Source organism: Gammaproteobacteria bacterium, assembly GCA_033720895.1.
GTDB lineage: Bacteria > Pseudomonadota > Gammaproteobacteria > Natronospirales > JAJUFS01 > JAWWBS01.
On the sequence record JAWWBS010000007.1, the window covers coordinates 1 to 50,860 of the forward strand.

Sequence of the window (50,860 nt, forward strand, 5' to 3'; positions counted from 1 at the left end):
CACGACAATTATGCGCGTGATTACATCGATGCCGTTGCCGACATTCACCGCGACTGTCCGCATGTCCTGACCAGTGGCGGGCTGTCCAATGTCTCGTTCTCGTTCCGCGGCAACGACGCCGTGCGCGAAGCCATGCATTCGGTGTTTCTCTACCATGCCATCCAGAACGGCCTCAGCATGGCCATCGTCAATGCAGGCCAGCTGGCAGTCTACGAAGACATCGAGCCGTCGCTGCGCGAGCGGGTCGAGGATGTGATCCTGAATCGTCGACCGGATGCGACCGAGCGCTTGCTGGAAGTGGCGGACCAGTTCACGGCACAGCAGCGCGATGGCGGCGATGCACTGGCCTGGCGCGATGCGCCGCTGGCCAAGCGCCTCGAGCATGCGCTGGTCCATGGCATTACCGAATTCATCGAAGAGGACGTGGAAGCGGCACGACAGGAAGCGAACAAGCCTATCGAAGTCATCGAGGGCCCCTTGATGGATGGCATGAACGTGGTTGGTGACCTGTTCGGTTCCGGCAAGATGTTCCTGCCGCAGGTGGTGAAGTCCGCGCGCGTGATGAAGAAAGCGGTAGCCTGGCTGATTCCTTACATCGAAGCGGAAAAGAAGAAATCCGGCGACACCCACGCCAAGGGGAAAATCCTGCTGGCCACCGTCAAAGGTGACGTGCATGACATCGGCAAGAACATTGTCGATGTGGTCCTCCAGTGCAACAACTACGAAGTCATCAACCTTGGCGTGATGGTGCCAATGCAGAAGATCCTCGACACTGCCATCGAAGAGAAGGTCGACATCATCGGCTTGAGTGGCCTGATCACACCTTCGCTGGATGAGATGGTGAATGTCGCGACGGAGATGGAGCGCCGTGGCCTGCAGTTGCCCTTGATGATCGGCGGTGCGACCACTTCGCCCAGTCATACTGCCGTGAAGATCGATCCGGCCTACGGCGGTCCCGTGCAGTGGGTAAAGGATGCCTCGCGTTCGGTGCAGGCCGTCGCCGCCTTGCTGGGTGACCCTGAGCAGGCGGGCCGCCTGGACGACGAGCATGCGGCCACCCGTCGGAGACATGCGACTCGCAAATCCTCTAAGCCGCTGCTCTCGCTGGAGCAGGCGAGGGCGAATGCCCTGGTGCTGGACTGGGACCGGTACCAGCCACCCGAACCCGCGCAACCGGGGCGGCACGTGCTTGACGACATTGCCGTGGCGGAGCTGCGCAGCTACATCGACTGGACCCCTTTCTTCCACACCTGGGAGATGAAGGCCTCCTATCCACGCATCCTGGACGACCCTGAGAAGGGCGAGGCGGCGCGCCAGCTATTCAGCGACGCCAACGCCATGCTCGACCGGATCGAGCGAGAGAAGCTGTTCAGGCCGAGAGCGGTCGTCGGCCTGTATCCGGCCCGCCGGCAGGGCGCTGATGACGTGGTGGTGCAGGACGGGCATGGGGAACGGGTCTTCCGCTTCCTGCGCCAGCAGACGCAAAGACCGTCCGGCAAGCCGAACCTCAGCCTGGCGGATTTCATTGCTCCGCAAGAGGCCGGCAAACCGGATTGGCTGGGCGGCTTTGCGGTCACTGCCGGCCCCGAGGCGGAGGCCCTGGCTGCTCGCTTCAAGGCCGAGAACAACGATTACGAGGCGATCCTGGTGCAGGCCCTGGCAGATCGCCTGGCCGAGGCCGGCGCGGAATGGCTGCATGCGAAGGTCCGGCGGGAGCTGTGGGCTTACGCTGGCAACGAGGCCCTCGACAATGCGGCGCTGATTCGCGAGGAATACCGCGGCATTCGGCCTGCACCGGGCTACCCGGCGTGCCCCGAGCATACGGAAAAGGGCGTGCTGTGGGAGTGGCTGGCGGTCGAGTCGGCGATCGGCATGACGCTGACAGAGTCCTATGCCATGTCGCCGGCAGCGTCAGTGAGTGGCTTTTACTTCAGCCACCCGGAGTCACGCTATTTCGGCCTCGGTGTGATCGCTTCGGACCAGCTGGCGGACTACGCGCGCCGCAAGGGCATGAGCCTGGAGGAGGCTCGTCGCTGGCTTGCTCCCAGCCTGGTCGAAGCGGATTCGGCAGCAACAGGCGACGCCCAGCCCCCCGATTCCCTGCTGGCCAGCTGATTTTTTTTGCCAATCTGCGCAAAAAACCCGCGAACACTGGCCGACAGGCGGCTTCGGGTCTTGACAGCCCCCGGGTGTTCCCTCAGAATTTCGCGCTCCTCGCAAGGGGCTATAGCTCAGCTGGGAGAGCGCCTGCATGGCATGCAGGAGGTCGGCGGTTCGATCCCGCCTAGCTCCACCAAGATAAAGGATTCAGCGTGGCGTTGCTGGATCCGGACGTTTTCAACGTCCCCTTCGTCTAGAGGCCTAGGACACCGCCCTTTCACGGCGGCGACAGGGGTTCGAATCCCCTAGGGGACGCCAATATTGCCGCAAGGCACGAAAAAGCCCGCTCATCGAGCGGGCTTTTTCGTGTCCGGTGCCGGCCGGTATTGCTAGCTCTTGCTGCCGCGGGCGACAAAGTGGCCGCCCAGCTTGCGCGAAAACTCGATGAACTCGTCAAAGGGCATGGGTCGCGCGAAATGGTAGCCCTGGTAGAGCTCCACGCCTTCTGCCTTGAGAATTTCGAACTGCTCCGCTTCTTCCACACCTTCGGCCACGGTTCGCATGTCAAAGCGTCGGGCGAGATCAGTGATGACCTGCAGCAGCGAGCGATCGCTGTCCGATTCGGCCAGTTGCATCACGAAGCTGCGGTCGATCTTCAGCTTGTCGGCCGGGAGGGTCTTCAGGTAGCCGAGGCTGGAATAGCCGGTGCCGAAATCGTCGATGGCCCAGCTGATGCCAACATCCGCGAGGTCCTGCATCACCTGGGTGGCGTGCTGACGGTTTTCCATCAGCATGGTCTCGGTGATTTCGAATTCCAGCGCCTCCGCGGGAATGCCGGCGTCGTGCAGCAATTGTTTTACCCGAGTCACGAAATTGTTGTCGCGCAGCTGCTCGGCGGAAATGTTCAGCGCCATGGTTGGCAGGAAACCCAGTTCCTTTCGGACAGCGTCGGCATGCCGTAGTGCTTCACTGATGACGAAATAACCGATTTCCACGATGCCGCCGGTCTTCTCAAGCACTGGCACGAATTCGGCGGGCGAAATGACTTCGTTGTCTGCCATGGTCCAGCGCAACAGGCACTCGCCACCGTACAAGGAACCATCGGCTCTCAGTACCGGCTGGATGACCAGGTGAAATTCCTCGCGCTCCAGCGCATGTCGCAGTTTCTGCTCCAGGTAGAGGCGCCGTTCCAGTTCGGCCGACATGACGATGTCGTACTCGACATGATTCTCGCTGTGCAGGCGACGAGCCTCGATATTGGCAATGTGTGCGCGGTTCAACAGCTCGTCTGCATTGCTCTTGCCGGCCATGTAGCAGATCGAACCGCAATGCACGTCGAAACCTGTCTTGCTGAACGAGCTCTGGAAGGGCTCTTTCATGATCGCCTGGTATTTTGCGATTTTCCTGTTGGCATCTTCCCTGTTTCCGACCGTGAACGAGATGGCGAATTCGTCCTCGGAAATCCGGGCGATGAACGTCCTGCCCGTCGTGTAAGGGCGAATGTGGTTGGCGGTCTGGATGACGGCCGAGTTGTATTCTTCCTGGCCGAAAATGTCGCGAATTTCGAAAAGCTGCTCGATGCTGTATATCGCCAGCACGTGGATGGCACCTTCCTCTTCGCTCGCGCCCGCGGCAAGGTGCTCGAGCAGCGCAGCGCGGTTCGGCAGCCCGGTCAGGGGATCCTGCAATGCCAGTTCATTCAGCGAGGACTCGTGTCTGGCGTGGCTGCTCAGGTCCCTGGCGACACTGACCACGGCAACCGTCGTGCCATCGGCCGTGCGAAGCGGTCGATAACTGATTTCCATGGGAATGGTGTTGCCCCACCTGGTCTTGCGCAGGGTGCGCAGTCCCTCGGTGCCGATGCCTTGCCTGGCATGTTCCATGGTCAGGCGAAATTCCGGCAACTTCGATTCCGGGACCATGAATTCCTGCAGGTAACGGCCCTTGACGTCCCGGGCGCTGAAACCGGTCAGGTTCTCGGCTGCCTGGTTCCACTCCGAAATGGCGCCATCCGGCGTCATGATGATGATGGAGCTGTCCGATGTGGCAATGATCTCGGTGAACAGTTCGTCCATATTGACAAGCGCGGAGGAGTCATTGAGCGTGAAGCCAAAACCGCCGCAAGCACGTTTGCCATTGATTTCGCCGAGAGGAAATTTCACCACCTGGTAAGCCAGCGACGTGCCCTTGCCATCGACATCCGGCCCGGGCTCGATAGTATGCAGGACTTCGCCGCTTTCAATGACCTTGCGATTGTTGAGCAGGTAAACCTGCGCTTCGTCGGCGGGCATGATGTCGGTGACGAACGTGCCACCGACCTTCTCAAGTTTCAGCAGGGACTGGAATGCCGGATTGCCGTCAATGATCTCGCCGTCTTCCGCAACCATCCAGGCCGGACCCGGCATGTTCCACAGGAAGCTGCGCAGCGATTGCTCCTTTGCCATCAGTCGCAGTTCATCATGCTTGCGCTCGGTGATGTCGAGCGCATGGATGGCAATGCCGCCGGGAATGCGTACGCACTGGTTGGAAATCCATTGTCCCTTGATCTGCGGGGCATTGTCGGCCTGGAACTCGAGCTGGCTGGGTTCGCCGGTTTCGAAGACCTTCTTGTACATCTCGAAATGGCCTTCGGTGCGGTTCATGGGGATCGTTTCGCACAGGCCCTTCCCGATCAGTTCTTCCTTGCCAAGACTGAGCAGGTTGTAGCCTGCCTGGTTGATGTAGACAAATCGGAAGTCGGTGATCGTACCCTCATCATCGGTAATGGGTGCCAGGATATAGGTACCGTCCAGGGCTCCTTCAAGCGTCTGGTGATAAAGCTCTTCATTGACCCGGTCCTTGGTCTCGAGCGCCGTGTAGTCCGAAACGTCCAGCTGGATGGACAGGTAGCGATCAATGTTGCCTTGCTTGTCGCGCAGCGGAACGATATTGAGTTCCACATCATAGGGCTGGCCGGACTTGTGGTAGTTGGTCAGGACGGCGTGGGTGGGCTTGCCTTCCTTGAGAGCCCGCCGGATCTTGGCGCGCTCGAGCTCGGAGGTCTCCGGGCCCTGGAGAAACCTGGGGTTCCGCCCGAGCACTTCACGCTCGGTGTAACCGGTCATGGAGCAAAAGGACTTGTTCACGTAGATGATCTGCTGATCACCCTTGCCGGTACCGGCATCGGTCATCAAGACACCTTCGGAGAATGCATCGAGCGCCTGCAGTACTTCCTGTGTATCCAGTTTCAAGCCAGTCATCGTTATCCACTCTTCTGGATGCCCCTTGGCATCGCCAGGTTGGGCAGCCCCGGTGCAGGCCCCCGTGCGGAAAGACAATCAACCGAACTATCTTCCTTGCATCCCTTGATACTAGCGTCAAAAATGGGATTTAACAGCAAATTATTTTGTTAGATTCCTGTTTTTCCCTGAGTGATATCAATGGTGTTCTCAGCAATCAGACTTATGGCAAAGTAGGGGCCGGGGCCGGTCGTGGAACGGCCGGGAAGGGGCTCGATCAACGCACTGGAGGGGTTGCCGGCAATGCGCATCAAGCTGGATGTTGAGGAAGTTACACAGGGAATGTTTGTCGCCGAACTGGATCGACCATGGCTGGAGAGCCCGTTCCTGTTCCAGGGATTCGTGATCGAATCCGATGAGGACCTGAATACCCTGAAAGAGACCTGCAACTACGTCTTCATCGATGACCAGAAGTCGAGGGACACCGAGGAGTTGCAGCGGCTGTTCGAAAGCCTGACCAAGACCGAGAAGAAAGCGCCTCCACCCGGGATGAATGAAAACGGCGGCGCGGCGACCTCCTTCAAGAACAGCATCGAAAAGACGGCGGAGACGGTCAACAGGAGTCGCAGCAGCGTCATCCGGTTTTTCGACGACGCGCGCCTTGGCAAGAGTATCGACACCGAGGATGCGAAGGCCGTGGTCGGCGAGCTGGTCAGCGAGATCACCTACAGCCCGAACACCGCCCTGTGGCTGACCAGCCTCAGGACCCGCCACGAGGAAACAGCCAACCACTGCCTGAACGTGTCCATCCTGGCCGTCGCATTTGGCAAGCACCTGGGTTATTCCCACGACAAGTTGCAGGAGCTCGGGCTTGGCGCCCTGATGCATGACGTTGGCGTGGCGCGCATTCCCAAGGAAATTCTCGACAAGCCGGGCAAGCTCAGCCAGGAAGAATTCGAGATGATGAAGAAACACCCGCGTGCGGGTCACGGGGTGCTGAAAGTCACCAAGAGCCTGCCGGAGATGTCACTCGACATCATCCTCCACCATCACGAGCGACTGGATGGCAGCGGCTACCCGGATGGCCTGAAGGCGGAGGAGATTTCCGAAGCGGTGCGCATCGTCGCCATTTGCGACACCTATGACGCCATGACCAGCAACCGTACCTACAGCAAGGCGTTGCCGCCGCAGGATGTTCTGACGCGCATGCACAAGCGCTCGGAGTCGCAGTACGGCCGTGCCTTGATGGAGGAGTTCATCAAGTGCGTGGGCATCTATCCGATTGGCAGCCTGGTGGTGCTCAATACGGGCGCGCTGGGCATGGTGATGTCGTCCAATGCCGAGGCCAAGCTGAAACCGCTGGTCCTCTTGATCCGGGATGAAAATGGCCGTGATGTCCGGCCGCGCAAGCTGGTCAACCTGGCCCAGCTCGCGCAGCAACGGGGTGACAAGGCCTGGAGCATTTCGCGCACCGTGAACCCGGACGACTACGGCATCGATCTCAGCGCTGTCGCTTCGGAAGAGATGCGCATCGCCTGAGGCCGTGACCGCTCCTTTCCCCGATACACGGCGGGCCGTGCGTGACCTGAAACGCGCCGACGCCGAGCTGGCAGGCTGGATGGCCCGGGTCGGTCCATGTCGCCTGGAGCTCCGTCCGCCGCAGCAACCGTTTGCAGCCCTGCTCAGGGCGATTGTCTACCAGCAACTCGCGGGTCGAGCGGCTGCGGCGATTCATGCCCGCGTACTCGCACTGTTTCCGCCGGGCCGGCAGCCGCAAGCCAGGCATTTCCTGGCACTCGACGAGGCCGAGCTGCGACAGGCCGGCCTGTCACGCAACAAGCAGCGTGCCATTGCCAGCCTGGCCGAGCACGTGATCGACAGGAAGATTCCCCGTCGTGCGACCCTCGCTCGCTGGTCCGACGAAGAGGTCATTGACTGCCTGACCCAGGTGCATGGCGTGGGCCGCTGGACGGCGGAAATGTTGCTGATGTTCAACCTCGGCAGGCCTGACGTGCTGCCGCGCAACGACCTTGGCCTGCTGAACGGTTTCGAACGCGCCTTTGGGAGCAACTCGCCCGACGAGCTGCTGGCCCGCGGCGAGCTCTGGCGGCCGTGGCGGACCATTGCCAGCTGGTACTTGTGGCGCATCGCCGAGCTCCCGGCTGCAAAGCGGAATTGACTGACCTAGGTCAATGCGGCTGGCGGGGAAGGGGAAAATACTGGCTTCATCAGGCTGATTACCGCAAAGCGGAAGGAGAGCGTCATGGGGCAGTACCAGAAGATCATGGTTGTGGTGAATCCGGCCATGCGGGAGAGCACCGCCCTGGTCCGCGGCGTGGAGCTGGCCAACAGGTCCGGGGCAGCCCTGCACCTGTTGCTGGCTGACTACAATCCGGCCCTGTTCCGGGCCCGTTTTCTCGATCCTGCGACCATGCAGGATGCCATTCGTGGATACCTTGAAGTGCGCCAGCAGTGGCTGGACGGCGAGGTCCAGAAACTCAGGACCGAGGGGCTGGAGGCCAGCGGTACGGCGATCTGGCACAAGCCCGTCTACGAGGAAATCGCCCATCATGCCTTGCAGCAATCGCCCGACCTCGTCATCAAGGACACGGATGAAACGAGTGGCCTGCAGGGCGTATTCAGCCACGCCGACTGGCACCTGATGCGACTTTGCCCGGTGCCCCTGATGCTGGTCAGTTCACACAGCAGCACCGCGCCGCAAAAGATACTCGCGGCCATTGATCCCTATGACCTGCATGGCAAGCCGGCCGAGTTGAATGACGTCATTCTCGAGGCCAGCCTGACAATGGCCTACCAGTCCGACGCCGAGGTGCATGTCGCCCATGCGTTCGAGTTCATTCCCGCGGCGGCACCGGTAGGGGCCGAGTCGGTCTTTGCCGACCAGGGGCTGGCCGAGGAGACCCGCAAGGAGCACGAGCAGGTCCTCCGGGAGTTCTGCGACAAGCATGGCATTCCAGCCAGCCAGAGCAGGCTGGTCGAGGGCCAGCCGGCCACGGCCTTGCCGGCGCTGGCCAGGGAAATGACGGCCGACCTCCTGGTGCTTGGTACGGTCGGTCGCAGTGGCTTGAAGCGTATCCTGATGGGGGCGACGGCGGAGCAGGTCATTGGCGCGGCTGAATGCGACGTGCTGGTGGTCAAGCCGCAGGGGTTCATCGACGACCTCAAGGTCGAGCTGGCGGAGTTGCGCGATGATGAAAGCCTGCCAGAGCCCTGGAGGGATTTTCGTCGCAAATCGCTCTGACCGGCGACCGCCGAAAAAAGGGTAAATATTGAAAACCGGGTGCCATCGGTGGCACCCGGTTTTCATTCACGGTAATGTTTTGACCCGATTCCAGCCACCAACACAGTTACCACTATGACCTTCTCAGTCCGCAATGCCTGGCTTCCATTGACCCTTGTCCTGCTGCTTACCGCGTGTGGTGGCGGCGGCGGTGGTGGTGGCGGCTCCGCCGACACTGCCGACACGACGGCGAAGACCTGCTCTGGCAGCGGTACGGTCACCATATCGGGTACGGCCACCTATGACCGCGTGCCGGATATTGCCGACGGTACTGGCGGTGCCTACCTCGATCATGACGCCACCGTGGCCTTGCCGATTCGCCAGGCGACCGTCGAGGCCCGCTGCCCGGATGGCAGCGTGACCTATGCATCGACCAGCACTGGCGATGATGGCAGCTACAGCCTCGATGTGCCGGAGAACGTCGATGTCGAGGTGCGCGTCCTGGCCCGCCTGGATCGCAGTTCGGCGCCGGTGTGGCGCGTGCGGATTCGTGACAACACCAGTGGCAACGCCATCTATTCACTGGTCAGCAGTGAATTCGATTCCGAAACCGGCAGCGTCGGGCTGGACCTGCATGCCGATTCCGGCTGGGGTGGTGCGTCCTACACGGGTGACCGCGCTGCCGGACCCTTCGCCATCCTCGATACCATGCTGGAGGCGATGGAGAAGGTGACAGCCGTCGATCCCGTGGTGACGTTCGCCAACCTTGACGTGTTCTGGTCGGCACAGAACAGTTCCTGCTCGGGCAACGTGTCGATTGGCTGCATCTCCACCTCTTACTACGACGGCAACGGCGGCATTTACGTGCTGGGCACGGCCGCGGATACCGATGAATACGACGAACACGTCATGGTTCACGAGTGGGGCCATTACTACGAAGACAACTTTTCCCGTTCCAACAGCATCGGGGGGCGCCACAGCGGTGGCAGCCTGCTGGATGCGCGCCTGGCCTTCGGCGAGGGCTGGGGCAATGCCTGGTCAGGCATCGCGCTGGACGACCCTATCTACAAGGACACCAATTCCGGTAGCGGCTTCACGGTCGGCATCGAGAATGGCACGGATTCGGCCTTCCCCGTGACGGCGCCATACCTCGGCTGGTTCTCGGAATCCGCCGTGCAGCGGATCATCTACGACCTGTATGACAGCAATTCCGATGCTGCCGATGGCGATACCGTGTCGCTGGGATTCGGGCCACTGCACTCGGTGCTGACCGGGGCGCAGAAAAACACGCTCTACCTGACGTCCATTTTCACGTTCATCGATGCCTTGAAGGATGCGAATCCCGGCGAAGTGGCGGCCATCGATGCCATCACCTCGGCCTTCGACATCGAACCGGTGCAGGACGAAATCGGCACGGGCGAGGACAATGATTTCGACAATGGTGATCCAGACCTGATCCTGCCTGTCTACCAGACGGTCGTGGTCGATGGTGGTGATACCCAGGTGTGCTCCACCAACAAGTACCGCACGTCGGATTCCTACGAATACAATCGTCTTGGCGCGCGACGTTACGTGCTGGTCGAACAGTCGACGGCGGCGACCATCAAGTTCCTCGCCCAGGGCTCGGGTGGACCAAGGATCATCCTGTTCGAAAATGGCGAGGCGGTCATGGGCAGCAGCGGCACGGCAGAGGTGCATTCCATCACGGCCGACCTGGACGGCTCGGCCTCGCCCTACGTGCTCGAGGTCTATTCGGATCTCAATACCAACAATTCAGCGGACGGCGGCAAGTTCTGTTTTGCCGTGTCGGCCATCACCCAGTAATTGCGGATGCAAACCATGAACAAGACATTACAGACCAATATCATGAGCTATCGCAGCATGCGCATCATCGGAACGCTGCTCTGCGGCTTTGCGCTCGTCGCCTGCAACCAGGCTGGCGCTCCCGGCCCGTCGGCGGATAGCAGTGCAGCGCAGGCCGCCAGCCCGGGCAAGCCGCAGCCGCCCATCCAGGTGAGCGTGGTACCGGAGGGCAGCATCGCCGGTACGGAAAGCTACCGGGTCATGGTGACGTCGGAAATTCCGGTCGAAGACATGCGCGTGGTCATCAGCCACAACGGCGAGGAACTCGAGCAGTCGTTCAATACAGGCCAGCTCAAGCCGATGGACATGCGCGGTATCGTCCTTGAAGGAATCAGCAGCGAGGAACTGCCCGACTACCAGGTGGTTGTCACGGCAAGTGCCGGCGGCAAATCCTTCTCCCGCACCGTGACCTTGCGGGACGGCCTGGGCGCGGAAGCCTTGCAGGTGATCGACAAGTCGACCCTTGATGACAGCAAGGTGGTCGAGGTTCAGGCAGAAGAGACACTGACCCGCAAATGAAGACCCGCTGGGCCGTCATTGCCAACTCGTCACGGGCGCGAATCTTCGCGCGCGTGATCGGTGCGGGCGCCTGGCAGGACATCCAGGACCTGGCGGACAAGCATGCGGTGGATGCGCCCGAAGCAGGGCGCGAATCCCGGGCACCCAAGGATCCTTCGGCAGAGCCGGAGGGAACTTGCCTGCTCTCGCGGCTGACGGCGGAACTCAAGGCGGCACGCAAGCGCGGCGATTACGAGGAATTGATTCTCGTGATGCCCGAGACCCTGCAGAAATCCCTGCGTTCGGCACTGGATGCCAATACCCGCAAGCTGATCATCGCCAGCACGGTAGACGAGCTGCCGATCAATTCCCTGACACGATTGCGCAAGGAGCTGGCCAAGCGCTGGTAGGCCGACGCTCTTCTCAGCCGCGCTTGCGGCTGATCTTCACGCAGTCCCGACCCGCCTTCTTTGCTGCGTACAGGGCTTCGTCAGCGGCCTTGATGATGTCCTCGGCCGTCTGCTGCTTGTGCTTGTGCTCGGCCAGCCCGCCGCTGATGGTGATGTTGATGACCGGGGCGGGGCGCCGCGCTGCACCCGTACTGCCTGCTTCGCGTCGCTCCTGGCGACGAATTTCGAAGGTATCGCTGCCAATCAGTTCGCGCAGCCGATCGACCTCCGGCTTTGCCTCCTTGGCCGTCTTGCCGGGAAACAGCAGCGTGAATTCCTCCCCGCCGTAGCGGAATGCCTTGCCGCCTTCGCTGACTTCCCGCAAGCGACTGGCGACCATGCGCAACACCTGGTCACCGACATCATGACCATGCGTGTCGTTGAAGGACTTGAAGTGGTCCACATCCATCATGGCAATCGCGTACTGGCCGTCCAGTCGCGCCAGGGCTTCGTCCAGGGCGCGGCGTGCGGGCAGCTCGGTCAGCGGGTCGAGATAAGCGATGTTCCAGGTTTCCTGGAATGCGGCGATGGTGAGGATCAGCAGGCCAGCCGTGGCAAAAGGAATGACCTCGCTCAGGTCCGTGGGCCGTGCAAATATCATGAACAGGCAGAATGCCAACGCAAACATGGCGGCCAGCTGGGGATTCATGCGCTGGTAAAGTCGCGCGAAGCTCAGGCCGAGGACGGTAAAGCAGGCCAGGAAGCCGAGATCGGCGCTGCCGAACTCGTTGGCATCGATGAAAAACAGGAAATCGCTGGTCAGCGAGCCCGCCAGCGTGTCGCCACCGATCCACAGCATGGCGCCGAGCAGCAAGCCCTCGACCAGCAGGGCCAGTGACAGCATGCCCGTGCTCTTCATGACAGGCAGGCTTTCCGGCAGCAGCGCACAGGCCAGGTGGTTGGTCGCCAGGAAAACGGCGGCCAGTGCCGCCGTGGCCGTGGCCTGGTCGCCCGGCAGGATTGGCAGCAGCCACACCAGCAGGGCGTAGGCAGCGAGGAAATTCAACAGCGCAGCGCCGATGCGCAGCCGCGAAAAGCGCAGGGCCAGGAAGGCGCCGATGCTGCCAACCAGGATCGGCAGCCAGCGCAAAAGGCCGATTTCCAGCGCGGCGAGCTCCTGCACGCCGCCAGTCAGTATCCACGCCGCAGCGATCAGCAGGCCCGGGAGCAGCAGGTGCAGGGCCAGCGACGTCAGCAGGTTCAGGAACATGTCTAGCAGGCTCCGGTCTTGGATTCGACGCTCTTTATAGCCTGACTGGCTCATCGGAAATCCCCAGTACGTCACATCTTGATGATCAAGCCGAAATACGGCCCTTGCGCCACCAGATATGGTGTTCGGACCATTTTCCCCAGTTTCCCCGGCGCAAGATAGCATGCCTGCCGCCCCAAGGCTGTTCCGGAAGACGGAATTTCCGTTCCAAGTGAGCCCTTCAGCCCGTATAATGCGCCGCCTCTGCCGGCGTGCCGGCTATTTTTTCGCCATGTGAGAACGTAATGATCAGCCATCTTCGCAACATCGCCATCATCGCCCACGTCGATCATGGCAAGACCACGCTTGTCGATCGCCTGCTGTCGCAGTCCGGCACCCTGGACGCCCGTGCCGAGCTGCAGGACCGGGTGATGGATTCCAACGACATCGAGCGCGAGCGTGGCATCACCATCCTGGCGAAGAACACGGCCATCAAGTGGACGCGCGAGGATGGCGAGGAATTCCGCTTCAACATCATCGACACCCCGGGACACGCCGACTTTGGTGGCGAAGTCGAGCGCGTGCTGTCCATGGCGGATGCGGTGCTGCTGCTGGTGGACGCCGTGGACGGCCCCATGCCACAGACCCGCTTCGTGACCCAGAAGGCCTTCGCGCATGGCTTGAAGCCGATTGTGGTGATCAACAAGATCGACCGTGACGGCGCCCGTCCGGACTGGGTGTTGAACCAGACCTTCGACCTGTTCGATCGCCTCGGCGCGACCGACGACCAGCTGGATTTCCCCGTCATCTATGCCTCGGCGCTGGGTGGTTATGCCGGCGACACCGACGATGTGCGTGAAGGCGACATGACGTCGCTGTTCAATGCCATTGTCGATCACTGCCCGCCGCCGGCCGTCGACAGCGAAGGCCCGTTCCAGATGCAGGTTTCGCAGCTTGATTACTCCAGTTTCGTGGGTGCGATCGGCATCGGCCGCATCAAGCGCGGCAGCATCAAGACCAATACCCAGATCACCGTCGTGGATCGTGATGGCAAGACCCGCAATGCGCGCATCTTGCAGATTTTCGGTTTCCTCGGCCTTGATCGCATCGAAGTCGAGTCAGCGGGTGCGGGCGACATCGTCGCCGTGACCGGTATCGAGCGACCGCTGATTTCCGACACCCTCTGCGCGCCCTCGGCTCCCGAGGCATTGCCGCCGTTGACCGTCGACGAGCCGACGATTTCCATGGTGTTCGAAACCAATACGTCGCCGTTCGCCGGTCGCGAAGGCAAGTTCGTGACCTCGCGCCAGCTGAAGGAGCGTTTCGATCGCGAGTTGCTGTCGAACGTGGCCTTGCGTGTCGAGCAGATGGATGACCCGGACAAGTTCCTGGTGTCCGGTCGTGGCGAGCTGCATCTTTCCATCCTGATGGAAAACATGCGTCGTGAAGGATACGAGCTGGCGGTGTCGCGTCCGCGTGTCATCACCAAGATGATCGACGGCGTCGAGCAGGAGCCGGTCGAGTCCGTGACTGTCGATATCGAAGAACGTCACCAGGGCGCCCTGATGGAAGCCCTGGGTGAACGTGGTGCCGACCTGACCGACATGAATCCGGACGGCAAGGGTCGCGTGCGCATCGATTACATGGTGCCGTCGCGTGGCCTTATCGGTTTCCAGACCATCTTCAAGACCATGACCTCCGGCACCGGCCTGCTGCATCACGTCTTCGATCGTTACGACGTGGTCAAGGTCGACTCCGTCCAGGCGCGCCACAACGGCGTGATGATCGCGAACGGCACGGGCAAGGCAGTCGGTTTCGCGCTGTTCAACCTGCAGGAACGCGGTCGCATGATGGTCGACCCGGGTGACGAGATTTACGAAGGCCAGATCGTCGGCATTCATTCGCGCGACAACGACCTCACCGTGAACGTGCAGAAAGCCAAGCAGCTGACTAACGTCCGCGCCTCGGGCAAGGACGATGCCATCCTGCTGACGCCGCCGGAACGCTTCTCGCTGGAGCAGGCGCTGGCCTTCATCAACGATGACGAGCTGATGGAAGTCACGCCGGAATCCCTGCGCCTGCGCAAGCGCCATCTCAAGGAACACGAGCGCAAATCGGCGTCCCGCAAGGCCAGTTGAGGCAACATGCCCATGGATATGTGAGCCCGTCGCTTGAAATGCGCGTGCATTCTGGTTTCATGGGAAACTGGTCTTGCGCACATGTCGAGGAGATGGGCTCATGTTCAAGCAGATACTGGTTCTATTTGTAACCCCGGTCTTTCTTTTCGCGGGAATGGTTTCTTCCGTTCACGCTTACGGACCTCCGGCATCCGATACGGACCAGGCCCGGCATGCCGGCCTGGTAAGCACTGCCGACTACATCCAGCAGACCGATGCTGCCCAGATGCGCGATGCGGTGACTGAACACCTGATGCGCGACGACGTGCAGGCGCAGATGGTGGAGCTTGGCGTGGATGTCGATGATGTCGAAGCCCGCGTAGCCGCCATGTCGGATGCCGAGGTCATGCAACTGCATGCCGACATCGAACAGATGCCTGCGGGTGCGGCGATCAGCGATACCACGCTGATTCTCTTGATCATCCTGATCATACTTCTCGTATAGTCGAGCAACCCCTTCTTCGAACCGGGAGAACAGCAATGAACAGAAAGATCATATCTGGAATTCTCACACCGATTTTCCTGCTGATGACGCTGGCTGCCCCCGCCCAGGCGGGTGGCATGATCACCACCAGCGACTACGTCAAGCAGGTCGATGCGGATGCCACGCGGGCGGCATTGGTCGAGCAACTGAACCGCGAGGACGTACAGGCGCAATTGCTGGCACTCGGTGTCGACCAGGCTGATGTCGAAGCCCGTGTCGCGGCGATGACCGATGCCGAAGTTGCCCAGCTGCATGCCGAAATGGAAGACATGCCGGCCGGTGCCGGTGCTGTCGGTACGTTGGCCGTGGTCCTGCTGGTATTGATTATTCTCGATGTGGCCGGCGTGACCAACATCTTCCCGTTCATCAACGCGGCGAACTGAGTTGAGTGTATCGACGTATCCTGCCGGCGCCTGGCGTCGGCAGGTTTTTCTCGTTCTGGCGGTAGCGATTCTTGGCGGCTGCGCGTCGGGGCCGCCGCCCTTGCCGTGGCCCGAACAGAATGCCGAGACAGCCGTGGCGGGTGTGCCGTTCTTCCCGCAGGACTATCGCCAGTGCGGTCCGGCTTCGCTGGCCGCGCTGCTGTCCTGGAGCGGCGTCGAAACCACGCCACAGGATCTCGAGCCCTGGTTGTACATCCCGGAGAAAGGCGGTTCCTTGCAGCCGGAAATGCTGGCGGCGGCCCGTCGCAGCGGTCGGGTGCCCTATGTCATCCCTGCCACGCCCGAGGCCATGCTGGCCGAGCTCGAGGCCGGTCATCCTGTCCTGATCCTGCAGAACAATGGCATCAGCTGGTATCCCGCGTGGCACTACGCGGTGGTCATCGGTTCGGACAGCGACACCATCACCTTGCGGTCAGGTGATTACGAGACGCTGCGCACCGACGCTGCGGTATTCATGCGTACCTGGCAACGGGCGGATTACTGGGCCATGGTTGCCTTGCCGGAAGACCGCTTGCCGGTGACCGCATCTGCCGCCACCGTGGTTCGTGCCCTGGAGGCCTACGGGCGAGTGCAGGGCGAGATCGGCACGCGTGCCGGCCTGGAAAAGGCATTCGTCCGCTGGCCGAATGACCCGGAGGTGGCGCTGGCGCTGGGTAACCTGCATTACGGTGCCGGCGAGGCCGAGCAGGCGATCAGCGTCTGGCAGTCCGGCCTGGCGGGCGGTGAATCAGCGGCGCTGCGCAACAACCTCGCCTGGGTGCTCGCCGAGGAAGGGCGCGTGGCCGAGGCGCAAGCCATCCTGGAGCCCGCACTGGCTGCGCCGGCTGGCTTCGGTGCGCAGGTGCAGGCTACTGCTGCCTTCCTTGAATGCCTGGAGCAGGGCGGGTCGCTGTCCACTTGCCAATGACGGGCGCTGACAGCAGGGCGTGACCTGTCGGTTCGAAGTGGGTAAAATTTGCCCGCTTTGCAGCGGCCATAGACCGGAATTCCATGACCACACCATCCCCACAAGTTGCCGACCACCTCGACAGGCGCGTATCCGTCGCTCCGATGATGGACTGGACGGATCGCTATTGCCGGAATTTCCTGCGTGTCATCAGCAAGCGCACCTTGCTCTATACGGAAATGGTCACTACCGGCGCGATCCTGCATGGCGACCGTGATCGCCATCTCGGATTCGATGATGCCGAGCATCCGGTGGCCGTGCAGCTGGGTGGCTCGGATCCCGTCGACCTGGCCGAGGCGGCTGCGATTGCCGAGCAGTACGGCTACGACGAAATCAACTTGAATGTCGGTTGCCCCAGCGACCGCGTCCAGTCGGGACGTTTCGGTGCCTGCCTGATGACCGAGCCTGCGCTGGTCGGCGATTGCATCAGCGCCATGCAGCAGCGCGTCGGCGTGCCGGTAACGGTCAAGACCCGCATTGGCGTGGACGAGCAGGACCGCTGGGAAGACCTGGAGCGATTCGTCAGGACCGTCGCCGATGCAGGTTGCCTCTCATTCACCATCCACGCCCGCAAGGCCTGGCTGAAAGGACTGAGTCCGAAGGAAAACCGGGAAATCCCGCCGCTCCGGTATGACGTCGCCGCCCGGGTGAAGCAGGCATTCCCGGAACTGGAGGTCATTCTCAACGGCGGGGTGAAGACACTGGCTGACATCCAGTCACACCTGGACGTTTTCGATGGCGTGATGATCGGGCGCGAGGCCTACCAGAACCCGTACCTGCTTGCCCAGGTCGATCGCGTTGTTTTCGGCTGCGCATCCGAGCCACTGTCGCGCGAGGACATCATCGAAGCCTACCTGCCATTCATCGAACGCGAACTGGCTGCGGGAACGCCGCTGAATCGCATGACCCGCCACATGCTGGGGCTGTTTCATGGCATGCCGGGTGGTCGCCGCTGGCGCCGCACCATCAGCGAGCAGGCCACAAAAAAAGGCGCGGGAACCGAAGTTCTCCGCGCCGCATTGGAGGCCGTAGGCAGCATCGAAGACGCTGCCTGAGGCAAGTCCTATTCCGATTCGTCTTCGGTATTCGGCAGTCGCTGGAAGCCTTCATCCAGTTCGGCGGCAACATAGGCCGACACCGCGTACACCGCCACGTTCTGGCGCAGGTCTTCCGGGTTCACTTTATCCAGCGTGTCGTTGTCGGTGTGGTGCAGGTCGAAGTACAGCGTGCCGTCCTGGCGCGGACCGATCACCGGCACGCCAAGTTTCACCATCGGATTGATGTCCGCACCACCGTAGGCTTCGTTGTTGCCGCGCTCGATGTCCAGCGGTTCGAGCAGCTGGTGGATGGCAGCAATCTTCGGCAGGTCCGCTTCATCGACACGCGATGACAGCGACCAGACACGACCCGCGCCAAAGTCCGCTTCCATGGCGATGGCGTGCTGCTTGACGGCATCGCGTTGCTGGTCGCGATACACCTTGGCACCGGTCAGGCCGAACTCCTCGTTGGCGAACAGCACGACGCGAATGCCACGCCGGGTGTCGCCGCGAATCTCGTCGATCAGCTTGGCTGCCATGGTGACGATGGCAACGCCTGCGCCATCATCATGCGCGCCCGTGCCTGCGTCCCAGGAATCCAGGTGAGCACCCAGCAGGATGAACTCGTCGGTATCGCCAGGGATTTCACCAATGACATTGGCGGACATTTCATTCGGAAGCTGGCGCGCGGACAGGGTGAAGGAGAACATCACGTCCTGGCCGGTGGCCAACTGGCGTTCCAGCAGGTCGGCATCGGGATTGGACAGGGCGATCGCCGGGATCTTCCTGACGCCATCCTCATACCGCATCATGCCGGTGTGGGCGATGCGGTTGTTGTCGGTGCCCACCGAGCGGATGACCACCGCAACGGCGCCCAGCTTCGCTGCCTCGCTGGCACCATCGGATCGCTTCTGGACCGCCGGGCTGTAGCCGGATCCGTCGCGATGACGTTCCATGCGGCTGCCGATGTAGACAATCTTGCCACGCACGCGCGATGCGGCCAGCGCCTTGAGTTCATCGAGCGACTCGACGGCGAGAACCGGTGCCGTGATGCCTTCGTTCGGCGTGCCGATGCTGCCTCCCAGCGCAGTGGCCACGACTTCCTGCGGGTAGGGTGCAAGGATCTCCGCCGCAATATCGCCGCGATCCCAATGCGGCACTTCGACGGGTTCGGCGCGGACATTGCGGAAGCCCAGTGCCTTCAGGTTCTGCATTGCCCAGGCGACGGCCGCCTTGTCGGCGGCACTGCCCGCCGGCCGCGGACCCACTTCGGTGGTCAGTGATGCGAGCAGGTCGAATGCCCTCGGATCTCCCAGCGCCTTGTCGCGCAACGCAATGGCGCGCTCGCGCAGATCGTCCGGCAGCGCGACAGCGCTCGCGTCTGCGCTCCCGGTTTCTGCGGCAGCAGCGGGGAGCTGGGACAGGCTGGCGACGAGCGCCAGCACGGCCAGGGTACTCATACGAAGCATTGCAAACTCCTTGGTGGTGCAGCGTGAGCGCAGGGCTCAGGCTGCAGCAGGTTTATCGGTCGAGCGGGCATTGTAGACGATGAAGGCCACTGCCGCCGCGATCACGGCGAGCTGGAGGCCCAGCGACTGCAAGTTGGGGTAGATGCCCAGCAATTCGATGCGCGGGAAGGATACCGGGTCCACCGGCAGCATGCCGGCTTCCTGCAGGGCCGCAATGCCCTTGCCGGAGAAGATCACAGCCAGCGCAATCATGATGTAAGCCGTCGCACCGAAGAACTGCCGGAGCGGCAAGCGCACGCTGAACTTGAGGATGGCCCAGGCGGAAACCAGGATCGAAATCGCACCCGCAACAAAACCACCCAGCACCGGCCCCTGGCCTTCCGTGCCGACCTGGGCCAGCAAGGCCTGGAAGAACAGCACGGTTTCGAAAACCTCGCGGTAGACCGCGACAAAGGCAATCAGGGCAATGGCCCAGAGCTCGCGATTGTCCATTGCGGCCTGCAGCTTGGACTGGATGAACTGCTGCCAGCGAGCGGCGTTCAGCTTGGAATGCATCCAGAAACCGACATAAAACAGGATGGCCGCTGCCAGCAGGGCAGTCAGTCCCTCGGTCACCTCGCGGGTGGCGCCGGAGATGGCCAGCACGTAATTCGACACGATCCAGGTGGCCACGCCGACCATCAGTGCAGCAATCCAGCCGGCGTGCAGCCAGGCCATGGCCTCCGGGTGCTCGGTCTTGCGCAGGAACGCCGCAATGGCGCCGAGGATCAGGATGGCTTCCAGGCCTTCACGCAGCAGGATGATGAAAGCGCTCGAGAACGCCACGCTGGCGGAGATTTCTTCCGAGTCGAGCGCATCGCGCGCATTGATCAGCAGTTCACTGGCGGCATTTGCCGCGGCATTCACTTCGGCAATCGTGGCGCCTGCCTTGATCACCTGTCGCAGGGTCATCATGGCCGCTTCGATGTCCAGCACGAGCTCGGGATGGGTAGCACGCAGCGAGGGCTCGGCCAGCTCGAAGCCTTCAAGGTAGGCCTGCACCGCCATGTCGTAGGCCGCCGCGCCGTCGCCCTGCGCATACAGCGAACTGGCCTTGTCGACCGAGGCGATCGCAATGGTCATCGGGCTGCGATCCGAGTCGGCCAGCAGTCCGGGGTTGGTGCGCAGGTAGGCATGCAGGTCGGCTTGCAGGCTCGAACGCTCGGCGACCTCGGCCAGGCGAGTGGCCGTCAGGCCGGCGAGGTCGGGTTGCTGTTCGGCTGGCAGGGTATCGAAGGCAGCTGCTCCCTTGGCCAGGGTGTCCGGCGAGACATGCATTCCGCCTACGTAAAAGGCCAGCGCCCAGCGCTGGCTGTCGCTCAGCTGCGGGAAGGCCGGCATGCTGGTGCCGTCGACGCCGAGGCTGATGGTGTTGTAAAGACCGTAGAGCGTGCGCTGTGCGGCACGCTCGCTATCGTGGAAATTGGTTGGCTCCGGCTCCATGCCGGGAGCAGCCGGCCCGTCGCCCATGCCGTTGGCACCGTGGCAGGCCGCGCAATTCTGCGCATAGAGCGCGTCGGCGCCAGCCAGTTGCGGCACGCGGCGTGGCGCGGCATCCAGCAGGCCACTGGCGAGCAGCACGCTGCGCATCTCGGCCGTGGTCTCGTTGATGGCCGCGGGTTCGGCCTTCGCTTCGATCTGCTCGACCAGGGTGGCGGCGGCCGGTTGCAGGGCCTCCCGGGTGTCGCCCTTTGCCAGTGCTTCGACCTCGGCCTTGATCAGCTGGCTGAACTCCAGCATTTCGAGGTATTCGGCCTCGCTGATGACCTCGCCATTGGCGACGGCGACGGGATAGTCCACACCGACATAATCCACCAGCTGTGCCAGCTTGGCCGGGTCGGCGACGGCGGGTAGAGACAGGGACAGGGCAAACAGGGCGGTCAGGCATCTGGCCAGCATCAAGCATTCCTCTTCGAAACAAGGGGTAAAGTCAGGATCCTAAGATTGGTAATTGTAAATGGTAATTATTCGCATTTACAAGCTGAAGCTGCCCTTGCGGTGAGTGCAATCCTTGCTCGTGCTTGCGGCCCGCATTCGCTAGAATGCCGGGCTTTAAGAGGGGAGGTCAGCAAGGCATATGAGCAAGGGAAGCAGCGCGGCGAAGGGCGCCCAGCGACAGACCATGGCGGACAAGGCGGACATCTATGCCTTGTACGAGGACGCCGTCCAGGACGCGCCAGCGGAAATGGAGTTCATCGACGAGACCTTCGAGGAGCTGCGTGGCCGCAAGGCCGAGGGCCTGCGTGAGGATTTCTGCGGTTCCGCCTGGGCAGCCTGCGAGTGGGTGAAGCTCGACCACGGCAAGCGCGCCGTCGGCGTGGATCTCGACCAAGAGGTGCTCGAGTGGGGGCGCCAGCGCCACTATGCCAAGCTTTCCGCCGACGAACAGCGGCGCATCCAGCTGATCCATGGTGACGTGCTGGCAACGCCTACGGAGCCCGTGGACGTCACGGTAGCGATGAATTTCAGCTACTGGATTTTCAAGACCCGTGAGCAGCTCCGGAAATACTACGAGACCGTTCGGGAAGGCTTGAGCGAGGATGGCATCTTCGTCATGGATTGCTTCGGCGGCTACGAAGCCTTCCAGGACGAGTACAAGGAAAATCGCGATTGCGGCAAGTTCACCTATGTCTGGGAACAGGATCGCTACGATCCGGTTTCGGGCGATTACACCTGCCACATCAGCTTCCGCTTTCCGGACAAATCCCGCCTGGATCGCGCATTTACCTACGAATGGCGTCTCTGGACCCTGCCGGAAATCCAGGAGCTGCTGCGCGAGGCCGGATTCTCGAAAGTCACGGTCTGGTGGCAAGGCACCGATGAAGATGGCGACGGGGACGGGGAATTCGAGCCGGTCGAGGCAGGCGAGGCGGACCCCGCATGGATTACCTACCTGGTGGCCGAGCGCTAGTCAGGGTGCGGCTCGGGGCCCCGAACAGGGCTCCGGGAATTATGGTGAAAGAGACGGGCTCTGGCCCCGGATTTCGTGCTATAACTTACGAAACCGCGGAGCCGGACAAGACAATAAATCCGGGCGATGGGGATTGTCGCCCACCGGCGGGAGAAGGGTACCAGGAGCATGGTCAACGAAACGCAGCTGACGATACTGTTTGCCGACGTTTGCGGAAGCACGAAACTCTACGACACGATTGGGGACGTCAAGGCACGTGAAACCATCGCGCGCTGTGTTTCCATCATGACGGCGGCCACCGAAAGGAACAAGGGTACGTTGATCAAGACCATTGGCGATGAAGTCATGGTCACTTTCCCGACGGCCGATGATGCCTGCACGGCAGCTTCGGAGATGCAGGAAGAGATCACCGAGAATCTTGTGGTCGATGGTCGCAATATCGAAATCCGCATCGGTTTTCATCATGGTCCTGCCTTGCTCGACAAGGGCGACGTGTTCGGCGATGCCGTCAACGTGGCAGCTCGAATGGCTGGACAGGCCAAGGCCGGCCAGATCATCACCACCTCGAGTTCCGTCAAGGAATTCGGCCCGCTGTGGGAAGATGCGGTGCGGCAGATCGACAGAGCCGTGGTCAAGGGCAAGAAGGACGAGATCGATCTCTACGAAGTCCTCTGGCAGCGCGAGGACGTCACGCGCATGGCTTCAGTCGGTTTCGGATCATCGACCACGGAATTGCGCGGGCGCCTGATGCTCGAATACAAGGGCAACAGTATCGAGGTCGGCGAGGATCGTCCGACTGTCGTCATGGGTCGTGCCGACCAGAGCGACCTGGTGGTCAAGCACAACCTGGTCAGCCGCATGCACGCCAGAATCGAATTCCGCAAAGGCAATTTTTTCCTGACCGACCAGAGCATCAACGGCACCTTTGTGCACATCGATGGTGGTGAGGATCGTTTCGTACGCCGCGACAACGTCCAGTTGACCGGTACCGGTGTGATCGGGCTGGGGCAGGCGCTGGACGACAAGGAGCCGGAAGCCATCCTGTTCAAGTACGAAGCGGGCTGATTTGCCGGCGCGGATGAACCGGCAGGTGACGTGATTGAAAAAGGCCTCCCAGGAGGCCTTTTTTGATGGTCGTCGGCAGGGCCCGAATCAGCTGCCTGGCATGAAATCCATTCGCTCGGCAAACACGCGCAGGCGAGCTGCCTGCATCAGTCCTTCGGGCGTACCCAGTGCTTCGTATTCCTTGATACGAGATTCGGCTTGCGATTTCAGGCGCCGGTACCAGAGGCTCTGGCGAGCCGTCTCGCGCTCGAACCCGGTAAGTTCCTGCCAGTTCGACTCCAGGTTTTCCAGGGTCGGTTCGTCCCATCGATCCGCCTCGACGAACCCCCGCAGCAGCTCGACGCCGGGCTGCTCCTTGATCACGATTTCCGCGGGCTCCTCTGCTGGCTGGCTGGTGAGCTGGATGAGCAGCGATATCGCCAGCATCGCTATCAGCAGCACACCCACCGACAGCATGATCAGCTTGCGCCGATCGACCTTGGGAGTGGCTTGCGGACGATTGGTCGGGCGAATGTCGCGATACTTGATGGATACATCGCCGTTCACGATGGCATCGATCAATTTCCCTCGCTCGCGACGATAGTCTTCCTCCGGCATCCCGCCGGAAGCAAACTTTCGCGTCAGATCGCGTAGCTGCGAAACCTTCATCGTGACTGCTCCGTCCTTGTATTCCCTGGCCTCAGTCCGTCTCTCGCGCAACCCGGAAGCCGGTGATCTCGCTGGCCTGGCCGGAGAAGTTGCGACTCAAGCCGATGTCACAGGTCGACAGGTTGTCCTGGAACGCACCGCCGCGAGCCGCATGCCCACCGCCGTCACGCACCACTTCCTGTACGTTGCCGACGTAGTTCATCAGGCCCCACGGATTTGCACGCCCGGACTTGATCTCGAGCATCGTCAGACCCTTGAGGATCTGCCCGCCCTGGGTAACACGGCAGTTGAAGTTGGTCACTGCCTTCGGGTTGGTTGCAGTGGCCGCATAGCTCCACTCGGCCGCGGTCGGCAGGCGATACTGCTTGCCGGTCGTCTGGGTCAGCCAGTTGACGTAACCCTGCATGACGCTGAGCGAAATGTTGGTAGCCGGCATGCCGGTATCCGAGTTGACCGGGCAATTGCTGCTGGCCCTGCAATAGGCGTTCAGGTCGCCGTTCGAAATCTCGTACTTGCCGATGGCGAAGGGCTTGCTGATGCCGCCGCCTGCAGGTACGACAACCAGCTCCGGACCACGCGTGCTGCCGCTCAGGATATCGAAGCAGACAGCGCGACCGGAGCGGCCGAAGCCGGCCAGGCTTGCGGTGCAGGGCCGCGAGCCATCGGCACTGCGGGTCGGCGCGCGGGTGGTCGTGAAGTTCTTGGCGAGCTCGTCCTTGTACTTAGGATTGTCGGTCCAGAAGCTCAGTGCAGCATCGAGGTAACGCTTGGCTTCCGTTTTCTGGCCACGCGCCATCAGCTGCTGGTAGCTCGAGTAGTAGACATTGGCCTGGTCCTGGCGCTCGCCGAGTTCTCTCGCAAATTCGGCGACCTGCTGGTTGCCTGGCTCTTCACGACGCGCCGTGGCGAGAATGTTCTCCGCCTCGGTGAGCTGCTTGCGCTCCATGGCCTGGCGGGCCGACGGGACGTACTTGGAGGGACGGGGCGGGGCCTTGAGGCTCAGACCGTCAATGACGCGCGTTCCGGGGAACAGGCGCTTGGCGGCATCCCACAGGTCGTTGGCCGCAGTCACGTCAGAGGCTTCCAGTCGCTTGATGCGATCGGCCAGCTGGCGCATGGCTTCGTTCTGGATGGCGGTAGCGTCATCCGGGAACAGGCCACGAACTTCACGCAGCAGCGGCGGCAGGTTGCCGATGGTGCCGGTCGTAGCCTGGGCTGCGCCCTTGATCAGCTGCTCGCGCTTGGCGAGGTTCTCGTAGTCCGAGAGGGCCTTCTCGAGGCCCTGCATGCCCGGCACGTATTCCAGGCCACGCTGCGCGAACTGCACGGCGTTGGCGAATTCCTCGCGCTCCGCCTGGGCTGTAGCCAGTCGCAGGAAGCTGTCGGCAATCATCTGCGGGCCGGTCGTGGTGATGAACTCGTCATCGACGGGCAATTCCTGCTTCAGCTGCTCGAAGGTATTGATGGCCGCATTGATGTCGTTGGCATTCGTCTGTGCGACCAGGCTGTTCTTGGCCGCGTTGATCTGTGCAAGGCGGATGCGTTCGGCCTGGCGGCGGTCGAAGTCGGCCTTGGCAGCAGCCAGCTTCTCTGCCTCGGCATCGAATACAGGCAGGCCCGGGTTGAAGGCGCGGGCGGCCTGCAGGCTGCGGGTAGCGGCATCAAAGCGTTCGGCTTCGACCAGCTGGCGGGCATTGTCGACATAGGAATCGACGATGCGCGTCTGCATCTGGTCGAACCAGGTGTTGCCCGGGCGCAGCAAACTGATGGTTTCCTTGAAATTGCGAAGCAGTTCATCGGACCACTCGTTGTTGTACTGCGGCGAGGCCAGCAACCTGTTCATGGCCTGCTGGCGCTCGTCCAGGGCCGCCAGCACTTCGCCGAGGTTCTCGGGCTGGTAGCCGGCGTTCACTTCCGCACGGGACAGGGTATTGCGCATGTCCAGCAGTTCAGGCACGGAGAACATGGTCGCGAAGGTGCGCAAGAGGCCTTCGGCCTGGCGCCATTCGCTCGCTGCGATTGCCTGCTGCAGGCTGCTGCTGACCGAGCTGCGCAGCGGCGTGACGATTTCCTTCAACAGTGCGTCATCCGGGCGAAGTTCCTCGAGACGACGGAGGTCGTCGACGACCGTGGCGTAATCAGCCACCGTCTTGAGATCGCCCTTGGCTGCGTTGAGGCGATCCTTGATCTCGGCGACCAGTCGCGCATCGGCCTGGCGCTGCAGTTCGCGTGTCACCTGGTCATCCAGGTTGAGCAAGGAAGCATCCGTCGCCGAGTAGTCGAGACCGGCGGTCAGGTATTCCTTGGCGCGCTGCCATTCGCCGTCGGCGATGGCCTGCTCTGCCAGGGTGGCATAACGTTGCGAAAGACGGGCGTCTTCGAGCAGCGGGTTGCCGGGATCGGCCTGGCGCAGCTTGGCGAGCAGGTCGGTAATGTCATCCTCGCCCTCGATCGGCATGAGCCGGTCTTCTGCCAGGTAGTTGTCGAAATCGGTGGTCAGTTCCGAGATCAGGCCGTTCCGGCGGCTGATGATGTCGGACTCGATGCTCAACAGGGCGGCCGAGTCCTCGTAGTACTGCTTGGCTTCCTGGATGACGGCAAGCGCCTGCGGGAAATCGTACTTGTCCTGGGTTTCGTCGATCGCCGCTTCGGCGCGTTGCTCGAAGTACTCGAAAATCGTTTCACGACCGATGTCGAGCAGGTTCTGGTCGGCACGTTCGCTCAGCTCGTCGCTCTTGATCAGCTCCAGCACTTCCGGCACCTGGCGCTGTCCGGCGTCGAGCTCGGCAATGATGTTGTTGACTTGCTTGTCTTCGATGAATTCGACAACCGGCTTGTAGGCCAGCACGCCGATCAGCAACGAGAAACCGATGCTGGCAGCGGCAATCTGCAGCGTGTAGCTCTTCTTGAAGCGAACGCCATCCCAGAACTCCTCGACGGAGCTCGTGCGATCGGCACGCTTGAAGGCAAGGGCCTTCATCAACGCCTTGTTCTGTCGCTTGGTGAAGCCGGGCTTGTTGATCGGGGCAGGGGAGAGACCTTTCTCCATTGCCTTGACGGACGACAGCTTGTTGAACGGATGCTTGCCCGTCAGCAGTTCATAGGCGACACAGGCCAGCGCGTAGATGTCATCGCCCGGTGCCGGATCCTCGCCTTCGAACATTTCCGGGGTTGCGTAGGCGGGCGTCAGCGCGCCCAGCTGGCCCGGGTCGAAGACCGTGGTTTCGCCGGCCGCATCGGAACGGGTGGTCGATGCGCGCGCGATACCGAAGTCGAGAATCTTGACCGTGCCGTCCTTGAGGTAGAAACAGTTGCCCGGCTTGAAATCGGAATGCACGAGGTTGCGGGCATGTGCGTATTCCAGGCCTTCACAAAGTTGCTGCACGATGCCGAGCGCGTCCTCGGTCGGCAGGCCGCCCGGCGGCAGCTTCTTGATGAACTGCGCCAGCTCCTGGCCTTCCATGAGCTCCATGGTGAGATAGACGGTCGGACCGTCGCGGTCGAAGTCGTACACCGTGGTGATGTTCGGGTGAGCCAGCTTCTGCGCCTTGGAGGATTCTCGCTGCAAGGCGATGAACGCCTCGGGGTGCTCACGGAAATCACCGGACAGCAGCTTGACGGCGATGTAGGGGTTGCGGTCCTTGGCTTCGACCTTGAGAAGGTCACGGGCCTTGTAGACCTTGCCCATACCGCCCTCGCCGATGGCCGAGAGCAGTTCGAAACGATCCTTCAGGATGGTGCCGGGGCCGATGCTGTCCGGGTCGAGGGCGGAACCCTTGCCCTGGAAGTTGGTGGCCGTCGGCCAGCCGGTACCGGTCGGGCTGCTCATGCCGCCGCCGGGCGCCGTGGAATTCGCCATGGCGAACGGGTCTTCCTCGTCCGAACCACGCAGGGCGCCGGGACGCTGGGTCGGGTCGTCACCACCTACGACAGTGGCATCGGGGTCGCGAACAACCTCGGTCTTGTCACCGCCAGCCTGGGGAACGACTTCGGTCTTGTCGGAATCGGCAGGCTTCTGCACGACTTCGGTCTTGTCGGAATCGGCTGGCTGCATGACTTCCGTGCGATCACCAGCATTGGGATCGGACGCCGGCGCATCACCGGTCGCAAAGGGGTCGATGGTGCCGAAGGGGTTTTCTTCCGACTGACCGACAGCCTGGCCGCCGTCGTCTTCGCTCGCCGTGGTGTCTTCGCTGCTGTCGGATGACGCGGGTTCGGCAGGTTCTTCAAGGCTTAGCTCACCGTCGAAGGAGGGCGCCTCCATTTCCGGATCGACCACGGTCTTGTCGCCGTCGTCGGCGGCGGGCACTTCCAGGTCGAAATCGAATTCCAGGCCGCCATCGTTGCCCGAGTCGCCACTCGGCTCACCTTCGATCATTCCCTGCAGCGCGGCGACCATGTCGTCGGGCAAGGCCCCCTTCACTTCGTCAAGCTGGGCACTCAACTGCTCCCGGGTGGCATCGCCTTCCTCGAGTGCATCTTCCACCCAGCTGCGAACCGTTTCGAGGCTGGCATTTCCCTGTGTCAGCTCCGAGAGCAAGTCTTTGAAATCGGCCACTTCAGTTTCCCCTGGCTGCGACCCTGCGCCGCCGTCTGCTTGTTGTCAGAATATTCAGTTTATGGTCACCGTGATGACGGTGACGTTGTCTCTTGCGCCTCGGTCCAGTGCGAGGTCCACACCGGCCTTGGCGCGATTGCCGCGTCCCTTCAGTATCTTGGTGATGTCCGCCGGCTGCAATTCCTTGTAAAGACCGTCACTGCAGAGCAGGAAGCGATCCCCTTTCTGCAGTTCGAAAATGTCCATGTCGACAAACACCTCGGGCGCCGCCCCGATGGCGCGCGTGATCCGGTTGGCCTGCGGATGGTGCTCGGCTTCTTCCTGGCTGATCAGGCCGACATCCACCATGTCTTCGACCATGGCATGGTCCTGGGTCAGCTGTTCCAGTGTTCCCTTGCGCAGGCGGTAGACGCGGCTGTCACCTGCCCAGATGCAGATGGCGTGGCTGTTGCGGGCAATCATGACGGATACCGTGCTGCCGATGGTCTGCTTCTCGGAATCCTCGGCCAGCTTGACGAGCCGTGTGTTCACATCACGAAGGCAGCGTTCGACCTGGTCGGCCAGCTGCGCCAGGGAATCGGCGGCCGGCATCTCGTCCAGCGCGGCCGTGATGGCCTGGCTGGCAACATCGCCAGCTGCATGACCCCCCATGCCATCCGCCACGACCCAAAGACCCTTTTCAGGGCGATCCAGGCAGGAATCCTCGTTGACCTTGCGGACCGTACCGACGTGGCTGACGGCTTCGGAGCTCCAGGCAAATCCTTCTGTCGACCCCATCAATAACCCCTGAGCTGCCTCTGATGTAGTGCCTGCCGTACGCCATCCGGAGTACCCCCGATTCCGGCTTGCAGGTTGACATAAAATATAGCGGCTGGCGCACGATTGCCATAATAAAAGTGAAGATTGTTGGGTACTTGGCTGGCAGTGTTCAGGCTGAAAATAAGTGGAAACAAGTCCGATATTGAACTAATCAATATTCCAGCCTTGGATTATTGCAAATCAGCCGTTTGCAGAATATTGTTAAGTCGCAATATTCGGGGGTTGTCACCGATTGGTGACGGCATGGCGCTGTGGTAGCGGACCTTTACATGGAGGCGGGGTGCCACGGCGAACAGATCGGTGCTGAACCGATTCTTGAGGGGATTACATGCAAGTCGTGATTGAATCTTCCGCAGGCCTGGTCGGCGTGACGACCAGGCATATCCGCATGGTCATGTTGGGCGTGTTCGCCTGCCTGTCGACGCCGGCGCTGGCCAACACGCCGTTGCCGTTGCCAGACCTGCCGCCACTTCCAGGTGGTTCGTCGCAGCCGCAGACACAAGGTGAATTGCCTTCTCCGGTATTGCCTGCTGCACCCGTGCTCGATCCCAACCAGCTGGTGTTCGAAATTCCGCCGGTCTTCCAGCGCCCACTCGGTGTCGACGAGGGCGGTCGTGTATTCGTGCGCAAGTTCGTCATCACCGGCGTGATCGATGATCCGGAAGCCGGCATCATCAAGGAAGAAATCGATGCCCGCGTTGCCGCGCGCTTCGAAGAACTGAACGAACTGCTTGCGCGCCTCCGTGTGGCGCGCCAGAACCAGGAGGATGTCGGGCCGGATGGCTTCACGCCGGACGAGCGCGAAGCAATTGTCGATTTCATGTCGGATGTGGTGCGCGACCTGAGCCCTGATCGCCAGGTGCGTGCCTACCAGTCTTTCGTGGACCAGTTGCGCCTGCAGCGACTCGAGCGCAACCAGGGCCTGACCATCGGCCAGTTGCAGTTGATTGCCGATGAAATCACGCGCTATTACCGCGAGCGGGGTTACTTCCTTGCTCGCGCCGTCGTGCCGGCCCAGGAAGTCGTGGAAGGCATCGTGGCGATCCGCGTGCTGGAAGGACGCCTCGGCCAGGTCTTGTCCGACGGCAACCGTCGCTACAGCCATTCGCGCCTGCAGGCACCGTTCCGTGACCTGACCGGCAAGCTCGTTACCGTGGAAAAGACGGAAGACGCCTTGCTGACCTTGCAGGGTTATCCCGGTTTGAGTGCTGTCGGCGTGTTCCAGCCTGGCGGTGAAGTCGGTGAGGCCGATTTGCTGATCAACGTGTCGGAGGAGGACCCGCTGGACTTCCTGGTACGCGTGGACAATCACGGTACGCGCTTTACTGGCGAAAATCGCCTGCTGGCCGATGCCATTTGGAACAACCCGTTTGGCGCGGCCGATTATCTCGAGCTGACCGTGCTGCAGACGTACTCGCCGGACAACTCGCTGTTCGGCTCGTTGAAGTACCAGGTGCCGTTTTCCAACCCGCGTCACAAGATCGGCATCGAACTGACCAACAATTCCTTTGACGTCGACAGCCTTTCCCAGTCTGCAACCGACAACGACGCGGGCGGTACTTCGGACATCTACCGCCTCTACTACGACTGGAACCTCAGCCGGACCCGTGCACGCCGCACGGCCCTCAAGTTCGATCTCGCGCGCAAGGTTGCCGACACCGAGGTGTTCGGCCGGGTCACTGCACGCGATGATATCGACGTGTTCGGTGCGCAGTTCGATTACGAGTTGATCAGTGCAGAAACCGCAACCATCGTCACGGCCTATGCCCGCGTCGATATCGGCCTTGACGGTGCGCTCGGTGCACCGACCGTGGAAGAACTCGAAGACGGCAGCATCCAGCCGCCGCCGACTATCGCGGGAGTGGGCGCAGACTTCACCAAGGCGTCGCTGGGCATGTCGTGGTTGAAGAGCATGACTGCCAACCAGTCCTTGCTGTTGCGAGCCAACGGCACCTACACCGCCGACCCGCTGACCTCGCTGGAGCGCTTCGTCATTGGCGGACCGGCCAGCGTGCGTGGCGTGCCGAGTTCGCAGTTCCTTTCAGACTACGGCGCGTTCGTTTCCGTGGAATGGGGCGTGCGTGCGCCGGGCTTTGCAGACAAGCCGGCATTTGCCAATCGCAACTGGGGTGACCTGCTGCGCTTCACGGTGTTCGCCGATTATGCGCAGGGTTATTTCAACGAGGTTGGTGGCGGCAGCAGCGCCAACATTTTCGATGACATCACCGAATCGGGTTATGGCATCGGCATCGAGTTCGGCTTGCCGGGTTCGTTCAGCTTGAACGTCCAGGCAGCGTGGCGCAGCGGTGGTGCGGACGAAAATCCGCAACCAACCGATCCGCGCGCCGTGTTTGATGACAGTCAGTACTGGGTCGACTTCACCTGGCAGTTCTGAGCAGGTGAAGTGGTGGCCGGCATCCGTTGATGCCGGTCGGTTCGTTAGGTGCAAGTCCGGGCCTGGAGGTCCGGGCCGAGTAGATGCCCTCCGGGGGCGAGCGGCGGCTGAAAACCAGTCGTTGCAACAGGGGTGAGATCATGACCGCAAAGTCGGCAGCCAAGCGTTACCTTCGTTCTGCAACAGCGACATTCGTTGCAGCCTACCTGGCACTTGCATTCGGAGTGTCGGTAGCAGGCCCTACAGGCGAAAGCGTCGTCTCCGGCGAAGCTCGAGTCACTCGACCTGACCAGGTGACAACCAACATCGACCAGCTTACCGACCTGGTAATCATCGACTGGTCGACGTTCAACGTCGCGTCCGATGAAGTGGTCAACTTCATCCAGCCCAGTTCCGACGCCGCTGCATTGAACCGCATTCTCGATCAGAACCCCTCCGAGATTTTCGGTCAGATCAACGCCAATGGACGCCTGCTGCTGGTCAATCCCTACGGTTTCGTCTTCGGCCGCAACGCGTCGGTCGATGTCGGCAGCCTGTTCGTTTCCGGTCTCGACATTTCCAACGACAGTTTCCTGAGCGGTGACTGGCAGTTCAACAACACCGACGGCAGCGTCGGTGGCCTGATCATCAACCACGGCCTTTTGCAGGCGGCCAACGGTGGTTCCATCAACCTGTTTGGCGGCGGCGTCGTCAATGACGGTGCAATCCTTGCCGACTTCGGCACGGTGAATATCGGTGTCGGCGAGCAGGTCACCATCGACTTCGATGGCGACGGCCTGATCCAGTTCGCGGTCGATGGCGAGGTGCTGGAAAATGCCTATGGTCTCGACTCGGCAATTGCCAACAGCGGCGAAATTGCCGCGCGTGGCGGTTCCATCCTGCTGTCGGCGTCCGCTGCACGCGATGTGTTCTCGCAGGTCGTGAACAATGAAGGCGTGATTGCAGCGCAGGGCGTCGAAGACGTCGAAGGTCGTGTCTACCTGGTAGGCGAGGGCGGTGTCGTTGCCAACAGTGGCGTCATCGATGCCAGCAACGATTCGGGCAATGGCGGCACCATCCAGGTCCTGGGCGACCAGGTTGCCCTGGTCGGCGATGCCGTGCTGGATGCTTCGGGCAGCGCGGGCGGTGGCGACATTCGTGTCGGTGGTGGAATCCAGGGTGGTGAAGGACTGCAGGAAGCCTCGCATGCCTACGTGGGCAGTGACGTTGTCATCAATGTCGATGCCACGCAGGACGGCGACGGCGGCAGTGCCGTCGTCTGGTCATCCGATGGCACGCGTTTCTACGGTTCCATTTCGGGCCGTGGCGCCGGCAGCGGCGACGGCGGCTTTGCGGAAGTGTCGGGTGGCGGCCTGGTCTTCCAGGGCCTGGTCGACATGTCCGCCGAGAACGGCGAATTCGGTGTGTTGCTGCTCGATCCGGACGACATCGTGATCGCGGCTGGCACCGGTGACGGTGACGACTCCGGTGGTGGCTCCGGCACGCTGGACGACCCGACCATCCTGTTCGGTGATACGCCGACGACGTACACGGTTTACGAAAGCGAGCTGGAAAGCGTTTCCGCCGGCACCTCGATCATCCTGCAGGCGGTCAACAGCATCACGACCAGTGGTGGCGCGTTCACGGTCACCCTGACGGCCGGCACGGACATCACGCTGGAAACCACCAGCAACACGGGCGCTGGCATCAACATCGCCGACATGACGCTGGTGACTACTGAAACGGCTGACATCGTGCTGATTGCCGGTTCGGATGGCGGTGCGGGCACGGCCACGGTAACCGTGGGCACACTGTCCACTGCGCCGGGCACCGGCGCGCTGAATACCGGCAACATTTCCATCACGGCTGATAGCGATATCACCGTCAATGGCGCGCTGACCACGGGCAGCATTGCCGATACCCAGGACCAGGATTCCGGTGACATCACCCTGACCTCGACGGGTGGCGCGATCACCATCGGTGGCGGAGCATCACTGACCACCGGTGATGTGGATGTCACCTCCAACAACAACCAGGCGCTCAGCGGCACCATCAGCCTGACGGCCGACGGCAACATCGATATCAGCGGTGCGCTGACCACCGGTGACACCTCGGCCAATGACGACGTGGCCGACTCCGGCGCGATCAGCATTACCAGCAACAACGGCACGGTAACCACCAATGCCGGCGGCACCTTGACGACCGGTGCGGCCGATGGCGATGACACCCTGAACACGGATTCGGGAGGCATCACCATTGCGGGCGCCAATGGCGTGACGATTGGCGACGCCGTGACGACCGGCAATGCCTCGAATACCGGCAACAACGTGGCGGTGAATTCGGGTGCTGTGACGATCAGCTCCTCGGCAGGCAACGTCGCGATTGATGCGGCGGTCGCGACCGGTACTGCAACGTCGGCCGATGACCAGGGCATATCCGGCGCTATCAACGTGACTTCGACGACGGGCACGATTTCCTCCAGCGCGGGTGGCACGATTGCCACCGGCGCGGTCGACGGCGATGACCAGGCTTCGACTTCCGGTTCGGTAACCCTGACCGCCTCGACCGGCATCGCGCTCGGCGATGCCGTCAGCACCGGCACGGCGACACTGGATGCCAACTCGGTTGCCGCAACGTCAGGTGACATCACCATCTCCACCACCACGGGCAACATCAGCGGCACGTCGCTGGCCACGGGTGCCTCCACGCCGACCTCGGGCGGCGGTGCTGCCATTTCCGGCGATATCGACGTCGATGCCACGGCAGGAGCCATTACCTTCACCGGCACCGTCAGCAGCGGTAGCGCCACGTCCGCACAGGATGCCTCGACCTCCGGCCTGGTCGATCTCCTGGCCGGTGGTGGCGACATCACCGTGGCCAGCGTGGTCTCGGGCAATGCGACCTCCAGCACCGGTGATGTGCAAGCCACCTCCGGCAGCGTGACGCTGGCGGCCTCGGGCGCCATCGCACTGAGTGGTGCCGTGGGATCGGGTTCGGCAACGTCGGCCGATCTCGATGCCGTGACCGGCAACGTATCGCTGACCGCCAGTGGCGGCAGCATTTCCGGTGCAGGCACCGTCTCCTCCGGCGATGCGCTGGGTGACGGCAATGGCACGACGGAGATCGCGACCTCAGGCAACGTGACGCTGGACGCCAGCGGCAACATCACCTTGTCGGCAGCCGATGCCGTCGCCACGGGCAATGCGTCGCTGGACGATGATGCGGGCACCAATGACACCGCGACCATCGGCTCGATCAGCCTGGTGTCCGATGGCCTGATTTCCAGCGATGGTGCGACCGGTCGCCTCGATGTTTCGGTGGGCACCGGCTCCCTGACCAATGCCGATGGCGCCATCGTTGATGGCAGCCTGACGCTGGATCTCAGTGGCGGCACCGATTCCGCCTACGTCACCTCGGGCGAGAACCTCGCCGTTGCCGACATCGACACCGGTGCCGGCGCGCAGACGGTCGACATCACGACCTCCGGTACCGCGAACCTGACCATCGAAGACATGACGGATTCGATCTCGGGCGACACCGTTTCCTTCGCCACCGTTGATGGCACCCTGACCATCAATGACACGGCCTTCGCCATCGGCGCCGGCAGCCTTTCGCTGGAAGGCGCCGAAGTCGATTTGCTGGGTGGTGCGAACAGCATTACCGGCTCCGGCGCGGTGACCATTTTCCAGAGCACCGTCGCACAGGACATGACCATCGGTGGCGCCACGGACGATGCGGCGCTCAACCTGACCAGCACGGACATCGCCGCGCTGGCTGACGGTTTCGCGAGCATCACCCTGGGTCGTGCCGACGGCACGGGCCTGGTGAGCACGGATTCCGGTGGTGTGAGTTTTGCCGATCCGCTGACCATCCAGTCTGGTGGCGCCAGTGGCGATGTGATCGTCGGTGGCACCTTGACCGGCACGGGCGATGCGACCATCGACCTGCTGGCCGGAAACGAGATCGCCCTGTCTGGCGATATCGTGACCTCTGGCACGGCGGTGACGCTGGATGCCACGACGGTCGACCTGGACGTGGCGGCGATCAGCATCGACACGACCAATGCCGGCGGCACGGCCACCGGCGCAGCGATCAATTTCAACTCGGGCTTGCTGACGGACGTGCTTGGCGCGGCCTCGTCGCTGACCCTGAACGCCGGTACGACCGGGCAGGTCGACCTCAATGGTGGTTCGATCGGCGGTGACCTGACGGTCGACGCCGACATCATCAACCTGAACAACGCCACCCTGTCGGTGGGCGGCAATGCCGATCTCGACACCTCGGCAGGCACCGGCACGATTGCGGACAACGGTTCCGGCGCGCTGTCGGTGGCCGGCACGACCACACTGGCCGTGGGCGCAGCCGTCGACCTGGTCCTGGACAGCACGTCCAACGATTTCGATAACGACGACAACGGTGGCGCGGTCAGCGTCACCTCGGGCAACAACATCACCCTGGTCGATGCGGACAATATCGACCTCGGCGCCATCACTGCCGGTACCAGCCTGACGGTTACCGCTGCGGGCAACATCACCGACAGCGGTACCGTGATTGCACCGACGGCCACATTCGATGCCGGCGGTACCACCGAGGGCACGAACGACGTGCTGCTCGATTCGGCAGCCAACGATTTCGACAGCATCGTGATCACCCAGGCGGGTGACGCGGTGATTGTCGATGTCGACGAAATTTCTTTCGGCGCCTCGACGATCTCCGGCGACCTCGATGTGACCGCAGCCGATACCATTTCGCAGAGCGGCGCGCTTGTTGTCACGCTGACCTCGGCATTCACCACGACCAATGACGACCAGGCGATCAGCCTGGGCAACACCGGCAACAGCTTCGGCGGTGCGGTGTCCTTCACCACGGCCACCTCGGGCGGCAACGCGGGCAACGTGACCGTCGATGCAGGCCTCGGCGGCATCGAGTTCGGCGCTTCGACCATTGCCGGCAACCTGTCGGTCATCGCCAACAACGGTTCGGTCACCCAAAGCGGCGCGCTGGACGTGATCGGCACTGCCGGCTTCGTGCTCAGCAACAACAACACCGTGACCCTGGTCACTGCGGGCAACGACATCGATGGCACCGTCAGCTTCTCGACGGATGGCACGGGCGCCAATGTCAGCTTCACCAATACCGATGGCGATGCTTCGGGCACGACCATCGGCGCTTCCACGGTCGACGGCAGCCTGACAATCGTGGCCGGCGACGCGCTGGTTGTCGGTGGCGCGCTGGATACGTCAGCCGATAACGGCGTGATCACGCTCACCGGTGGCACCAGTGTCACCATTGCCGAGGACGGCCTGCAGGCCGGTGCCGGCAACATCAGCGTGACGGCCTCGGGCGGCAATATCGAAGACGCTTCGGCAGGCGCTGACACCAACGCCAACATCACCACCACCGGCCAGATTGCACTGACGGCTTCCGGCAGCATCGGCACTGGTGCCGATCCGGCCGACCTCGACCTGTCGGGTACCACCGACCTGGTGCTGTCGGCGGGCACCGACATCTTCATTTCGAACGATGTCGAGCTGACCAATTTCGCGCTGACCTGGACGCCGAGCACGAGCACCTTCTCGCTGTCCGGTGCGACCACGATCTCGCTGTCGGATGACGGCACCGACACGACGCTGACCACGGCGTCCAACACGGCGCTGGACCTCGACTTCAGCCTGACCACCACCAGTGGCGACCTGCTGGTCGCTGACGGCGCGATCAACACCATCGGCGCCGGCAACGTGTCGCTGACCGCGCAGGCCGGTTCGATCCTCGATTCGACCCCGGGTGCAGACGGTGCTGTTGCGGTGACTACCACCGGTACCCTGGCACTCGATGCGGCGAACAACATCGGTACCTCGGCCGGCGTCGGCGCATTCGACGTCGACGTTTCCGGGCTCGTCAGCCTGACCAGCGGCGGCGACATTTTCCTGGATACCAGTTCCAACCTGACGCTGACCGCCATCCAGACGGCGGTGGGCGCGAACACGCTCAACCTGTCGGCCGATACGGCGGGCGCGCAGATCCTGCTGGGCGGCAGCTCGGCCAGCTACATCAACGTCAGTGACGACGTGCTCGACATCGATGGCGGTACCGGCGATGTCACGTTCAACGTGACCGGCGGTCTCGTGGTCGGCTCCGTGGACATCGACACCGGGGGCAACGTCAACCTCGATGCCAACCTCTCGACGGCCGATTCGGTTGACGGTGCGAGCGGTGACATCAACATCCTGACCTCGGGCGGCAGTCTGGTCAGCGGTGGCACGGCCACCCTGGCGACCGGCAATGCCGACGACAGCAATTCCGGTGATGGTGGCGGCATTACGTCCGGCTCCATCGTCGTCAATGTGAGTGGCACCATCGACAACTCGGTGACCTTCGCCACCGGCACGCCGACCGATTCCACCGGCGGTGCCAATGACACCGTGACGGCGGGCTCCATCAGCCTGACGGCTTCCAGCATCGGCTCCGCGGGCAATGCCGTCGAACTGAACTTCGGCCAGCCCACGGGCGGTTCGGGCCAGGTGCCCGGCGTCCTGACGCTGGAGACGACGGGCGGCGCGGGTGCTGGCAGCATTTATGTCACCAGTACCAGTGCGGCCGACTTCGAAGTCGGCAACATCACCGTGGCGGGCACGGGCAATGTCATTTCCCTGAATTCCGACAACTCCGGTATCAGCCTGCCGACCACCGGTGATTTCCTTGGCGCCGGCATTTCGACGGCCGACCTGGTGATCACCACCGGTGCGGGCGGGGCAATCATTTACGATCGCACCTCGGCGCATACCTTCAACAGCGTCACCATCAACTCGGGCGACTTCCTGACGATCAACCAGGACATCACCTCGACGGGACTGATCGACATCGATGCCGCCGGCCTTGTCACGCTGAACAGCGCGCTGGCTACGACGGCCAGCACCACCGGCACGACGGCAGCGATCAACATCACCACCACCGCCGGCGGCAACCTGACCGGCGCGGCCGGCAGCATCACCACCGGTGACGCCGACAATTCCGGCGGTGGCACGAATGTCACGGCAGGGGACATCACCCTGAATATCGCCGGTACCGTCGATAACACCATTTCCTTCACGGCGGGCGATGCCACCGACACTGGTGCCAACACGGCAACGGCCGGCTCGATCAGTGTCACTGCAGCCTCCATCGGCAGCGCGGGTAACGAAGTCATCTTCTCCACCGGCACGGCGTCTTCGTTCGGTGGCAGTGCCGCCAGCGGTGTCCTGGACATTGCCACCACCGGCGGTGCCGGTGCGGGCGGTGCCTTCGTCGATGGCAATGGCGTGCAGTTGCTGATTGGCGACCTGTCGACGGCGTCGAACACCAATGCCAACGAATTCAACTTCATCAATGCCGGTGCAGCCATCCAGTTCGTGGCCGGATCGGTGTACGGCAACCTGGGTGCCCTGACGCTGGACGTCGACACCACCGGTGCCGGCGGCAATGTCGTATTCAATGAAGCGATCACGGTCGGCACGCTGGAGATCAACACCGGCGACACCGTGTTCTTCCTGGCCAATACGGGTACTGCGGACAACGCGACGGCCTCGGGCAACATCACCATCGTTTCCGGCGGTGGCGTGTCGGGCAACGCCAGCCTGTTTACCGGCGACTCCTCCGGTGGCACCAGCGGCAGCATCGACATCACGGCATCGGGCAGCATTGCCGATACCCTGGCGCTGAACGTTGGCGCGGCCAGCACCACCGGTGGCGACATCAACCTGGATGCCAACGGCATCGGTACGGATGCCGCGAATGCCCTCGATGTCGTGTTCGGCACCGCCGGCACGGCCGGTCAGCTGAACCTGACGACCAACGGCAGCAGCGTGTTCATCACCTCGCCGAGCGACCTGGTCGTCGGTGACATCACGGCTACCGGAACGGAAACGGTGTCCATCGGTTCCACGGCGGGTGGTGCGATCAGCTTCGATTCGCTCGGTTCCGATACCAGCATCGGCAACATCCTGCTCGACGTGAATACCGCGGGTGGCGGCACGGTGACCTTCGATCGCGCCATGACTGTCGGTGTCATCGATGTGGATGCCACCGGTGAGGTGATCGTCAATGCGGCGCTTGCTACGACCACGGGTGCGCTGGGTACTTCGGGCGATATCAACATCACCACGACGGGTGCGGGCGGCCTGTCCGGCACGGCTGGCTCGCTGACCACTGGCTCGGCCAGCAATGGCGGCGGTGGCACCAACGTCACCGCAGGCAGCATCACCGTGTCGGTGGTGGGCGACATCACCAATGGCGTGAGCTTCACCACCGGTGACGCTCTCGATACCGCAGCCCTCTATACGGCGACCTCGGGCAGCATCAATCTCGACGCGGCCAATATCGGCGGCCTGGGCACGGAAGTGGCCGTGACCATCGGTACGGCGTCGGGTGGTGCAGTCAACGACCAGGGCGAACTGAACATCGCGCTGTCGGGCGCTGGTACGGCGGAGGCTTACGTCAGCTCTTCCTCCAGCCTCGAAGTCGGCACCATCGACACCGTGCTGGCACAGGCCGATACCGTGTCCGTGCTGGTCACGGGCGGCAATACCCTGACCTTGACCGCGGCGCTCGATGAAGACTTCACGCCGAGCCTCACGGACGACAACCTGATCTTCAACGCGCAGGACGGCACCTACGACGGTACCGGCATCGCCGTCGACCTGGGTGCGGCCGGCTCGCTGAGCGTCACCTCGGATGGCCTGTCGGCCGGCAGCTTTGCCTCCGTCGAGGAAGCCGGTGGTGGCATCTCCGTGTCGCCGTTCACGGCCGGTACGACCATCGGTCTTGGCACCGGTGCAGGCACCTTCCAGCTTTCCGATGCCGATCTTGATGCGCTGGTCACCGCCTCGGGCGGCCCGGGCGGCGTCCTGTCGGTCGGTACGGCCGGGGCGGGCGGCTCCGGTGACGTGACCATCGATGACGTGACCTTCGGTACGGGCCAGACCCTGATCGTGAACACCAATGGCACGATCAATGACGACGACGATATCGGCTTTGCCTATGTCGGTGGCCAGCTTGTGCTGAATGCCGGTACCGGCATCGGCACGACCTCGAACCTGCAGATCGATACCGACATTTTCGGTGCGACGGTCTCGACCTCGGGCGGCATCGACATCGAAACGTCCGAGAACATCAATCTCGGCAACCCGACACAGGGTGTCGGGGTGACGGCTCCGGGCGACATCAACATCACGGTCAACGGCAACGGCGTGTCGTTTGCACTGTTTGCAAACCTGACCCTCGAATCCACGGCGGGCAACGTCACCATCGTGGCGCTGGACAACGACGAGACCGGCCCGGGTGACAACCTGACGCCGCAGAACTTCCAGCTGGCCGGCAACATCATCGCCGCCGGCAACGTGACCATCAGTGCGGCCGATGACATCAGCCTGATTGTCGGCAGCATCACCGCGGGCGGCACGGTCACCCTCAACGCCAACGTCGGCGACGCCGTGGGCGACAACGAGGGCAGCATCTTCGGTTCACCGCTGATCAGCGGTGCCGTGATCGACCTCAATGCCTATGACGGTATCGGTGTCGGCACTGCCCTGAACCTGGCTGGCGCCAGCATCAGCGCGGACACGACCACTGGCGCTATCGATTTCAACAACAACGCGACCGGCCTGGGTACGGTCACGCTGTCCAGCGTGACGACGGCTTCCGGCGCCATCACCATCGACCAGACGGGCGGCGAAAACCTGATCCTGACCTCGGTCGATACCAACAGCGGCAATATCGCCGTCACCAATGACGCCGATATCCTGGTTGCGCTGGTGGATGCTGTTGGCTCGGTCACCCTGAATGCAGGCGGCGCCATCGAAGAGAGTGGAGCGGATGCCGGCGCGGACATCGTTGCCTCGGGTGGTGCGGATCTCGATGCCGCTACCGGCATCGGCGCAGCCGCTACGCTGGAAACTGCTGTTGCCGGTAACTACCGCATCGACAGCCTTGCCGGTGCCATCGATATTTCCAACAATGGCGGTGGCGGCAATGTCCTTGCCGAAGCGAATACCGATTCCGCGAACATCACCTTCGTGGAAACCAGTGCGACCTCCGCGCTGATCTTCGGCGGCTCCACGACGACCAGTGGCAACATCACGGTTCAGGCGAGCGATGCCTTGGTGCTCGGCAATGAATTTGCGGTCAGCGGCATCGGCTTCGACACCTCGGTCAACTCGGCCGGAAACGTGACGGCGACCAGCACGGCGGACTTCGTGCTGCTGGAAGACGTCACGGCAGCCGGCACGGTCACCGTTACGGCGAGCGCCGGCATTTCCGACTGGTTCGCTGGCAGCACGACGGTCTCGATCACGGCACCGACTGTGATCATGACCACGGATACGGGGGGTATCGGCACGATTTCGGGCACCGACCTCTACATCGTCGCGGATTCCATTTCTGCAACGGTCAATACCAGCGGCAACATCGACATTCTCAGCAACAACGCCACGAATACCACGCTCGCCTCCGTCAGCACGGTATTGGGAACGGTTGTTGTGGATCAAAGCGGTGGTGGTGACCTGGTTGCCACCAGCGTGTCCGCAAACAATTCGGTGACCCTGACTTCGACCGCGGGCATCACGGTTGGCAGCATCAGTTCGACCGGTGCGACCGATACTGACGACATCATCCTGTCGGCAAACAGCATCGACCTGGCGGGCGGCTCGATCAGCGCTGCAGGCCTGGGTGATGTCAGCCTGACGGCCACGGCCGGCAGCATCGACGACAGCGTCGGTGGCGGCAGCATCACGGCGGACGACCTGTCCTACAGCGCGACCACGACGGTCGGCGCAACCAATGCCATCAACACCACGGTGGCCGAAATCCTCAGCGGTTCGGCCGCCGGTGGCACGACCATCAATGAAACCGATGCCATTGTCCTGACCTCGGTCAGCGACAGCGCTGGTGCGATCAGCCTCACCGCCGGTGGCGCGATCACCGCGACCAGCGTCAGCACCTCGGGTGCAACCGACACGGACGACATCGCGCTGCAAGGCACGAGCATCGATCTTGCCGGTGGCACGGTCAGTGCGGCTGGCCTCGGTGATGTCAGCCTGACGGCCACGGCCGGCAGCATCGACGACAGCATCGGTGGTGGCAGCGTGGTGGCAGACGACCTGTCCTACAGCACGACCACGACGGTCGGTGCGACCAACGCCATCAACACCAATGTGGCCGAGATCCTCAGCGGTTCGGCCGCCGGTGGCACGACCATCAATGAAACCGACGCCATCGTCCTGACCTCGGTCAGCGACAGCGGCGGGGCGATCAGCATCACGGCCGGTGGCGCGATCACCGCGACCAGTGTCAGCACCACGGGCGCCGGCGACACCGACGACATCGCGCTGCAAGGCACGAGCATCGATCTTGCCGGTGGCACGGTCAGTGCGGCTGGCCTCGGTGATGTCAGCCTGACGGCCACGGCCGGCAGCGTCGACGACAGCGTGGGCGGTGGCAGCGTGGTGGCAGACGACCTGTCCTACAGCGCAACCACGACGGTCGGTGCGACCAACGCCATCAACACCACGGTGGCCGAGATCCTCAGCGGTTCGGCAGCCGGTGGCACGACCATCAACGAAACCGACGCCATCGTCCTGACCTCGGTCAGCGACAGCGGCGGGGCGATCAGCATCACGGCCGGTGGTGCGATTACCGCAACCAGTGTCAGCGCCACGGGCGGTACCGACACCGATGACGTCACCCTGGTTTCGACCGGTGCCGGCATCGCCGTGGGCAACGTCGCGGCTTCCGGCCTCGGCGACATCAGCATCGATGCGCAGGGCGGGGCGATCACCGACAGCACCAGCGCGGTGTCGGGTGACAACCTGACCCTCACCGCGACCACGGGTATCGGTGCCTCGGGCAACGAGATCAACACCACGGTCAACAGCCTGACGGCGTCGGTGTCCGGTGCTGGCGACATCTTCATCAACGAGACCAACGGCATCACGCTGACCTCGCTGAGCACCTTCGACGGTTCGATCAGTGTCGCAGCGGCCGGCGTGGTCGATGCCACCAGCCTCACGGCGGGCGATGATGATGGTTCGGCCGACGAATCCGTCACCATCAACACCAGTGGCAACATCCATGTGGGCCTGATCTCCACCGGCACGACGGGCAGTATCAGCCTGACGACGTCGGGTGGTTCGATCTACGACCAGCAGGATGACGAGATCGACGACCTGGTCACTTCCGACCTGACGCTGAGTGCCATCACCGGCAACATCGGTGGCAGCGATCCGACCCCGGCAGGCGGTCCGGATCCGGAAGACCAGCTGGAAGTGAACGCCAACGGCACGCTGACGCTCTCGTCGAACAGCCTGTTCATCGATGACAACAGCGGCAGCGATGTCACGCTCGACTTCACCGGTATCAACTTCGAGTACTCGGCGTCCGGCAACATCCTGGTCGGCTTCATCAATGCCAGCGGCACGGTGCTGCTCGAGACCTCGGCCGGTTACATCCGGGACGATGGCGCCGATGCAGTCGACATTGCCGGCAGCAGCATCACGTTGAATGCCAGCCTCGACGTCGGCGATAGCGCGGCCCTGTTCACGCAGACCGATACCCTGGCCGTGACGGCGGGTGGCAACATCGATCTCGACAACAACTTCACCACGCTGGTGACGGTCAGCGACCTGACCACCACGTCCGGCACGATCGACTTCGACCAGACGGGCGCCGGTGGTGCAAGCATCACCAATATCGATGCCACCGACACGGTGACCCTCAGCAGCGCCACGACGCTGCAGACGGGTACGGTCGATGTGACCGGTACCGGCAACCTGTCGATCACGGCAGACGGCATCACCCTGGGCGGCGTGACCAATGTCGCCGGTGACGTCACGTTGCTGTCTTCGGCTGCCTTGCAGATCAACGGGGCATTGACCGCCAATTCGCTGGATGCGGACTCCACGACCACCACCAGCATCACGGCGGGAATTACCACCACCGACCTGCTGGACGTGAATGCCACCACCAGTGTGTCCCTGGCCAACGTCACCTTGCAGACGGGCGGGGCAGATACCGCAGACATCCTGATCAGCGGTAGCAGCATCGACCTGGCGGGCGCGGACCTGAACGCTGGCGCATCCGGTGATGTGGTCCTGACGGCGACGGCAGGCTCCATTGTCGACACCTTCGGTGGCAACAGCATTGTTGCGGATGACTTCAGCTACAGCGCAACTGGCGGCGTCGGTGCGGGCACGGCCCTGAACCTGACCGTGGTCGAGCTGCTCAGTGGCGTGTCTGCCGGTACGACCAACCTGGTCGAAACCAATGACCTGATCATCACGTCGGCAAGCAACAGTGGCGGCACGCTGAACATTTCGGCAGGTGGCGCGCTGGTGATTGGCAGCGTGACCAACACGACCGGCACCGATGCCGGCGACATCACGCTGTCGGGTACGTCCATCGACCTCAACGGCGGCACGATCAGCGCCTCGGGTGCTGGCGATGTCAGCCTGCTGGCCACGGCCGGCGCCATCGACGATACGGCCGGTGGCGGCAGCGTGGTTGCCGATGACCTGTCCTACAGCGCCACCACCACGGTGGGTGCGACCAACGCGATCAACACGACGGTTGTCGAGATCCTCAGCGGTTCTGCCAACGGTGGCACGACCCTGGTCGAGACCGACGCCATCACGCTCACCTCCGTCTCGGATGCGGGTGGCGCGATCGACATCACGGCGGGTGACGCCATGAGCATCGTGTCGATCAATGCGGGTGCCAATGCGGTCACCTTGAACGCAGGCAGCACCATCACCGACGCCTCGGGCGGCCTGACCGGCATTGTCGCCGGCTTGCTGACCGCCGACGCTGCTGGTGGCATGACGCTGGACACCAACGTGACCAGTGCCGACCTGTCGACCAGTGCTGCGGGCAACATCGTGGTCACCGAAGTCGATGCCATCATCCTGACCGATGTCGACAGCAACGACGGTGCCATCACCGTCACCGCGGGCGGTGCCGTAACGGCTACCGATGTCGCATCGCTGACGGACAATGCCGCCAACGACATCGCGATTACCGGCTCGACGATTGCGGTCGGCCTGGTGGATGCCGGCGCGACCGGTGACGTGACGCTGAATGCCACAGGCGGTGCAATCACCGATGCGGGTGTTGGCGTGACAGCCAATGTGCTGACGGCGGATGCCGCAGGCGCCATCACCCTCGATACCACGGTCACCAGTCTCGACCTTTCGACCAGCGCGGTCGGTGACATCACCATCAATGAAACGGATGCCGTGACCGTGACCAGTGCAGACACTGCCACGGCAGGCAGCGGTGCCATCAACATCACCTCGGGTGGTGCGATGAACATCGTCTCCGTCAACGCCGGAACGAGCGCGGTCACCTTGAATGCCGGTGCGGCAATCACCGACGGCTCCGGCGGTGGCACGGGCATCATTGGCGGCGTACTGACGGCTGACGCTGCCGGTGCAATGACGCTGGATACCCAGGTCACGAGTGTCGACCTGAGCACCAGCGCAACCGGTGACATCATCGTTACCGAGCTGGATGCCATCACGCTGACGGACGTCGACAGCAACGACGGTGCCATCAATGTGACGGCGGGCGGCGCGATGACGGTTACGGATGTCGCATCGCTGACCGACAACGATGCCAACGACATCACCCTGCAGGCCGCCACCATGAACGTGGTGCTGGTGGATGCGGGTGCGGCTGGCGACGTGTTCCTGACCACGACGGGCGGCGCCATTACCGATGGTTCGGGCGGCTCCACCGGCATTACCGCCGATGTCCTGACGGCTTCGGCAGCCGGCAACCTGACGGTCGACACCGCAGTCAACACGATTGTCGGCAGCACGTCGGCAGCCGGTGGAATCGTGGTCACCGAGGTCGATGGTGTCGAATTGCAGCTGACCGCCTTCAACGGAGCAACGTCCGTCACGGCGGGCGGTGCGATCACGGCAACCTCCGTTGTCTCCAGCACCGATTCCGACGCCAATGACATTGCCCTGACGTCCACCGGTGCCGGCATTGCTGTCGGAACCGTGAACGCCGGCGCGCAGGGCGACGTGTTCCTGGATGCGCAGAGCGGGGCAATTACCGATGCCACCAGTGCCATCACCACGGACGTGCTGACCATGAGCGCTGCCGGTGCAATCGGTACCTCCGGTGCACGGATCAACTCCACGGCCACCTCGCTGGTCCTCACGACCTCGGCAGCGGGTGATGTCTGGTTGAACGAGACCAATGGCATCACGCTGACCTCGGTTGCCACCTTCGACGGCAGCGTCGACCTGCTGGCGGCCGGCATTGTCGATGTCATCAGCCTGTCGGCTGGCGACGATGACGGTTCTGCCGATGAAACGGTCACCATGTCGACCTCCGGCGATATCACCATCGGTGTCATCACGACGGGTGGTACCGGCCTCGTCGACCTCACGTCCACCGCTGGCTCGATTTTCGACCGCGACCTGGACCTGGTGGACGACATCATCACCGGTGATGTCAGCCTCAGCGCAGTGACCGGCAGCATCGGCGGCGCGGGTGTAGAACTCGAGCTGAATGCCACGGGTACCATCACGCTGGTGTCGAACAGCGTCACCATCATCGACAACACGGGTAACGAAGTGACCCTGGACTTCACGGGTGGCAACTTCTCCTACACCTCGGTGGGCAACATCCTGGTGGGCTTCATCGATGCCACGGGTGCCGTCGACCTCACGACCAGCAATGGCTGGATCCGTGATGACGGTGCCGATGCCGTCGACATCGCAGCCAGCAGCGTAACGCTGTCGGCCAGCCTCGACGTCGGCAGCGGTGCCGCGCTGGCAACCACGGCCACGACGTTCGACGTCACGGCGGGCAACGGTGCCATCGACATCGACAACAGCTCGGCGGGCGCGGTGACTGTCACCAGCCTGTCGGCTGTCGGCAACACCATCGACTTCGACCAGGTCGGTGGTGGCGATGTCGCCTTCAACGCGCTGACCGGTTCGGCCATTACCCTGTCGGGTGCGAATGGCGTCACCGTCGGCGCGACCACGGCAACGGGTGCATTGACCGTCTCGGGTGCGTCCATCATCCAGTCCGGTGCCTGGAACGTGGCCGGCCTGGACCTGGATTCCAGCGGGGCCATCACTCTTGGCAATGCCATCGTTTCGTCGGCGGCAATTACCATCGACAGCACGGGTTCGACCTCGCTGTCGGCGGCCGCAGACATTTCCAGCAACGGCGCAGTGACCTTCGGTGGTACCTTGACCGGCGGCGTGACCACGGCAGCGGACATCACCACGCAGGGTGATGCCATTACCTTCACGCGAGCCGTCACGCTGTCGGGTGCGGTCAATCTCGACACCACCAACGGCGCAGCAGCCGGTGCGAATGTCAGCTTTGGCAGCACCGTCAATGGAGCCAATGCCCTGACGATCAACGCCGGTACCGCGGGTGATGTGAGCTTCAGCGGTGACGTCGGCGGATCGACGCCGCTTGGTGCCACGAGCATCACGGCTGACCAGGTGACCATCAGCGGTGCCTTCAATACCGCGGCTGCCAGTAACCTGGTCATCGCCAACGGCGGCCTGTTGACACTGGCCAATGCGGCCACCTTGAACCTCGGTGGTGCCTTCCAGCAGACCGGCGCGGGCCTGGTCGATATCGGCAGTGACATCACCACCAGTGGTGATGCCATCAGCTTTGCCTCGGCACTGACGCTGACCGACAACGTGGTGATCGATACGACCACGACCGCCAACATCACCTTCGGTGGTGCCGTGGATGGTGCAGGCTTCAACCTCAGCCTCGATGCAGGCAGCAACACCGGCGTCATTGCCAGCAATGGCACGGTTGACGGTGTGGGTACCTACACGGTGGTTGCGGGTTCGTCCGACATCAATGCCGACATGGGCACGAGCACGGCGATCGGCTCCTTCAGCTTCGGTGGTCCGGTCGATCTCGCCAGCGGTGTCGACCTGACGGCCAGCAACGGCCTGACCTTTAACGGTGGCGTGGTCCTGAGCGGTGGCGGTACGTCGGTGATTACCGGTGGCAACGATGCGGCCATCAGCTTCGCCAGCACCATCACCAGTGCGTCCGGCTCGCTGACCGTCAGCTCCGATGGCGACCTGACGTTCACGACCATCAACACGGGTACGGGCAGTGTCGATCTGCAGGTCGATTCGGCCGGCGACACCAACTTCTCGACCCTGAGCGGCACGAGTGTCACGGCCGCGGGTGTCAGCCTGCGCGGTGGCGCTGACAACAATGACCACATCAACCTCGCAACCGTCAATTCGGCCGGCAACGTGCTGATTGCCAACAACGTGGTGCTGGATGCTGCACTGGCAGTGACGACCAGCAGTGGTGGCAACATCACGGCCACGGGCAACCTGAGCGGTGGCCAGGCAGTGACCTTGAATGCGGCCGGCGCAATCGACCTGCAGGGCAATGTCACTCAGACCAGCCTGAGCCTGGTCAGCGCGGCTGCGGTCACCCTCGGTGGGACGACCACGACCACGGGCACCGGCACGGTCGATATCGACAACGGTGGCCTGTTGACCATCGGCGGGGCCATGAACCTGAACGGTGCGTTCACGCAGACCGGTGCTGGCAATGTCAGCCTGGGCGGCGACATCACCACCACGGGTGACGCGGTCAGCTTCGTGTCCGACGTGACGCTGACGGGCGGGGCACGCAGTGTCAGCACGGGTACCGGTGCCGGTGACATCCTGTTTGCGGGTGCGGTAAGCGGTAACAACGACACCTTCACCCTGACCTCGGGTACGGGACGCATTGGCCTTGCCGATGTGACGTCGGTGACAACCCTGGATCTCAACGGCACGGGCATGACCCTGTCGGGTGGCCTGACCGTCGACACCCTGGATGTGACCGGCATGTCCGGTGGCTTGCTGGTGCAGGGTGCGGCGGCCATCACCACGGCCAATACCGAGGTGAACCTGCGCAGCTTTGGCGGCATCAATGCCCAGACGGCCGGCTCCCTGAGCGTTGATGCCGGCACGGCCAATGTCCTCCTGCCGAGGGTCGGTAACACGACAGCGCTCGACAGCCTGGATGTGACCGGTACCGGCATTGCGCTGGTCAACGTGACCACCACCGGTGCCCAGGGCTACAACGGCAACGTTGGCCTGAATGGCGACCTGGCGGCAGGCGGTGCACTGGATATCAGCGGCAACGTGGTCTTGCTGGGTGCCAGCTCGATCAGCGGTGCGACCGTCGATATCGGTGGCGATGTGGATGGTGGCTTCGCGCTTGTGCTCGATGGCGACGCCTCTGTCGGCGGTGCCGTCGGTGCCGCGACGCCGTTGACCTCGCTGACCACCTCGGGAACCGCCGCGAGCTTCGGCGGAACCGTGACCACGACCGGTGCGCAGACTTATGGGTCTGCAGCGACCTTCAACGGTGACCTCACCGGTTCGTCGCTGGTCTTCGACAGCACGGTCAGCATTGCCTCGGCTACGGCCATGTTGTCGGATGTGATCGACTTCAATGGCGGTGCCAACTCGGTCTCGGGTTCGGCCGAGCTGACGCTGGTCGCAGCAACCGACGGGGCCAGCATCGATATCGGTACGGGTAGCAGCAGTGCCACCCTGAGCCTGAATGCTGCGGCGCTGAGCGGCTTCGACAGCGGGCTGGTGATCGGTGGCTACGTCACGGGCTTCGATATCGCCGAGACGCCACGCGCCCAGACCATCACGATCAGTGACAGTATCGATGTCGGCACGGGTACCTTGACCCTGGTCGCTCGCGACCTGATTACCCTGGTCAACGGCACTGTCTCGGGTAACCAGCTGAACCTGGTGCTCACCGAGCAGCAGGGCCAGATCCTCAACACGGGTGGCAACAACACCTTGTTGAGCGGCAACCTGATCGCCCTCGTCGCTGGTGGCGGCATCGGTGAGCAGGGCGAGGACATCTTCGCCCAGGGTACCGGCGCGGGTGCGCAGTTGCAGATCGCATCGAACGCGACCGGCGTCACGATCGAGAACATCGGCAACTCGCTGGAAGTGATTTTCGACAGCACCGCGACCGTGGCCTTCGGCTTTGCCGAGGCCCTGCGCATCACGACCAACCAGGACCTGACCGTGACGTCATCGGCGCAGTCCTCGGCGAATCGTGAACAAGGTGGTGGCCTGGCAGACGAGGGCTTCATTGATCCGTCGCTGTTCGAGGATATCTCGCTGTACGAAGTGCTCGGCTCGGGTATCGCCATGCCGGCAGACCAGAGCGAAGAAGAGACCTTCGAGACGGATGATTGCGATCCCTTGGAAGGCGAGTGCAACGAGCCCGGTGGGGTGCAGGGCCCATACTAAGGCCCTGTCACCACTGAGC

The 50,860-nt window shown here is 62.6% G+C and carries 23 protein-coding genes and 2 tRNA genes; 18 read left to right on the forward strand and 7 right to left on the reverse strand.

Annotation, left to right across the window (positions count from 1 at the left end):
• The 3 genes from R3217_02240 to R3217_02250 all read left to right on the forward strand — a co-directional run.
• A partial coding sequence (locus tag R3217_02240) for a vitamin B12 dependent-methionine synthase activation domain-containing protein (GenBank protein ID MDX1454254.1) occupies positions 1-2,115 on the forward strand: 2,115 nt, incomplete at its 5' end.
• A gap of 105 nt (positions 2,116-2,220) precedes the next feature.
• Positions 2,221-2,296: transfer RNA gene (locus tag R3217_02245), tRNA-Ala, on the forward strand.
• Between the two features lie 46 nt (positions 2,297-2,342).
• Positions 2,343-2,418, forward strand: a tRNA-Glu gene (locus R3217_02250).
• A gap of 71 nt (positions 2,419-2,489) precedes the next feature.
• Here R3217_02250 and R3217_02255 read toward each other — a convergent pair.
• Positions 2,490-5,339 carry an EAL domain-containing protein gene (locus tag R3217_02255; GenBank protein ID MDX1454255.1) on the reverse strand — a complete coding sequence of 950 codons (2,850 nt, stop codon included), beginning with the start codon at positions 5,337-5,339 and terminating at the stop codon, positions 2,490-2,492.
• A gap of 282 nt (positions 5,340-5,621) precedes the next feature.
• Here R3217_02255 and R3217_02260 point away from each other — a divergent pair, with 282 nt between their 5' ends.
• The 6 genes from R3217_02260 (at position 5,622) to R3217_02285 (ending at position 11,330) form a co-directional block, all read left to right on the forward strand.
• Positions 5,622-6,857, forward strand: a complete 1,236-nt coding sequence (locus R3217_02260; GenBank protein ID MDX1454256.1) for an HD-GYP domain-containing protein — start codon at positions 5,622-5,624, stop codon at positions 6,855-6,857.
• 37 nt (positions 6,858-6,894) lie between these two features.
• Complete coding sequence (locus tag R3217_02265) at positions 6,895-7,497, forward strand: DNA-3-methyladenine glycosylase 2 family protein (GenBank protein MDX1454257.1); 603 nt, start codon at positions 6,895-6,897, stop codon at positions 7,495-7,497.
• A gap of 84 nt (positions 7,498-7,581) precedes the next feature.
• Positions 7,582-8,580 carry a universal stress protein gene (locus tag R3217_02270; GenBank protein ID MDX1454258.1) on the forward strand — a complete coding sequence of 333 codons (999 nt, stop codon included), beginning with the start codon at positions 7,582-7,584 and terminating at the stop codon, positions 8,578-8,580.
• Between the two features lie 114 nt (positions 8,581-8,694).
• On the forward strand, positions 8,695-10,383 hold the full coding sequence (locus R3217_02275) for a hypothetical protein (protein MDX1454259.1): 1,689 nt from the start codon (positions 8,695-8,697) through the stop codon (positions 10,381-10,383).
• A 15-nt stretch (positions 10,384-10,398) separates the two neighbouring features.
• Complete coding sequence (locus R3217_02280; protein MDX1454260.1) at positions 10,399-10,941, forward strand: hypothetical protein; 543 nt, start codon at positions 10,399-10,401, stop codon at positions 10,939-10,941.
• Entirely contained in the window at positions 10,938-11,330 is a 393-nt protein-coding gene (locus R3217_02285; protein MDX1454261.1) for a host attachment protein, read from the forward strand. The genes R3217_02280 and R3217_02285 overlap by 4 nt, the downstream gene beginning before the upstream one ends.
• 13 nt (positions 11,331-11,343) lie before the next feature.
• Here the strand turns inward: R3217_02285 and R3217_02290 are convergent, their stop codons facing one another.
• Complete coding sequence (locus R3217_02290) at positions 11,344-12,579, reverse strand: GGDEF domain-containing protein (protein ID MDX1454262.1); 1,236 nt, start codon at positions 12,577-12,579, stop codon at positions 11,344-11,346.
• 284 nt (positions 12,580-12,863) lie between these two features.
• Between R3217_02290 and typA the strand changes: the two genes are divergently transcribed.
• The 5 genes from typA (at position 12,864) to dusA (ending at position 17,663) form a co-directional block, all read left to right on the forward strand.
• Positions 12,864-14,696 (forward strand): translational GTPase TypA, encoded by a 1,833-nt coding sequence (gene typA / locus R3217_02295; protein MDX1454263.1) that lies wholly within the window; start codon positions 12,864-12,866, stop codon positions 14,694-14,696.
• Between the two features lie 100 nt (positions 14,697-14,796).
• Positions 14,797-15,180, forward strand: a complete 384-nt coding sequence (locus tag R3217_02300) for a PA2779 family protein (GenBank protein ID MDX1454264.1) — start codon at positions 14,797-14,799, stop codon at positions 15,178-15,180.
• A 35-nt stretch (positions 15,181-15,215) separates the two neighbouring features.
• Complete coding sequence (locus R3217_02305) at positions 15,216-15,602, forward strand: PA2779 family protein (protein MDX1454265.1); 387 nt, start codon at positions 15,216-15,218, stop codon at positions 15,600-15,602.
• Positions 15,603-15,702: 100 nt separating this feature from the next.
• Positions 15,703-16,569 (forward strand): PA2778 family cysteine peptidase, encoded by an 867-nt coding sequence (locus R3217_02310; protein MDX1454266.1) that lies wholly within the window; start codon positions 15,703-15,705, stop codon positions 16,567-16,569.
• 83 nt (positions 16,570-16,652) lie between these two features.
• Positions 16,653-17,663 carry a tRNA dihydrouridine(20/20a) synthase DusA gene (gene dusA, locus R3217_02315; protein ID MDX1454267.1) on the forward strand — a complete coding sequence of 337 codons (1,011 nt, stop codon included), beginning with the start codon at positions 16,653-16,655 and terminating at the stop codon, positions 17,661-17,663.
• 8 nt (positions 17,664-17,671) lie between these two features.
• On the opposite strand, the gene R3217_02320 is transcribed toward dusA, so the two are convergent.
• Positions 17,672-19,114, reverse strand: a complete 1,443-nt coding sequence (locus tag R3217_02320) for a M28 family peptidase (protein MDX1454268.1) — start codon at positions 19,112-19,114, stop codon at positions 17,672-17,674.
• 36 nt (positions 19,115-19,150) lie between these two features.
• Entirely contained in the window at positions 19,151-21,052 is a 1,902-nt protein-coding gene (locus R3217_02325) for an FTR1 family protein (protein MDX1454269.1), read from the reverse strand.
• Positions 21,053-21,230: 178 nt separating this feature from the next.
• On the opposite strand from R3217_02325, the gene R3217_02330 reads away from it, so the two are divergent.
• Together R3217_02330 and R3217_02335 are read left to right on the forward strand one after the other, a co-directional pair.
• Positions 21,231-22,064, forward strand: a complete 834-nt coding sequence (locus tag R3217_02330) for a methyltransferase domain-containing protein (protein ID MDX1454270.1) — start codon at positions 21,231-21,233, stop codon at positions 22,062-22,064.
• A 168-nt stretch (positions 22,065-22,232) separates the two neighbouring features.
• Positions 22,233-23,129 carry an adenylate/guanylate cyclase domain-containing protein gene (locus tag R3217_02335; GenBank protein ID MDX1454271.1) on the forward strand — a complete coding sequence of 299 codons (897 nt, stop codon included), beginning with the start codon at positions 22,233-22,235 and terminating at the stop codon, positions 23,127-23,129.
• Positions 23,130-23,216: 87 nt separating this feature from the next.
• On the opposite strand, the gene R3217_02340 is transcribed toward R3217_02335, so the two are convergent.
• The 3 genes from R3217_02340 to R3217_02350 are packed head-to-tail and all read right to left on the reverse strand — an operon-like array spanning position 23,217 to position 29,112.
• A complete protein-coding gene (locus tag R3217_02340; protein MDX1454272.1) occupies positions 23,217-23,777 on the reverse strand; it encodes a hypothetical protein in 561 nt (186 codons plus the stop codon).
• 31 nt (positions 23,778-23,808) lie between these two features.
• Complete coding sequence (locus R3217_02345; GenBank protein ID MDX1454273.1) at positions 23,809-28,335, reverse strand: protein kinase; 4,527 nt, start codon at positions 28,333-28,335, stop codon at positions 23,809-23,811.
• Positions 28,336-28,389: 54 nt separating this feature from the next.
• Positions 28,390-29,112, reverse strand: a complete 723-nt coding sequence (locus tag R3217_02350; protein MDX1454274.1) for a protein phosphatase 2C domain-containing protein — start codon at positions 29,110-29,112, stop codon at positions 28,390-28,392.
• A 370-nt stretch (positions 29,113-29,482) separates the two neighbouring features.
• Here R3217_02350 and R3217_02355 point away from each other — a divergent pair, with 370 nt between their 5' ends.
• Positions 29,483-31,549, forward strand: a complete 2,067-nt coding sequence (locus R3217_02355; GenBank protein ID MDX1454275.1) for a ShlB/FhaC/HecB family hemolysin secretion/activation protein — start codon at positions 29,483-29,485, stop codon at positions 31,547-31,549.
• A gap of 140 nt (positions 31,550-31,689) precedes the next feature.
• Positions 31,690-50,841 (forward strand): filamentous hemagglutinin N-terminal domain-containing protein, encoded by a 19,152-nt coding sequence (locus tag R3217_02360; protein ID MDX1454276.1) that lies wholly within the window; start codon positions 31,690-31,692, stop codon positions 50,839-50,841.
• Positions 50,842-50,860: the final 19 nt, after the last annotated feature.

Bases quoted from the DNA above. Each gene is read 5' to 3' on its own strand.
- R3217_02255 (MDX1454255.1), bottom strand. From the start codon at position 5,339: ATGACTGGCTTGAAACTGGATACACAGGAAGTACTGCAGGCGCTCGAT.
- R3217_02260 (MDX1454256.1), top strand. From the start codon at position 5,622: ATGCGCATCAAGCTGGATGTTGAGGAAGTTACACAGGGAATGTTTGTC.
- R3217_02270 (MDX1454258.1), top strand. From the start codon at position 7,582: ATGGGGCAGTACCAGAAGATCATGGTTGTGGTGAATCCGGCCATGCGG.
- R3217_02275 (MDX1454259.1), top strand. From the start codon at position 8,695: ATGACCTTCTCAGTCCGCAATGCCTGGCTTCCATTGACCCTTGTCCTG.
- R3217_02280 (MDX1454260.1), top strand. From the start codon at position 10,399: ATGAACAAGACATTACAGACCAATATCATGAGCTATCGCAGCATGCGC.
- R3217_02285 (MDX1454261.1), top strand. From the start codon at position 10,938: ATGAAGACCCGCTGGGCCGTCATTGCCAACTCGTCACGGGCGCGAATC.
- R3217_02290 (MDX1454262.1), bottom strand. From the start codon at position 12,579: ATGTTCCTGAACCTGCTGACGTCGCTGGCCCTGCACCTGCTGCTCCCG.
- typA (MDX1454263.1), top strand. From the start codon at position 12,864: ATGATCAGCCATCTTCGCAACATCGCCATCATCGCCCACGTCGATCAT.
- R3217_02300 (MDX1454264.1), top strand. From the start codon at position 14,797: ATGTTCAAGCAGATACTGGTTCTATTTGTAACCCCGGTCTTTCTTTTC.
- R3217_02305 (MDX1454265.1), top strand. From the start codon at position 15,216: ATGAACAGAAAGATCATATCTGGAATTCTCACACCGATTTTCCTGCTG.
- dusA (MDX1454267.1), top strand. From the start codon at position 16,653: ATGACCACACCATCCCCACAAGTTGCCGACCACCTCGACAGGCGCGTA.
- R3217_02320 (MDX1454268.1), bottom strand. From the start codon at position 19,114: ATGCTTCGTATGAGTACCCTGGCCGTGCTGGCGCTCGTCGCCAGCCTG.
- R3217_02325 (MDX1454269.1), bottom strand. From the start codon at position 21,052: ATGCTGGCCAGATGCCTGACCGCCCTGTTTGCCCTGTCCCTGTCTCTA.
- R3217_02330 (MDX1454270.1), top strand. From the start codon at position 21,231: ATGAGCAAGGGAAGCAGCGCGGCGAAGGGCGCCCAGCGACAGACCATG.
- R3217_02335 (MDX1454271.1), top strand. From the start codon at position 22,233: ATGGTCAACGAAACGCAGCTGACGATACTGTTTGCCGACGTTTGCGGA.
- R3217_02340 (MDX1454272.1), bottom strand. From the start codon at position 23,777: ATGAAGGTTTCGCAGCTACGCGATCTGACGCGAAAGTTTGCTTCCGGC.
- R3217_02350 (MDX1454274.1), bottom strand. From the start codon at position 29,112: ATGGGGTCGACAGAAGGATTTGCCTGGAGCTCCGAAGCCGTCAGCCAC.
- R3217_02355 (MDX1454275.1), top strand. From the start codon at position 29,483: ATGCAAGTCGTGATTGAATCTTCCGCAGGCCTGGTCGGCGTGACGACC.
- R3217_02360 (MDX1454276.1), top strand. From the start codon at position 31,690: ATGACCGCAAAGTCGGCAGCCAAGCGTTACCTTCGTTCTGCAACAGCG.